The 52,574-nt window shown below is 34.9% G+C and carries 51 protein-coding genes and 1 other RNA gene (1 of these 52 only partly in view); 21 read left to right on the forward strand and 31 right to left on the reverse strand.

Annotated features, from left to right (window positions below; all coding sequences use genetic code 11):
- The 10 genes from JOD96_RS20040 to JOD96_RS20085 form a co-directional block, all read left to right on the forward strand.
- A protein-coding gene (locus tag JOD96_RS20040; protein ID WP_209565990.1) for a serine protease crosses the window boundary here: on the forward strand, positions 1-1,103 show its 3' portion. The gene continues 34 nt to the left of window position 1, outside the view; 1,103 of the gene's 1,137 nt are visible here — the last part of the coding sequence; its start codon lies off the left edge, out of view; its stop codon occupies positions 1,101-1,103.
- An 82-nt stretch (positions 1,104-1,185) separates the two neighbouring features.
- Positions 1,186-2,970, forward strand: a complete 1,785-nt coding sequence (locus JOD96_RS20045; protein WP_209565991.1) for a chloride channel protein — start codon at positions 1,186-1,188, stop codon at positions 2,968-2,970.
- Positions 2,971-3,033: 63 nt separating this feature from the next.
- Positions 3,034-3,987: a Fic family protein gene (locus JOD96_RS20050; protein ID WP_209565992.1), complete on the forward strand. Its 954-nt coding sequence runs from the start codon at positions 3,034-3,036 to the stop codon at positions 3,985-3,987.
- 101 nt (positions 3,988-4,088) lie between these two features.
- A complete protein-coding gene (uvrA, locus tag JOD96_RS20055; RefSeq protein WP_209565993.1) occupies positions 4,089-6,920 on the forward strand; it encodes an excinuclease ABC subunit UvrA in 2,832 nt (943 codons plus the stop codon).
- Positions 6,921-6,966: 46 nt separating this feature from the next.
- Entirely contained in the window at positions 6,967-7,191 is a 225-nt protein-coding gene (locus JOD96_RS20060) for a hypothetical protein (protein WP_209565994.1), read from the forward strand.
- 7 nt (positions 7,192-7,198) lie between these two features.
- The gene (locus JOD96_RS22620) at positions 7,199-7,510 is read left to right on the forward strand and encodes a type II toxin-antitoxin system RelE/ParE family toxin (protein ID WP_209565995.1); all 312 of its coding nucleotides are present in this window, start codon (positions 7,199-7,201) and stop codon (positions 7,508-7,510) included.
- 195 nt (positions 7,511-7,705) lie between these two features.
- Positions 7,706-8,065: a cupin domain-containing protein gene (locus JOD96_RS20070; RefSeq protein WP_209565996.1), complete on the forward strand. Its 360-nt coding sequence runs from the start codon at positions 7,706-7,708 to the stop codon at positions 8,063-8,065.
- Positions 8,066-8,232: 167 nt separating this feature from the next.
- Positions 8,233-8,961, forward strand: coding sequence for a TIGR00730 family Rossman fold protein (locus JOD96_RS20075; protein WP_209565997.1), 729 nt, complete (start codon positions 8,233-8,235; stop codon positions 8,959-8,961).
- 297 nt (positions 8,962-9,258) lie between these two features.
- The gene (locus tag JOD96_RS20080; protein ID WP_209566042.1) at positions 9,259-12,009 is read left to right on the forward strand and encodes an aminopeptidase; all 2,751 of its coding nucleotides are present in this window, start codon (positions 9,259-9,261) and stop codon (positions 12,007-12,009) included.
- Between the two features lie 187 nt (positions 12,010-12,196).
- Entirely contained in the window at positions 12,197-14,608 is a 2,412-nt protein-coding gene (locus tag JOD96_RS20085) for a thiamine pyrophosphate-dependent enzyme (RefSeq protein ID WP_209565998.1), read from the forward strand.
- Between the two features lie 231 nt (positions 14,609-14,839).
- Here the strand turns inward: JOD96_RS20085 and kdsB are convergent, their stop codons facing one another.
- The 3 genes from kdsB to JOD96_RS20100 all read right to left on the reverse strand — a co-directional run bounded on the left by kdsB (position 14,840) and on the right by JOD96_RS20100 (position 18,051).
- Positions 14,840-15,574, reverse strand: a complete 735-nt coding sequence (kdsB, locus tag JOD96_RS20090) for a 3-deoxy-manno-octulosonate cytidylyltransferase (RefSeq protein WP_209565999.1) — start codon at positions 15,572-15,574, stop codon at positions 14,840-14,842.
- A gap of 150 nt (positions 15,575-15,724) precedes the next feature.
- On the reverse strand, positions 15,725-16,555 hold the full coding sequence (gene ygiD / locus JOD96_RS20095) for a 4,5-DOPA dioxygenase extradiol (RefSeq protein ID WP_209566000.1): 831 nt from the start codon (positions 16,553-16,555) through the stop codon (positions 15,725-15,727).
- Between the two features lie 86 nt (positions 16,556-16,641).
- On the reverse strand, positions 16,642-18,051 hold the full coding sequence (locus tag JOD96_RS20100) for an ATP-dependent RecD-like DNA helicase (RefSeq protein WP_209566001.1): 1,410 nt from the start codon (positions 18,049-18,051) through the stop codon (positions 16,642-16,644).
- Between the two features lie 252 nt (positions 18,052-18,303).
- Here JOD96_RS20100 and JOD96_RS20105 point away from each other — a divergent pair, with 252 nt between their 5' ends.
- Complete coding sequence (locus JOD96_RS20105) at positions 18,304-19,125, forward strand: DUF3822 family protein (protein ID WP_209566002.1); 822 nt, start codon at positions 18,304-18,306, stop codon at positions 19,123-19,125.
- Positions 19,122-19,727, forward strand: coding sequence for an RsmD family RNA methyltransferase (locus JOD96_RS20110; protein ID WP_209566003.1), 606 nt, complete (start codon positions 19,122-19,124; stop codon positions 19,725-19,727). Before JOD96_RS20105 ends, JOD96_RS20110 begins: the two co-directional genes overlap by 4 nt.
- A gap of 52 nt (positions 19,728-19,779) precedes the next feature.
- Here JOD96_RS20110 and JOD96_RS20115 read toward each other — a convergent pair whose 3' ends face one another.
- From JOD96_RS20115 to JOD96_RS20125, 3 genes are read right to left on the reverse strand one after another with little or no spacing between them, the layout of a single operon-like run.
- Complete coding sequence (locus JOD96_RS20115; RefSeq protein ID WP_209566004.1) at positions 19,780-21,894, reverse strand: outer membrane beta-barrel family protein; 2,115 nt, start codon at positions 21,892-21,894, stop codon at positions 19,780-19,782.
- 47 nt (positions 21,895-21,941) lie between these two features.
- On the reverse strand, positions 21,942-22,409 hold the full coding sequence (locus tag JOD96_RS20120; RefSeq protein ID WP_209566005.1) for a hypothetical protein: 468 nt from the start codon (positions 22,407-22,409) through the stop codon (positions 21,942-21,944).
- Between the two features lie 9 nt (positions 22,410-22,418).
- Positions 22,419-22,832, reverse strand: a complete 414-nt coding sequence (locus JOD96_RS20125) for a hypothetical protein (protein ID WP_209566006.1) — start codon at positions 22,830-22,832, stop codon at positions 22,419-22,421.
- Positions 22,833-22,958: 126 nt separating this feature from the next.
- Here JOD96_RS20125 and JOD96_RS20130 point away from each other — a divergent pair, with 126 nt between their 5' ends.
- The 3 genes from JOD96_RS20130 (at position 22,959) to JOD96_RS20140 (ending at position 25,316) form a co-directional block, all read left to right on the forward strand.
- Positions 22,959-24,317 (forward strand): sensor histidine kinase, encoded by a 1,359-nt coding sequence (locus JOD96_RS20130; RefSeq protein WP_209566007.1) that lies wholly within the window; start codon positions 22,959-22,961, stop codon positions 24,315-24,317.
- A gap of 11 nt (positions 24,318-24,328) precedes the next feature.
- Complete coding sequence (locus JOD96_RS20135; RefSeq protein WP_209566008.1) at positions 24,329-25,021, forward strand: response regulator transcription factor; 693 nt, start codon at positions 24,329-24,331, stop codon at positions 25,019-25,021.
- Positions 25,022-25,121: 100 nt separating this feature from the next.
- Positions 25,122-25,316 carry a hypothetical protein gene (locus JOD96_RS20140; RefSeq protein ID WP_209566009.1) on the forward strand — a complete coding sequence of 65 codons (195 nt, stop codon included), beginning with the start codon at positions 25,122-25,124 and terminating at the stop codon, positions 25,314-25,316.
- Positions 25,317-25,477: 161 nt separating this feature from the next.
- Here the strand turns inward: JOD96_RS20140 and JOD96_RS20145 are convergent, their stop codons facing one another.
- Positions 25,478-26,731: a cation:dicarboxylate symporter family transporter gene (locus tag JOD96_RS20145; RefSeq protein WP_209566010.1), complete on the reverse strand. Its 1,254-nt coding sequence runs from the start codon at positions 26,729-26,731 to the stop codon at positions 25,478-25,480.
- Positions 26,732-26,762: 31 nt separating this feature from the next.
- Positions 26,763-27,093, reverse strand: an RNA gene (gene rnpB, locus JOD96_RS20150) — RNase P RNA component class A.
- 124 nt (positions 27,094-27,217) lie between these two features.
- Between rnpB and JOD96_RS20155 the strand changes: the two genes are divergently transcribed.
- Positions 27,218-27,511 (forward strand): hypothetical protein, encoded by a 294-nt coding sequence (locus JOD96_RS20155; protein ID WP_209566011.1) that lies wholly within the window; start codon positions 27,218-27,220, stop codon positions 27,509-27,511.
- Between the two features lie 227 nt (positions 27,512-27,738).
- Here JOD96_RS20155 and JOD96_RS20160 read toward each other — a convergent pair whose 3' ends face one another.
- The 6 genes from JOD96_RS20160 to JOD96_RS20185 all read right to left on the reverse strand — a co-directional run bounded on the left by JOD96_RS20160 (position 27,739) and on the right by JOD96_RS20185 (position 31,242).
- Positions 27,739-28,110 carry a LysM peptidoglycan-binding domain-containing protein gene (locus JOD96_RS20160; RefSeq protein ID WP_209566012.1) on the reverse strand — a complete coding sequence of 124 codons (372 nt, stop codon included), beginning with the start codon at positions 28,108-28,110 and terminating at the stop codon, positions 27,739-27,741.
- A gap of 7 nt (positions 28,111-28,117) precedes the next feature.
- On the reverse strand, positions 28,118-28,597 hold the full coding sequence (locus JOD96_RS20165) for a BON domain-containing protein (protein ID WP_209566013.1): 480 nt from the start codon (positions 28,595-28,597) through the stop codon (positions 28,118-28,120).
- Between the two features lie 106 nt (positions 28,598-28,703).
- Positions 28,704-29,417, reverse strand: coding sequence for an endonuclease/exonuclease/phosphatase family protein (locus tag JOD96_RS20170; protein WP_209566014.1), 714 nt, complete (start codon positions 29,415-29,417; stop codon positions 28,704-28,706).
- Positions 29,418-29,420: 3 nt separating this feature from the next.
- The gene (locus JOD96_RS20175) at positions 29,421-29,864 is read right to left on the reverse strand and encodes a GNAT family N-acetyltransferase (protein ID WP_209566015.1); all 444 of its coding nucleotides are present in this window, start codon (positions 29,862-29,864) and stop codon (positions 29,421-29,423) included.
- 23 nt (positions 29,865-29,887) lie between these two features.
- On the reverse strand, positions 29,888-30,547 hold the full coding sequence (locus JOD96_RS20180; RefSeq protein ID WP_209566016.1) for a hypothetical protein: 660 nt from the start codon (positions 30,545-30,547) through the stop codon (positions 29,888-29,890).
- 83 nt (positions 30,548-30,630) lie between these two features.
- Positions 30,631-31,242, reverse strand: coding sequence for a DMP19 family protein (locus tag JOD96_RS20185; protein WP_209566043.1), 612 nt, complete (start codon positions 31,240-31,242; stop codon positions 30,631-30,633).
- Between the two features lie 217 nt (positions 31,243-31,459).
- Here JOD96_RS20185 and dnaX point away from each other — a divergent pair, with 217 nt between their 5' ends.
- Positions 31,460-32,545: a DNA polymerase III subunit gamma/tau gene (gene dnaX, locus JOD96_RS20190; protein WP_209566017.1), complete on the forward strand. Its 1,086-nt coding sequence runs from the start codon at positions 31,460-31,462 to the stop codon at positions 32,543-32,545.
- A 323-nt stretch (positions 32,546-32,868) separates the two neighbouring features.
- Positions 32,869-33,213: a DNA polymerase III gene (locus JOD96_RS20195; protein ID WP_209566018.1), complete on the forward strand. Its 345-nt coding sequence runs from the start codon at positions 32,869-32,871 to the stop codon at positions 33,211-33,213.
- A 98-nt stretch (positions 33,214-33,311) separates the two neighbouring features.
- Here the strand turns inward: JOD96_RS20195 and JOD96_RS20200 are convergent, their stop codons facing one another.
- The 13 genes from JOD96_RS20200 to pyrR all read right to left on the reverse strand — a co-directional run bounded on the left by JOD96_RS20200 (position 33,312) and on the right by pyrR (position 44,418).
- Entirely contained in the window at positions 33,312-33,890 is a 579-nt protein-coding gene (locus JOD96_RS20200) for an NAD(P)H-dependent oxidoreductase (protein ID WP_209566019.1), read from the reverse strand.
- A gap of 65 nt (positions 33,891-33,955) precedes the next feature.
- Positions 33,956-34,516, reverse strand: a complete 561-nt coding sequence (locus tag JOD96_RS20205) for a Crp/Fnr family transcriptional regulator (protein WP_209566020.1) — start codon at positions 34,514-34,516, stop codon at positions 33,956-33,958.
- A 14-nt stretch (positions 34,517-34,530) separates the two neighbouring features.
- Positions 34,531-35,103 carry a TMEM175 family protein gene (locus tag JOD96_RS20210; RefSeq protein ID WP_209566021.1) on the reverse strand — a complete coding sequence of 191 codons (573 nt, stop codon included), beginning with the start codon at positions 35,101-35,103 and terminating at the stop codon, positions 34,531-34,533.
- A gap of 127 nt (positions 35,104-35,230) precedes the next feature.
- Positions 35,231-36,121, reverse strand: a complete 891-nt coding sequence (locus JOD96_RS20215; protein WP_209566022.1) for a Ppx/GppA phosphatase family protein — start codon at positions 36,119-36,121, stop codon at positions 35,231-35,233.
- Positions 36,122-36,148: 27 nt separating this feature from the next.
- Positions 36,149-38,227 carry a polyphosphate kinase 1 gene (gene ppk1 / locus JOD96_RS20220; RefSeq protein ID WP_209566023.1) on the reverse strand — a complete coding sequence of 693 codons (2,079 nt, stop codon included), beginning with the start codon at positions 38,225-38,227 and terminating at the stop codon, positions 36,149-36,151.
- Between the two features lie 5 nt (positions 38,228-38,232).
- Positions 38,233-38,718, reverse strand: coding sequence for a SixA phosphatase family protein (locus JOD96_RS20225; protein WP_209566024.1), 486 nt, complete (start codon positions 38,716-38,718; stop codon positions 38,233-38,235).
- Between the two features lie 278 nt (positions 38,719-38,996).
- On the reverse strand, positions 38,997-39,500 hold the full coding sequence (locus JOD96_RS20230) for a CAP domain-containing protein (protein WP_209566025.1): 504 nt from the start codon (positions 39,498-39,500) through the stop codon (positions 38,997-38,999).
- Between the two features lie 174 nt (positions 39,501-39,674).
- A complete protein-coding gene (gene pdxH / locus JOD96_RS20235; RefSeq protein ID WP_209566026.1) occupies positions 39,675-40,319 on the reverse strand; it encodes a pyridoxamine 5'-phosphate oxidase in 645 nt (214 codons plus the stop codon).
- A 310-nt stretch (positions 40,320-40,629) separates the two neighbouring features.
- On the reverse strand, positions 40,630-41,535 hold the full coding sequence (locus tag JOD96_RS20240; protein ID WP_209566027.1) for a ribonuclease Z: 906 nt from the start codon (positions 41,533-41,535) through the stop codon (positions 40,630-40,632).
- A 93-nt stretch (positions 41,536-41,628) separates the two neighbouring features.
- Complete coding sequence (locus tag JOD96_RS20245; RefSeq protein ID WP_209566028.1) at positions 41,629-41,961, reverse strand: ribonuclease Z; 333 nt, start codon at positions 41,959-41,961, stop codon at positions 41,629-41,631.
- 241 nt (positions 41,962-42,202) lie between these two features.
- The gene (locus tag JOD96_RS20250; protein WP_065449375.1) at positions 42,203-43,129 is read right to left on the reverse strand and encodes an aspartate carbamoyltransferase catalytic subunit; all 927 of its coding nucleotides are present in this window, start codon (positions 43,127-43,129) and stop codon (positions 42,203-42,205) included.
- 82 nt (positions 43,130-43,211) lie between these two features.
- Positions 43,212-43,853, reverse strand: coding sequence for a DUF6891 domain-containing protein (locus tag JOD96_RS20255; protein ID WP_209566029.1), 642 nt, complete (start codon positions 43,851-43,853; stop codon positions 43,212-43,214).
- A gap of 25 nt (positions 43,854-43,878) precedes the next feature.
- A complete protein-coding gene (gene pyrR, locus JOD96_RS20260) occupies positions 43,879-44,418 on the reverse strand; it encodes a bifunctional pyr operon transcriptional regulator/uracil phosphoribosyltransferase PyrR (RefSeq protein ID WP_209566031.1) in 540 nt (179 codons plus the stop codon).
- A 486-nt stretch (positions 44,419-44,904) separates the two neighbouring features.
- Here pyrR and JOD96_RS20265 point away from each other — a divergent pair, with 486 nt between their 5' ends.
- Complete coding sequence (locus tag JOD96_RS20265; RefSeq protein WP_209566032.1) at positions 44,905-45,222, forward strand: GIY-YIG nuclease family protein; 318 nt, start codon at positions 44,905-44,907, stop codon at positions 45,220-45,222.
- A 651-nt stretch (positions 45,223-45,873) separates the two neighbouring features.
- On the opposite strand, the gene JOD96_RS20270 is transcribed toward JOD96_RS20265, so the two are convergent.
- From JOD96_RS20270 to JOD96_RS20285, 4 genes are all read right to left on the reverse strand, one after another.
- Positions 45,874-46,107, reverse strand: a complete 234-nt coding sequence (locus JOD96_RS20270) for a hypothetical protein (RefSeq protein WP_209566033.1) — start codon at positions 46,105-46,107, stop codon at positions 45,874-45,876.
- 75 nt (positions 46,108-46,182) lie between these two features.
- The gene (locus JOD96_RS20275; RefSeq protein ID WP_209566034.1) at positions 46,183-46,347 is read right to left on the reverse strand and encodes a hypothetical protein; all 165 of its coding nucleotides are present in this window, start codon (positions 46,345-46,347) and stop codon (positions 46,183-46,185) included.
- 35 nt (positions 46,348-46,382) lie between these two features.
- On the reverse strand, positions 46,383-49,616 hold the full coding sequence (locus tag JOD96_RS20280; RefSeq protein WP_209566036.1) for a hypothetical protein: 3,234 nt from the start codon (positions 49,614-49,616) through the stop codon (positions 46,383-46,385).
- Positions 49,617-50,449: 833 nt separating this feature from the next.
- A complete protein-coding gene (locus JOD96_RS20285) occupies positions 50,450-50,659 on the reverse strand; it encodes a hypothetical protein (RefSeq protein ID WP_209566045.1) in 210 nt (69 codons plus the stop codon).
- A gap of 84 nt (positions 50,660-50,743) precedes the next feature.
- On the opposite strand from JOD96_RS20285, the gene JOD96_RS20290 reads away from it, so the two are divergent.
- Positions 50,744-51,115 carry a hypothetical protein gene (locus JOD96_RS20290; protein ID WP_209566038.1) on the forward strand — a complete coding sequence of 124 codons (372 nt, stop codon included), beginning with the start codon at positions 50,744-50,746 and terminating at the stop codon, positions 51,113-51,115.
- A gap of 179 nt (positions 51,116-51,294) precedes the next feature.
- Positions 51,295-51,888 (forward strand): dihydrofolate reductase family protein, encoded by a 594-nt coding sequence (locus JOD96_RS20295; protein WP_209566039.1) that lies wholly within the window; start codon positions 51,295-51,297, stop codon positions 51,886-51,888.
- Positions 51,889-52,574: the final 686 nt, after the last annotated feature.

Consider the following 52,574-nt stretch of genomic DNA (forward strand, 5'->3'; position numbering starts at 1 on the left):
CAAATAAAAAGTCAAGAAATATAAAAATTGGAGCTGTAATAGCCATTATTGCAGTACTTGGAGTTATTTTTATTCCGAAAATTTGGGCTAAATACAATAAAAAAGAAGTAATCTGCCTGAATGGACAAACCGAAATCTATGACAAATATAAAGATGCTGTTGTTCTGGTAAAACATACCTATGCTGTTGAAATATCGATAAAAGGATCTAAGCCATTTCAGCTTGAAGTTGATGAAAGCAATTTAGAAGAAAAAACAATATCCGGAACAGGATTTTTTGTATCCGAAGACGGAAAAATAGTAACCAATCATCACGTTGCTGAGCCTTGGCTTTACGGTGACGACAGCACCAATTCTTTTACATATCTAAAAGATCATATTGCGGGTATTCTTCCAGATTCTATTAGTGAAGGAGACTATAAAACTTTTCTTGAAAAAAACTGGAATGAATACTATTCTGAAGAAGGTGAAGGAGAAGAGGAATCTGAAGATGTGGTTCACGAAACAAGTGCTGTAGATTCAAGTGCAACAGTTGTAGCAGCAAACGATACCGAAGCTATAGAAAGCAGTACTACTGCAGAACCAACTCCTGCAAAAGAAATAAAATATATAAGCGTTGATGACATTACAATATCTTTCAAATCTGTTGAGATAAGTGTTGCGCTTCATGGTTCTAAAGAAGATTGGCTAAAATGTAAAGTCTATAAAATTGCCGACGGAAATGAAGTTGACGTAGCTGTTTTACAATTAGCAAGCGAAACATTACCGGGATCTGTCCGTAATATTATTGATTTGGATTCTGCCATCACAGATGATGCAAAAATAAAACCGGGCACCAACGCAATTTTGATTGGCTACCCAATGGGAATGACTCTTGCCAACACCAGAACCGGTATAAAAGTACAGGTATATGAGGGTCAGATAAATAAAGAATCAGACGGTGTAAGCATTCAGTATAATGTAACTTCTACCCACGGAGCAAGCGGTTCGCCTGTATTTAATGAATGCGGTCAGCTGATTGCTGTAAATTATGCCGGATATGATGCCGCACAAGGATATAATTTCGGGATTGTTGCCAAACACGCGGCAGCATTAGTTGACTAAGTTTTAAAGATAAGATATTTTATTATTTTAAATTTATGGATTAAAAGGCTAAATTTGCAATATCCATAATTTTTTAAAGAGAATGCTAAAAAAATATTTCAGAAGACTAGAAAGCATAATTGCTTTGGCTCAATCATTAATGACTCCAAAGCAATTTATTTTTTTATCAAGTGTATTGATTGGTATTTCTTGTTCGCTTGCTGTAATTGTCCTGAAAACATTTGCGCATAGTGTTTTCTCGTTTGCCACTTACATTAACGGAATTTTGAAACTAAGTTTCATCAACAGTATTTTGCCTATAATCGGAATTCTGCTGACGGTTTTGGTGGTAAATAAAGTTTTAAACGGAAGTATTCAGAAAGGAACTTCACAGATACTTTATGCTGTTGCAAAAAAAGCAAGCATTATTCCTAAAAAACAAATGTATGCTCAGATTGTGACCAGTTCCTTAACCGTTGGTTTAGGAGGATCTGCCGGTTTAGAAAGCCCGATTGTTATTACGGGTGCTGCTTTTGGATCTAATTTTGCCCAAAATTATAAATTACCCTATAAAGACAGAACATTGCTAATTGGCTGTGGAGTGGCAGCCGGGATTTCAGCTGCGTTTAATGCGCCAATTGCAGGGGTTCTTTTTGCAATTGAAGTTTTGCTGGTAGATGTTAGTATTTCTGCTTTTACCCCTATTATGATTTCTGCTGCAACCGGTGCTTTGGTTTCTGCCATTGTTTTGGATGAAACGATTCTTTTGAGTTTTAAAACACAGCAAACATTTGATTATCATAATATTCCTTTTTATATAATTTTAGGCGTACTGACAGGCCTCACTGCTATTTATTACTCCAGAAATTTTCAAAAAGTTGAACATTATTTTTCTAAACTGGAAATCGGGCCTTATAAAAAAGCGTTTATTGGATCTTCATTGTTAGCTATTCTGATTTTTATATTTCCAACTTTGTTTGGTGAAGGTTATGAAAGTATTAAAACCCTGTCTGAAACAGATCCGGGAGCTTTACTTGATAATACTTTGTTTGCCGATTTCAGAAATAACAACTGGGTACTGCTTTTATTTGTCGGGGCAACCATGATGGTAAAAGTATTTGCATCGGGCCTTACTATTGGAAGCGGCGGAAATGGGGGGAACTTCGCTCCTTCTCTGTTCTTAGGCTCTTATCTTGGATATTTTTTTTCCAAATTTGTCAGCCTGACTGGTTTGTCAAAACTACCAATCGGAAATTTTACAATGGTAGGAATGGCAGGGATTCTTAGTGGATTATTTCACGCGCCACTTACCGCTATTTTCTTAATTGCCGAAATTACAGGAGGCTACGGATTAATGATTCCGCTTATGATTGTATCTTCAATAAGTTTTGCTATTTCTAAAAAATTCGAAAAATATTCGCTTGACGTAAAAGGTTTAGCAAAAAAAGGACACGCTTTTACTAGCAATAAAGATTCTAATATTCTTTCTACTTTAGATATTGACACTATTATTCAGTGTGATTATTTGACAGTTCATCCGGATGAGAATTTAAGTAAACTTGTAGATTTAATTTCACATTCTAACCAAGTTGTTTTTGCCGTTGTCAATAATGATAAAGATTTGGTCGGGATAGTCCATTTTAATGATATCCGGGAAATCATTTTTAATACATACAGAGTAAAGTACACCAAAATCAACGATGTAATGAAAACCCCTGCTGCCACAATTTTTTCTAATGATAGTATGGAAATTGTGATGAGCAAATTTGAAAAATCAAAAACAGCATTTCTGCCTGTTTTACGAAACGGAAAGTATTACGGAATCATTTCCAAATCAATAGCATTAGAAGCATACAGAACAAAACTTCGTTCGATGACAATAGAGTAACCTTAATATCGGATAAGTTAAAAATTTTATTTATCCGATATTAAGAAGTAACTTTGTTTCATAATGTGGAATATAGACCTAAAATACAGAGAAGAATTTGATGCAACTTTTGAAAGATTGTATCAAAAAAGAAAGGATTTGCAAAACAGCAGACCACTTCCTAACATTGCTTTGAATAAAATTCGTGAAAGCCTTTCGCTCGAATGGACCTACAATTCTAATAGCATTGAAGGAAATACGATGAGCCTGCGTGAAACCCAAATGGTAATCCAGGAAGGAATAACCATTAAGGGAAAATCGCTTCGGGAACATTTTGAGACCCACAATCATGACAAAGCGATCGATTATTTGTACGATATAGTTAGTGATACTTACAAACTAAGAAGCATCGACATTCTTTCTATTCATGGCTTGGTTTTAAGATCTATTGAAGATGATTTTGCCGGAAGAATTCGAAATGGAGGTGTCCGTATTTCGGGGGCTAACTTTATGCCTCCAAACGCCAACAAGGTTTCTGATTATCTGGACGAATTAATAGATTTTATAAATACGAATCCATTAGGGCTAAATGATATTGAACTCGCCACTATTTATCACCATAAACTAGTCTGGATACATCCTTTTTTTGATGGTAATGGGCGTACAGTTCGTTTAAGCATGAATTTGTTATTAATGCGTTGCGGTTTTCCTCCGGCAATTATTCTAAAAAATGATCGCAAAAAATATTATGAAGCACTTAATCAGGCTAATAATGGAAACTATCAAAAATTAATTCTTCTGATGTGCCAGGCACTTGAGCGAACATTAAATATTTATTTGAATGCCATGCCAGGAAGCACTTATGATTATCAGCCAATCATAAATATTGTAAGCGAACCAGAATCTCCATATGGTCAGGAATATATTAGTTTACTGGCCAGAACAGGCAAAATTGATGCCTATAAAGAAGGAAGAAACTGGTACACAACCAAAGAAGCAATAGAAGAATATATGGCAACCAGAAAACGCAAACGCTAAGTTTTTATACTCTTATTTTGTTACTATTTGTAACATAAACTTTTGCAAACGAGTACTAAAAGAACAAATCAAAATGGTAACTTTGCGTTTTGCTCACATTTATGCTAGATAAAGACAATACTATTGAAGTTCTTGGTGCAAGAGTTCATAATCTAAAAAATATAGACATATCAATCCCGAGGGAAAAACTGGTTGTAATTACCGGTTTATCAGGCTCGGGAAAATCATCTTTGGCTTTCGACACAATTTATGCCGAAGGACAACGTCGTTATGTAGAAACTTTTTCTGCATATGCGAGACAGTTTCTTGGCGGGTTGGAACGACCGGACGTTGACAAAATTGACGGACTTTCTCCTGTAATTGCAATCGAACAAAAAACAACCAGTAAAAGCCCGCGTTCTACAGTTGGGACAATTACAGAAATCTATGATTTCCTGAGGCTTCTTTATGCCCGTGGTGCAGACGCATACAGTTACAATACAGGCGAAAAAATGGTTTCGTATTCTGATGAACAAATCAAAGATTTGATCATTCATGATTTTAACGGAAAACGCATTAATATTCTTGCTCCTGTAATTAAGGCGAGAAAAGGTCATTATGCCGAATTATTTCAACAGATTACCAAACAGGGATTTTTGAAAGTTCGTGTAAATGGTGAGGTTCAGGATTTGGTTTCGGGAATGAAATTAGACCGTTACAAAACCCACGATATAGAAATTGTTGTTGACCGAATGCTGATTGAAGATACGGCAGATAATCAGAAGCGATTGGCCGAAAGTATTAATACAGCCATGCATCATGGTGAGGATGTATTAATGGTTTTGGATCAGGATACTAATGAGGTACGCTATTTCAGCAGAAATTTAATGTGCCCATCAACAGGAATTTCGTATCAGAATCCGGAGCCAAACTTATTTTCATTTAACTCTCCAAAAGGAGCTTGTCCGCATTGTAACGGATTGGGAACTGTTCATGAAATTAATGTAAAAAAAATTATCCCAAATCCAAAATTATCAATTAAAGCTGGTGGTTTTGCTCCGCTTGGCGAATATAAATCTTCCTGGATTTTTAAGCAGTTAGAAGTAATTGGTGAAAAATTCGGATTTAAAATTACAGACCCGATTGAGAAAATTCCTCAAGAAGCAATGGAAATGATTCTTCATGGAGGAAAAGATAAGTTTACTGTAAACTCAAAAGATTTAGGCGTTACACGCGATTATAAAATTGATTTTGAGGGAATATCTCATTTTATTAAAAATCAATATGACGAAAGCGCATCGACTACTATAAAACGCTGGGCAAAAGATTTTATGGATGAAGTAAATTGTCCTGTTTGCGAAGGTTCCCGTTTAAAAAAAGAAGCACAGTTTTTTAGAGTTAATGGAAAAAATATCACCGAATTGTGTGATATGGATATTTCTGATTTAACGGCCTGGTTTCAGGATTTAAACAGTCATTTATCAGAAAAACAACTCCTGATTGCTTCTGAAGTTGTAAAAGAAATTAAAGACCGCTTAAACTTTTTGATGAATGTTGGTCTGAATTATTTGGCTTTGAGCCGAAGTTCAAAATCGCTTTCGGGTGGTGAAGCACAACGTATTCGATTGGCGACACAAATTGGTTCTCAACTGGTTGGTGTTTTATATATTTTGGATGAACCAAGTATTGGTTTACACCAACGAGACAATGAAAAACTGATTAAATCACTGGAACAATTACGTGATATCGGAAACTCGGTTATTGTCGTTGAACACGATAAAGACATGATCGAAACTGCTGATTATGTAATTGATATTGGTCCTAAAGCGGGAAAATATGGCGGAGAAATTATCAGTATTGGTACTCCGGCAGAAACCTTAAAATCAAACACTATTACCGCACAATATTTGAACGGTACAATGAAATTTGAGATTCCGAAGGAAAGAAGAAAAGGAAATGGAAAGTTTTTAAAACTAACCGGAGCAACCGGAAACAACCTTAAAAATGTTTCAATCGAATTGCCTTTGGGACAATTGATTTGCGTAACAGGAGTTTCAGGAAGTGGAAAATCGACTTTGATAAACGAGACGCTCTACCCTATTTTGAACGCCTATTATTTTAATGGTGTAAAAAAACCACAGCCTTATAAAAAAATTGAAGGTCTGGAACATATTGATAAAGTAATTGATATTGATCAAAGCCCGATTGGCAGGACACCACGTTCAAATCCGGCAACTTATACGGAAGTTTTCACAGAAATCCGAAACTTGTTTACGATGACTTCTGAAAGTATGATTCGTGGTTACAAAGCTGGACGTTTTAGCTTTAATGTAAAAGGCGGGCGTTGCGAAACCTGTGAAGGTTCTGGGGTCAGAACGATTGAAATGAACTTTTTGCCGGATGTTTATGTAGAATGTGAAACCTGTCAGGGAAAACGTTTTAACAGAGAAACGCTGGAAATTCGCTATAAAGGAAAATCAATTTCAGATGTATTAAACATGACGGTTGATGAAGCGGTTCCGTTTTTTGAGAACATTCCGAAGATCTATAGAAAAGTAAAAACCATTCAGGATGTTGGTTTAGGCTATATTACACTTGGTCAGCAAAGTACAACGCTTTCCGGTGGAGAAGCACAGCGTATCAAACTGGCCGGAGAATTGTCTAAAAAAGATACGGGTAATACATTTTATATCTTGGATGAGCCTACAACTGGTTTGCATTTTGAAGATATTCGTGTTTTGATGGATGTAATTAATAAATTGGTTGATAAAGGAAATACTATTCTGGTTATAGAACATAACATGGATGTGATCAAACTTGCAGATTACATCATCGATATTGGTCCTGAAGGCGGAAAAGGCGGTGGAGAACTTATAGCTAAAGGAACTCCTGAAGAGGTGGCAAAAAATAAAAAAAGCTATACAGCTAAGTTTTTGAAAAAAGAATTAACTTAGTATTGCTTTAAAAATAGACTTCTTAATAATGAATAATAATTAGATTATGAACAGTTTGACTTTAAAAGTAGATTTAGATTTTGAACAACTCTTAAAAGTTGTCAAACAATTATCTCCGTCTGAAAAATTAAAACTAAATGATGCTATTTGGAAAGAAGGAATGGAAATCCCTACAGAACATCAGGAAATTGTTTTAGATCGAATTAAAAAAAGTAAAGCATACCCTGAAAGAATGTTAGATTGGGATCAAGTTGCTGATAATATTATTTAGTGATTTCTTGGAAAAGTATAGTGTTAAAATTGATGAAGAAGCATTAAATGATCTTCGAGAAATTGTTATTTGGTACAATACTGCATCAAAAGATTTGGGAATTCGATTTCACAAACAAATAAAATCGCAAATAAATTCGTTAAAAAACAATCCGCACATTTGTGCAATACGCTACTCAGATACAAGATGCATGCTCGTTAAAAAATTTCCGTTTATTGTACACTACTCCATTAATGAAGAATCTTTACTAGTAGAAATTTATGCCATATTCCACACTAGCCGGAATCCTCAAATTTGGAAGAATAGGATCAAAAAATAAAAATGTCTCTTTTAATATTTACAGACAATTTTTTTAATACTCTGATAGTGAGTCACAAGCCAAAACCTATATAATAACAAATGTTACATTTAAATTAATAAATGGACATTCTTGTGACAATTCTCAAAAAAAGACTTAATTTAGCTAGCCGTTTTTGAAAAAATTTTTGATTTTGGCAAAGACTAACATAAATCTATGAATCTAAGAGAACAATTCGATAACGTCGACAACTATTTTTCGCCAAAAATAATTGATGAAGTAAATGATCAGTTTATTAAAGTGGCAAAAATAAAAGGTCAGGAAGTTCCCTGGCATAATCACGAAAATGAGGATGAATTATTCTACATTGTCGATGGTGAGCTTTTAATGGAAATTGAAAACCAGCCTTCTTTCAACATGAAAAAAGGTGATTTATTTGTTGTAAAAAAAGGAACAAATCACAGGGTTTCGTCGGTTGAAGAATGCTTAATCATGCTGATTGAGTCTAAAACAACCGAACACACCGGAAAAGTTAAAAGCAGTATTACAAAATCAATTGAGCAACAAACGTATTAATTAAAGAATTCTTCTTTTAAACGAAAAGTTCAATTGAAAACCTGTGCCTAGCCCTGATGGGAACGGCATCCTTTTATGGTGGTCCCGAGGCTTCGGGGATCCATAAAAGATATAGTGGACAGCAGGAATAAGCTCCTTAAAAAAATATAAATTATAAAATACCTAAAATGAGATTAGAAGATTTTGATAATGATGAGGATAAAGTAATTCAGGATCGTTTGAAACAAAAAACGTGGAATGAAATCAGAACAAATGACAGCTGGGCGATTTTTAAAATCATGGCAGAATTTGTAAACGGATATGAGAGCATGGGACGTATTGGGCCGTGTGTATCGATTTTTGGTTCTGCAAGAACAAAACCGGACGACAAATATTATTTACTGGCTGAAAAAATTGCTTTTAAAATTAGTAAAGCAGGTTATGGCGTGATCACAGGAGGTGGTCCCGGTATTATGGAAGCTGGTAATAAAGGAGCACATTTAGGTGGCGGAACGTCTGTAGGATTGAATATCGAACTTCCTTTTGAGCAGCATTTTAACCCTTATATCGATCACGATAAAAACCTTAATTTTGATTACTTTTTTGTTAGAAAAGTAATGTTTGTAAAATATTCTCAGGGATTTGTAGTAATGCCCGGAGGTTTTGGAACTCTTGATGAAATGTTTGAAGCAATAACCTTGATTCAAACTAAAAAAATTGGAAAGTTCCCGATTATTCTGGTTGGTGTTGAATTCTGGTCCGGATTGATCGAATGGGTAAAAACGGTTCTGGTTGAAAAAATGCAAACGGTAAGCCCGGATGATCTGAATTTATTTAAGATTGTTGACACTGAAGATGAAGTGGTTGATGTGTTGGATAAATTCTACAAGAAATACGATTTGAGTCCGAATTTTTAATAAATCTGACTTCATAAATAATTTAAGATTAAGAAAGTATACTAAAAAGTTAATTTTCATATGCCTTATATTACGTATATGTTTAAAATACATTAATTCTTACAAGAAATTGAAAGCTGTTTTTTTAAACAGCTTTTTTTATACTATTTTTACATAAATCCAAAAAAAGTACACGCTGGTAAATTAAAAAATACAGCCTAAAAAATTTAAGCCGACTTGAGATCATTATATAAAGTAATATTGTTTTTCTTCGTTTTATTTAGTTCAATAAAACAATTTGCGCAGCATCATTCTAAGATGGAAGTGGCGGTAAACTTTGAGCTTAAAACGCTAAATGTAAAACAGAATATTACATTTTATAATACTTCAAATGATACGATTGATTCGATTGTATTAAATGACTGGAACAATGCATTTTCGAATAAAAATACGCCTTTGGCGAAACGCTTTTCAGATGAGTTTTATCGTGGTTTTCATTTGGCTAATGCTGCAGAAAGAGGCAATACAACGATCTTAAATCTACTGGATTCTGATGATATGGCGCTTGAGTGGGAAAGAACAGAAAAAAATCCCGATTTTATTGTCATAAAGTTGAAGCAAAGACTAATGCCTAATGAGAAAGTCGATTTGCACATTAACTATATTGTAAAAATTCCTAGTGATAAATTTACGCATTATGGTTTTGATCAAAATGGAGGAATGAATCTTAAAAATTGGTTTTTAAGCCCTGCCCGTTTTGAAAACCATGCTTTTACAAAATATAATAACTTCAATCTGGATGATATTGCAAATGCCTCAACAGATTATGAAATTTCTATAAAAATTCCGAAAACTTATTCGATTACTACAGATTTAAATTCTGTTTCTAAAGACTTAACAAGTCCGGAATTTGAAGTTTATTCTTTTTCAGGAAATAACAGAACCGATTTTAATTTGTTTATTGAAAAACAAAATAGTTTTACCAGCTATGAAAATGGTTCGGTTGAAATTCTTTCAAACCTAAAGAACAAGAAACTCGACGACATTCAAAAAGCGATTATTATTAATCGTGTAGTAACTTTTGCAAGTACTTTTATTGGTAAATATCCTCACGAAAAAATTACAATTTCGCAGACCGATTATGACCGAAATCCGTTTTATGGGCTAAATCAGCTTCCTTCTTTTATAAGTCCGTTTTCTGATGAATTTGTATTTGAAATTACTTTCCTCAAAACGTATCTGAACAATTATTTGAAAAACAGTCTGCGTCTGGATCCAAGAAAAGATAACTGGATTTATGATGGAATTCAGATTTATACCATGATGAAGTACATGGAAGAAAACCATGCTGATCAAAAAATGCTTGGCAGCCTTTCGAACATGAAACTCTTTAAAAGTTATAATATTACCAGCCTGACTTTTAATGAGCAATACAGCTATTATTATATGCTGATGGCCAGAAAAAACCTGGATCAGCCGCTTGGAGACCCTAAGAATAGTTTAATAAAATTTAATGAACAGATTGCCAGTAAATATCGGGCAGGTTTAAGTCTGAGCTATTTAGATGATTATTTGAACCATGATATAGTACCAAACAGCGTTCAGGAATTTTATGAACTGAACAAAAACCAACAGACTGAAAGATCTGATTTTGAAAAGATTTTGTCGAAAAACAGTTCTAAAGATATCGATTGGTTCTTTAAAACCATTATCGATTCACGAGATATTATAGATTATAAATTTTCGAATGTTTCGAGAACAAAAAACAGTATCCAGTTTTCAATAAATAACAGAACTGGTGTTTATGCACCTGTTCCGGTTTATGGGCTTAAAAAAAACGAAGTTGTTTTTAAAACCTGGATTGAACCAAAAAGCAATGATTCGGTTTATGTATTTGACCGCAAAAATGCAGATAAAATAGTCTTAAACTATGATAACGAAGTTCCGGAATATAATTTAAGAAACAACTGGAAATCATTAAAAAGCCTGGTAATCACAAATCGTCCTATAAAATTTAATTTTGCAAAAGATCTGGAAGATCCTTTCTATAATCAAATTTTATATATCCCTACTCTTACTTATAATTATTATGACGGTTTTACACCAGGAATGCGTTTTCATAATAAGACGATTTTAGACAAACCGTTTACTTTTGATATCAATCCGGCATATTCTTTAAAAGCGGGTACGCTGTCCGGTTCTTCTGCTTTTGCATTAAACCATTATTATAGAAACAGCACACTTTACAACGTACGATATTCTGTTAGCCAGAATTATTATCATTATGCTCCGGATGCTACTTACCTGAGATTAAATCCGATGGTTCAGTTTCGAATTCGTGAAAAAAACTTCAGAGACAACAGAAAGCAGCTAATTCTGCTGCGTCAGGTTATTGTCAATCGGGAAGAAAGTGAATTTATAACAGATAATTCGAAACCTAATTATTCGGTTTTTAATGCTCGTTATATGAATACAAAAACAGAATTGGTCAATCATTTAAATTTTATGACAGATGTTCAGTTTTCGGGTGATTTTGGAAAGCTGGCGGGAGAAATAGAATACAGGAGATTATTTGAAAATAATAATAAACTGAATTTGAGGCTATACGCTGGAAGTTTTTTGTATAACAGAACAAATTCTGATTATTTTAGTTTTGGATTAGACAGGCCTACAGATTATTTGTTTGATTATAATTTTTTGGGAAGATCAGAAAGTACCGGATTTTTTAGTCAGCAGTATGTAATCGCTGAGGGTGGATTTAAATCCAAAATTGAACCAAGGTATGCCAATCAATGGATGACGACTTTGAATGCCAGTTATTCTCTTTGGAACTGGATTGAGGCTTATGGGGACATTGGTTTTGTAAAAAATAAACATCAAAAAGCTAACTTTGCATACGATAGCGGTATACGATTAAACCTTGTTCCGGATTATTTTGAACTGTATTTTCCGGTTTATTCCAACAATGGATGGGAGATTTCTCAACCAAAATACAATGAAAAAATACGATTTGTTGTGACATTTGCACCTAAAACATTAGTCACGCTTTTTACCCGAAAATGGTTTTAATTGAATAAATTTTAAAGAAAAACATGAATTATATTCATTAAAATCAGAAAAATTATTCATATTCAACAAAAAAAATACTTAGTTTTAGTAATTTACTTATAAATAATTAAATTATATTTATTTTAATGAATTATGATTATTGATACTTTTTAAGTAATTTTGCCGCATAACATGACCATTCCAGATTATGATTAAAGAACAAAACAATACTACATTGACTTTCGAAGATTTCAAAACTGAAGTCTTGAATGATTACAGAATAGCGGTTACAAGCCGTGAATGTAGTCTTCTAGGCCGTAAAGAGGTATTGACAGGGAAAGCCAAATTTGGAATTTTTGGTGACGGAAAGGAAGTTCCTCAGCTTGCAATGGCAAAAGCTTTTAAAAATGGCGATTTCCGTTCAGGATATTACCGCGACCAGACTTTTATGATGGCCATTGGAGAATTGACTCCAAAGCAATTTTTTGCCGGTTTATACGGTCACACTGATTTGGATTTTGATCCAATGTCTGCAGGAAGACAAATGGGCGGACATTTTGTAACGCACAGCCTGAACGAAGACGGTTCCTGGAAAGATTTAACAAAACAAAAAAATTCAAGCTCAGATATATCCCCTACTGCCGGGCAAATGCCACGATTGCTAGGTTTGGCACAGGCCTCAAAAATCTACAGAAATGTTGATGGCATTACTATTAAAGACAAATTCTCTGTAAATGGTAATGAAGTTGCCTGGGGAACTATAGGTAACGCAAGTACTTCTGAAGGTTTGTTTTTTGAAACTATAAATGCTGCCGGAGTTTTACAGGTTCCGATGGTAATGAGTGTCTGGGATGATGAGTATGGAATTTCTGTTCATGCGAAACATCAGACTACCAAAGAAAATATTTCTGAAATCCTAAAAGGATATCAGCGTGACATGGACTCAAAAGGTTATGAAATCTTTAGGGTAAAAGGCTGGGATTATGCCGAATTGGTTTCTACGTACGAAAGAGCAGCAGCAATTGCGCGCGAAGAGCACGTTCCGGTTTTGATTCATGTAAACGAATTGACACAACCACAAGGACATTCGACGTCGGGTTCGCACGAACGTTACAAAAACGGAGAAAGACTTGCCTGGGAAAGAGATTTTGATTGTATCCGCCAGATGCGTTTATGGATGATTGCTATCAATATTGCCTCTCCTGAAGAACTGGCTGAAATTGAATTTGAGCTGAAAAAAGAAGTTCTGGAAGCTAAAAAAGAAGCATGGAACTCTTTTATAAATCCAATTATTGAAGATCAAAAAAATCTTTTGGCTTTATTAGAGCAAATTGCCGAAGCAAGCATCAACCACAAAGAAAGAATTAGAAAATATATTACGGAGCTAAGTGCCATAAAAGCACCGCTGAAAAAAGACATGCTTTCTATAGCCAGAAAAATTCAGCGTTTTATTGAAGTTCCAAACAGCAGAGTATTATTATCAGACTGGATTACCAACTATATCGGGATAACACAGGGCAAATTTAGCAGTAACCTGCATTCAGATTCTGCAAAGAATGTGTTTTCTGTAGAAAAAGTGCTTCCTCAATATGCCGAAAATGCAAAACCTGATCTGGACGGAAGAATGATTCTTCGTGATAATTTTGATGCTTTGTTTTCTAAATATCCTGAAACCTTAATTTTTGGAGAAGATGTTGGAAACATTGGTGATGTAAACCAAGGTTTAGAAGGTATGCAGGAAAAATACGGTGAACTTCGTGTTGCCGATGTCGGAATTCGTGAAGCGACTATTATTGGTCAGGGAATTGGTATGGCTTTGAGAGGATTGCGCCCTATTGCAGAAATTCAATATTTAGATTATTTATTGTATGCTATTCAAATCATGAGTGATGATTTGGCTACTTTACAATACAGAACTGTTGGTAAACAAAAAGCACCGTTAATTATCAGAACCCGTGGACACCGTCTGGAAGGTATCTGGCACTCTGGTTCTCCAATGGGAATGATAATAAACGCTATTCGCGGAATTCATGTTTTGGTTCCGAGAGATATGACACAGGCTGCAGGTTTTTATAACACACTTTTAGAGTGCGATGAGCCGGCTTTAGTAATTGAGTGTTTAAACGGTTACCGCTTAAAAGAAAAAACACCTTTGAATTTTGGTGAATTCAAAACGCCAATCGGGGTTGTGGAAACTTTAAAAGAAGGTGCTGATATTACCTTGGTTTCTTACGGATCTACTTTGAGACTAGTGCAGCAGGCAGCAACCGAATTATTAGATTTAGGAATTGACTGTGAGGTTATTGATGTTCAGTCTTTGCTTCCTTTTGATATTAATAAAGATATTGTAAAAAGTGTCGCCAAAACAAATCGTCTTTTAGTAATTGACGAAGATGTTCCGGGTGGGGCTTCGGCTTATATTTTGCAGCAAATTTTAGAAGAACAGGATGCGTATAAATATTTAGACAGTAAACCACAGACTCTTGCTGCCAAAGCACACAGAGCAGCTTATGGAACTGATGGTGATTATTTCTCTAAACCTTCTGCAGAAGATATTTTTGAAAAAGTTTATGCAATGATGAATGAAGTTAATCCTTCTAAATTTCCTGCTTTGTACTAAGGATTTTAGATTGATTTTAGATAATAAAAAAAGCTCCAAATTGGAGCTTTTTGTTTTGCAAAGTATGTCCTGATCCCGAGGCGTCGGGAGAAGGACCACACAAGAAGTTCTGCACAGAAATTCCACAAAGTGATGTGCTAATCTTTGTCGAGTTTTTTGTATAATCCTTCGTTCCTCAGGATGACAAGAGTGAGTGAAAATCCATTCAAATCTGTCATCCGCTCAAACATTTTATCTGGAAGCCAAAATAGCCCTCGCCTTTTCTAAATCCTCAGCAGTATCAATGCCAATTCCTACATGCGTAGTTTCTACCATTTTAATTCGTTTTCCGAATTCTAAATAACGGAGCTGTTCCAGCTTCTCAGAAGCTTCTAAAGATTTCATCGGTAAACTGTAAAAATCTAATAAAGCCTGTTTTCTAAATGCATAAATTCCGATATGCTGAAAATAACGAACACCAACATCTTTATCTCTCGGATACGGAATTACTGATCTTGAAAAATACAATGCAAACTGTGACTGATCTACCACTACTTTTACATTATTGGGATTATTGATTTCTTCTTCACTTGTGATTTCTCTCATTAAAGATGCCAAATCAACTTTATGGTCCGGATCATTCTTAAAAGCTGCTAAAACTTGTTCCAGAGGGCCCGCCTCTGTAAACGGCTCGTCACCTTGTACATTTACAACGATATCAACATCCAGATCCGCTACGGCTTCGGCAATTCGGTCACTTCCTGATTCGTGTTCTTTGATACTCATAATAGCTTTTCCTCCATTGGAAATAATTTCATCAAAAATCAAATCGGAATCTGTTACCACAAAAACATCATCAAACAATTTTGTCGAAACTGCCGCTTCATAGGTTCTTAAAATTACTGTTTTGCCTCCCAAATCCTGCATTAGTTTTGCAGGAAAACGTGTTGAAGCATATCTTGCCGGGATTACCGCTATTATTTTCATTTTCTTGTCATTGCGAGGAACGAAATAATCTCATCCTCAAATTAATTTATTTTCTTCTTTGTGAATCTCTGTGAAAACCTTTGCGAAGCTGTATGTTATAATTTTACCACAGAGATTCGCAAAGGTTTTCACAGAGTTTCGCTAAATTTTTTACATTATTTTTACCGATGTCATACTAAGAGAACCCGCCAATAATTTATCATTAAATAATTCCAATTCATCTGCTTTATCTTTTAAACCTAAAGTATAAAGCAACGGCAAATAATGATCAGGAGTCGGAATTGCCAATTGTACTGCTTTATTCATTTTTTCGAAATCAATCAAAGGCTGAAAATTTCCATGCAAAAGATAATTATTAACAGTTTCTCTTGCCTCTATCGCCCAATCAAAACCGTAATTGTCTTTGTCGAAATTTCTAAAATCTACCAGACGCAGGTTATGAACTATATTTCCGCTGCCGATAATGAGGACGCCTTTATAACGAAGCGCCTGTAGTTTCTGGGCCAGCTCAAAATGATATTGACCTGATTTTGTATAATCAATACTTAATTGAATTACGGGAACATCTGCATTGGGATATAAATGTTTTATCACACTCCATGCTCCATGATCCAGACCCCAGTGTTCGTCTAAGTCTACAGTGACTGGTTCTAATATTTTTTTTGTTTCAAAAGCTAGTTCCGGACTCCCTTTTGCCGGATATTGCACATCAAAAAGTGCCTGCGGAAATCCTCCAAAATCATGAATGGTTCTTGGCATTTGCATCGAGGTGACTTTTGTTCCTTTGGTAAACCAGTGTGCAGAAATACATAAAATGGCATTTGGCTGTGGCAAAGTTTTGGCCAAATCACGAAAACCGGTTACAAACTGATTTTCTTCAATAGCATTCATCGGGCTGCCGTGCCCTAAAAACAAATCAGGCATTTTATCAGTATTCGAAAACGTTGATGAAATCGAATGTAAGTCGTTTAGTGTTGTCATTCTTATACTATTTCAAACACAAATTCACAGATTTGCACAAATCCTTATGTGAAAAAGAATTCGTTCTAATTCGTGAAATTAGCGTTTTATTCCTCAAAACTCTCGTCTTTAAATCCTATCAAATATAACTTATTTTTAGCACGCGTCATAGCCGTGTAGAGCCATCTGATATAATCACGATCGATTCCGTTTGGTAAATACGGCTGCTCTATAAAAACGGTGTTCCACTGCCCTCCCTGCGATTTATGACAAGTAATTGCATAAGAGAATTTCACTTGTAATCCGTTGAAATATTCGTTTTCTTTTACCTTTTGAAATCTTTTGTATTTCGTACTTTCATCTTCATAATCCTTCATTACTTCTTCATACAAACGATTTGATTCTTCGTAAGTTAAGGATGGAGACTCGCTTTTTATGGTATCCAAAAGCAGAACCGTTTCAAAAGGTTTCTGATCGGGATAATCGACCATTCTGATTTTTACCCTTGCAAAATTAAATCCATATAATTCCTTGATTCCGAAAAGCTCCAGAACTTCAATGATATCTCCGTTGGCAATAAATCCGGCTTCATCGGTTTCTTTCAACCAGAAATAATTATTTTTTACTACCATCAGAAAATCTCCAACCGATAGTTCGCTTTCCTTAAATAAAATCCTGGTTCTGATTTGCTCGTTGTATTGATTTGCCCTTTTATTTGAGCGAACAATAAAAGCGGTATCCTCAATACTCCAATTGCTGTATGCCGTATTTATCGCATCCTGAATATCATATCCGTCGGTAAGCCTGACAATGTCTTTAAATTTTTTTACGTTGAATTTAAATTCCGTAATAAAAGATTCTTTCAGTAATTCGCGCAGTTCCGTTGCATTGTACAAGATTCCGGAACTTTCTTCCTGACGCATTACTTCGTCCAGTTCGATATGTTCAATTTCTTTATCGTAATGTGCTCCCAGCGTATGTGTATCAAGTGCCGGACTAATTTCTAAATTGACCGGGGGCAGCTGGGCAGTATCTCCCAAAAGAATCATTTTGCAGTTGGTCCCCGAATATACATAGTTAATTAAATCATCGAGAAGCGAACCGCTATCCAGAGTACTGTCTGAAATCATCGAGGCCTCATCGACTATAAAAATGGTATTTTTATGTTTGTTGACCTGTCTGGTAAAGGCAATTCCTCCGCCGGAAGATTTTTTGGGAAAATATATTTTTTTATGAATCGTAAAAGCAGCTGTATTAGAGTAATTTGCAATAACTTTTGCAGCGCGCCCTGTGGGTGCGAGCAAAACAAATTTCTTATTGATTTCTCCAAGATTATTTACAATTGTTGAGATCACTGTTGTTTTTCCTGTTCCTGCATATCCTTTTAATACAAATATGGTATCGTTTGCCGGCTCAGTTAAGAAAATAGCGATTTTTTGAAAAAAAATATCCTGTTTATGAGTTGGTGCAAAAGGGAATCTTTTTTGTAAAACGCCGTAAAACAGTGCTGAATTCATAGTATAAATTTGAACTGCAAATTACGGCTTTTTTAGTCGCAATGGCAATTTCAACTATCATTTCAAGTATAATATTTTGATAATAAAACAAAGCCTGAAGACTATACTTAAACAAAAAATAATACTAAAGTTACTTTAACAAAATGTTGTTTTTGAAATTGCAATTATTATTGTTCCTTTTTAATTTGTAAGTTTGTGTTTAATTAAATTCTTTCTTGATACTGCAATACCTAAAGAACTGTAAATCAGATTATGCCATTTCACAATACTAATATCACATCAAAAAAATACAAAAAACTTTCTATTCAGGTTTCGCTGAATGGTTTTTCGTTTTGCTGTTTTGATACGCTAAATAATACTATTACATCTTTTAATGAAGTAGAATTTACACCTACACAGCGTGGGTCAAAAATTGAAGAATTATATACTGATGCTTTTAAGAAACACCCTGAATTAAAAGATAGCTATGATGATATTATTGTGATTCACAGCAACAATCTTTCCACCTTTGTTCCTTCTGCTTTATTTGATGAAGATTACATGGGCAGTTATTTACAATACAACACAAAAGTTTTTGAGACTGATTTTTTTACTTACGATCATCTTGCTAATTACGAAATGAATACGGTTTATATTCCTTATGTAAATATCAATAATTTTTTAATTGATGAAATCGGTTCTTTTGATTATAAACATGCGAACAGTATTTTGATCGAAAAAATATTAGAAACCTCTAAGAATAACGATGATAAAAAAATGATCGTTAATTTTAATCCGGAACATTTTGAACTTATTGTGGTTCAGAATCAAAAGTTACTTTTGTTTAATTCATTTGAATATCAGACTCCCGAAGATTTTATTTATTACCTGCTTTTTACAGCAGAACAATTGAGTTTAAATCCCGAAAGTTTTCACCTGGAATTATTAGGAACGATAACCCGAAATGACCCTTATTATGCCATGGCGTATAAATATATCCGTAATGTTTCTTTCTTTGATGTAAGTATTTTACAAGAAAGAAACGACTTTTCAACTGCACAGAACCAAAAACATTATATCTTATTTCAATCATGAGAATCATTTCAGGAAAATACAAAGGGCGACGCATTTTTCCGCCAAAAAATCTCCCTGTAAGACCCACAACTGACATGAGTAAGGAAGCATTATTTAATGTTCTGAACAATCATTTTAATTTTGACGGTTTAAAGGTTTTGGACTTATTTTCGGGAACAGGCAATATAAGCTATGAGTTTGCGTCACGCGGAAGTGCTCCAATAACTTCTGTTGATGGTGATTTTGGCTGTGTTAAATTTATCAAGCAGGTTTCATCAGAATATGATTTTGAAATTGCAGCAACAAAAAGTGATGTTTTTAAATTTCTTGAGAACTGCAAAACGTCTTATGATATTATTTTTGCAGATCCGCCTTATGGTTTAGATCAGGCTACTTTTGAAAAAATAGTTTTAACTGTTTTTGAAAGAGACCTGCTAGAAGATGACGGCATGATGATTATTGAACATTCAAAATACACCAAAATGGATCATTTGAGCAATTTTTCTTTTCAGAAAAGTTATGGTGGTTCGTTTTTTAGTTTCTTCGAATTAAATTCAACCGATGATGATGAAGAATTACCCGGGGAATCTCCAATAAAAATTACTGAAGAAGATGAAGGATAACACTTTCTTTTTAAATATAGAAATCCCTTGAAATTCAAGGGATTTTATTTTTCTAACGAATTCTGCTTTCATTATCATTTACACTTTTTTCCTTATATTCACTTTCTTTGATTTTTCCAAAAGAATAACGAAGCGCAATCGAAATTTCATTGGCATCAACCAAATACCTTGCTCTGGAACTTATATTGTTGACGGTAAATCTTTCTGTGTAAATTGTATTTCTAAAAATATCATTATAACTCAACGTACAATTCCAGTTTTTGCCAATTTTTTTTGCCAGAGACATATCAAAAATCAACTTCGCATTGCGTTCAAAAACGCCTTCTTTTTGTTTGGTTACGCCCCAAAACGACAAAACAAATGTAAATTCCTTTGGGAGTTTAAAGGTATTGTTGGAATAATAATATAAATAGGTTTTAGAAGAATTAAACAATGCCAAATCATCTTCAATCTTATTTGTTGCAAAAATTAAGGAATTGGTATTGGTCCAGATTTTATAAGTAAATGGCAATGTAAATTCAATATTATAACCGGATTCTTTCTGAAAATTTTTCTCTGTAAAAGTCAGTACATTATTTTGATTATCAAAAGCAAAGTCCTGATAAATGGGGTTCTTGTTTTTATATAAAGTCAGTTTTACTGATTTGTCATGGTACTGAAAAACTGTCGAGATTACATCCATAAATGTGGGGCCTAAATTGATATTGCTTCCATAAATAAAATACGGATTTATATACGTCCCAATCATACTCAAAGAAGAATAATTTGGTCTCGAAATACTTTTGGAATAATCTACGTTTATACTTTTTGTACTATCTATTGAAAATGAAAGCTGAGCTTTTGGAAAGAGATTGGTATAGTTTTTATCAATTAAAGATGCAGTATCTGTACTGTATTTTCCGCTGACATTAGTATTTTCGACCCGAAGTCCGACCGAAAAACCTACTTTTTTAAATTTTCCGGAGAGCTGAGAATAGGCCGCCAAATTAGATTCTTTGAAATGATAATCAAAACTGGTATTTTCATTTTTTTCATAATCAAAAACATCATAATCAGACTTTGATTTTGCTGCAGAATAGAGTCCGCCATATTCCCAGTTGATTTCGTTTTTAAACTTTTTTTCTAAATCGATTCTTCCCGAAAGAACATCTACATTAAATCTCTGATCCCGGTCCTGAGATATTTTAAGTGCTGTTTCATTAAAATTATTCTGCACCAGACTCCACAAATGCTGGTTAAAATTGGAGCCCTGAAAACCTACAAACATCTTAGTATCTATAGATTTAAGTTTTCTGGCATAATTTACAAATGAGTTGATAAAATTCTTTGAACTCAAATTATCGCTGAAAGTAAAAACATTATTGACTGCATTTTGATTTTGGTTAAAGGTAAAAGTATGAATACCAAAAGCATCATCGTGTATTTTACCATTTATATTGACCGAGAAATAATCATCTTCATTTATTTTATAAAATAAACCTGCACCAAAAACATATTGCTTGATATGCGAATTTGCGGTTACATCATATTCTGAAACGATATCAGCCTGAGGAATCTGATAGGCAATACTATGATTTTCCCACGGATTTCTACGATTGTAATTAAAATTGGCTTTCCATTCGAGTTTGCCTTTTTTGAAATTGGAATTAAAGCCCAAGTAATTATTATAGTGCTTTTTAAAAGAAGCTGTTTCAGAAATCTCGGTTTTAAAACTGTCTTTTTTGCTCAGTTTTCTTGTAATTAAAATCACGGCGCGGCCCTCTGCTTCATATTTTGAAGACGGATTCTGAATGATTTCTATTGTTTTGATATCAGCAACAGCCAAAGCATTCATGTCATTCATTCCTGCTTTTTGATTGTCAATATAAATCAGCGGATTTCCTTTCCCTACAATCGAAATACTTTCGCGATCTGAACTCACCTGAACCAAAGGAAGTCTGGAAAGCAAATCTAAAGGATCCGGAATCGAACTGTAAACAGAATTTGCAACATCTATTTTTATATTTCCATTGGAGTTTGTAAAAGTCTTTTTCTCCTGGGTAACAACAACTTCGTTCAGTTCTTTTGAAATCGAATCTTTTGGTATTTCAGTTTGAGCGTTTGCTATCGCAGACAAACAAAATAACAGTAATGTAACCAGAAGTTTTATGGGCAGATAAATATTCATTAGTGAAATTTTAAAATTAAATTGTTCTGATTTTTAATTAGTGATTTTTAATTCAGCATCCATTTTAAAAGACTTTCTCTTTCTATCAGATTCCATGAATGTGGTTTCTTATTCCCTTTTTCATCAATTCCTCTGTTGGAGGTTTTTATAAATTCTGCTTTTTCAGCTCCTGATTTCAATAAGGAGCTATAGGCCTTTTCTAAATGAAATGCATTCAATTCTTCGTAGGTTCTGTTTTTATTTATTAAATACCATTCTAAATCTGGCTCACAATAAAATCTAATTTTTACATTTTTCAGATATTCGATATTTGCTTTTGAGTCACAAGAAATCAGATAAGGAGAAAATGCTTTATAACTTTCAATATTTTCTTTTGGATTTCCTATTTCAGAATTAAATAATGACCGTAAGTAGTTTGCTTCTTCAATTGCTTCTGCACTAACATTCTTTTTTATGTCATCGAGAGCCTCATCGTACAATTTTTCTAAATCTAAAGGAGAATCTATAACAAACAAACCTTTGGGCTATAATGAATTTTTTGTTTTTATAAGATGATTAGATAATAAAAGTGCCAGATTTCCTCCACTGGAAAACCCTCCGATAAATATGTTTTCTTTTGCAATTTTATTATCGTCAAAAATTAGATTCAGTTCTTTTGAATATTCCTTTTTTTCTGATTCGGATAAATACAATTTCATATTGTAGTTTAACAACAATGTTGTAACGCCTTCATTTTCTATATCTCTAAGGAATTTTGCCTCTTTTTTACTGTTTTGAATATTGCATGAAAAACATGGAAATAAGATTAAAACTGCTTTTTGTTTCGGAGCAATTCTCAATTCATAAAGTTTCTCAGAAGATTTTATTTCATTGGCGCTGCAATGGATTAAAAAAAAGAAAGCAAGTAAAACGTTGTTACCACTTTGTATGTTCATCATTTTTACAATTTTTGGTTTTAACTGTTGCAAAAATGAGCCGAAATACCAGTTCCGAAAGTTAATTGGAGGTTAATGCGGGGTTAATGTCCTTATTGTATCATAAAAGCATTATTTTTGGCTTGCATTATGAAACAAAGAATCAACTTATTAATCGCGTTTTCTGTTGTCGCACTGATAGTTCTGACGACAGTACAATGCTATTTGGTAAAAACTGCTTATGACTACAAAGTAGCGCAGTTTCATACTCAGATTAAAAATGAAATTGCTCAGATAACCAACAATTACAGCGATATTGATTCTGCTTTGATATCAAAAAAAGAAACACTTTATAAGACATTGTCTGAAAGTTATATTCACGGGAAAAGGTCAAAAAAGGAGATTAAAAAAGAAATGATTGAAAATGATTTTCAAGATATCCTGACCCGGAAAATTAAACGCAAATTTGAGAGGGATTTACCTAATTTTAAAATTGATTTTGCTATTGTCCTCAACAAATTTATACTGTATAAAAATGCTCAAAAAGCAGATACCATTTTCTCTGAAAAGCCTTTGATTCAAAATAAACTATACGGTAATTTAGTTTCCTTAAACCATTCTTTTTTGGTTCGGAATTATGTCGGTACCACAAACGTAACTTTGGAAAATCAGGATTATAAACTATTGACGGAAGATTCAATGTATGTTTCTGTTATCGACTGGGAAATGATTATTTTAAGGCGAATGGCGTTTGTTCTGGCTTTGTCTTTATTTTCTATTGCAACGTTGATAACATTATTTGTAATTGCCATAAAAGCGCTGATTAAACAAAAAAAAGTCAGTGATGTCAAAACCGATTTTATCAATAATATTACGCATGAACTCAAAACACCGCTGGCGACTTTGGGTATTTCTACAAAAATTCTGGAGCAGAAAGACATTCGTGAAAACGAACAAAATTTCAATGCTATTTTAAATACTATTTCGAGACAAAATAATCGTTTGCAGAATTTAATTGATCAGGTTTTGGCCAATTCGCTGGCCGAAAACGAAATTGAACTGCAAAAGGAAAAAATCAATACAGAAGATTTTCTGTTTTCTATAATTGAAGATTTTAAAATCGGTTATCCAAAAATTAGTATTGAAACTGATTTTCAGACCCAAAAAACGGTTTTAGTTCTGGATAAATTTCATCTGACAACGGCGATATTGAATGTTCTGGAAAATGCCGTAAAATATGGTTCGAGCAAAATTGCTGTTAAAACCAAAAAGCTTCACGAGGAGTTTTCGATTAGCATCGAGGATAACGGAATCGGAATTTCAAAAAACAAACAATCTTTACTTTTTGAGAAGTTTTATCGCGTAGAGCAAGGTAATTTACACAATACAAAAGGCCTCGGACTTGGCTTGTATTATGTCAATCAGATTATAAAAGCTCATCAGGGTTCTGTTGCTGTGATGAGCGATTTAGGTAAAGGTGCTGTATTTACTTTTATGTTTAAAGTTTAAATTGTTTTTCATTGAAAAAAATACTTTTGGCCGAAGATGATTTTGATTTTGCAAATGTCCTGAAACAATATCTGGAACTGTATAAATATGATGTAACCTGGGCAGAAAATGGGGAAATTGCTTTAGACTTTTTTAAAAAAGAACTATTTGATATTTGCGTTTTTGATGTGATGATGCCAAAACTCGACGGTTTTTCATTAGCGGAAAAAATCACCCGAATAAATCCCGAAATTCCTTTTATTTTTCTGACTGCAAAAAAATTAAAAGAGGACAAAATAATAGGTTTAAAGCTTGGTGCAGATGATTATATTGTAAAACCTTTTGAGGCCGAAGAACTTATCCTGCGCCTGCAAAACATCTTAAAACGGAGCCAGCAAAAAAACATTTTAAAGGATGCTGAAGAACTTGAAATCGGTTTATATTATTTTGACACCAAACGCCTGACTTTAAAAATAAACAATCATACACAACAACTTACTGAGAAAGAAGCATCTCTGATTCTGTATTTCTTTAATCATAAAAATCAGCTTCTTAAAAGAGAACAAATCCTGAAAGCTGTCTGGGGAAATGATGATTTCTTCTCTGGCAGAAGCATGGATGTTTATATCAGTAAAATTCGGAAATACTTGAAAGATGATTCAAAAATAGCTATTGAAAGTATTCGGAATATTGGAATCGAATTTAAAATTATGGTAAACCCGTAAAATATTTTTATGTTAATGATATAAGTTTTAAAATCAATTTTATAACAAAATGTTAATGTGACTATTATAACTTTGATTGAAACATTTAAAACTATAAGTCATGAACCTAAAAAGATTATTTGGTGGATTGCTTACACTTCTTGGAATTGTAGGCCTTATATACACAGCTGTCATATTTGCCGGAACATCTGGCGAAACCAGAGATATAAAATCATTGATAATTTACGGAATACTTGGAATCGTCTTCTTTATGTCGGGAATAAGTTTAGTTCGCGCAACTAAAGACGAATCGTAGAATTTTTATTTAGGTACAAAGGTTCAGAGATTCAAAGTTGCAAGGATTTATTTCTGGCATCTTAATCTCTGCAACTTTGTACCTTTTTAGCTTTTGTTACTTTTGCAGCTTGCACCTTTGTACCTCTAAACCTTAGTACCTTAGAACCTTAGAACCACTAATCAAAACTCTTCAACAACAGGATCTAAATTCAACTCTGTAAAATCCCTTTCTGATTTTGAGATTACAATTGTCGCTGCTGTATTTCCGATTAAGTTTGTAATTGCTCTGGCCTCACTCATAAATTTATCAACTCCTAATAAAAAAGCCAAACCTTCTACGGGAATTTTATGCAATGCCGTTAATGTCGAAGCCAGGACTATAAATCCGCTTCCGGTCACGCCGGCTGCTCCTTTTGAGGTGATCATCAAAATACCAATTACACTCAAAATTTCGAAAAAGCTTAAATGCACATCATACAACTGCGCTAAAAAGATTACTGACATCGATAAATAAATCGAAGTTCCGTCGAGATTAAAAGAATAACCTGTCGGAACCACCAGCCCCACAACCGATTTACTACAGCCCATTCTTTCGAGTTTTACCATAATACTTGGCAAAGCAGCTTCTGAGGAGGAAGTTCCCAAAACCAGTAAAAGTTCTTCCTTGATGTATTTAAGGATTGCAAGAATACTGATTTTATAATATTTCAGAATGCTTCCTAAAATCAGAAAAACGAATAAAAACATGGTCAGATAAACCGACAGCATTAATTTGCCAAGCGGAATTAAAGTCTGGAGACCAAACTTTCCGATCGTATAGGCCATCCCTCCAAACGCACCCAAAGGAGCGAGATACATAACGTATTTTAAGCCTGTAAAAACTACTCTTGACATTCTTTCTAAAACTAAGATTGTCTGTTCTCTTTTTTGATAAAAATTTAATGCAATACCACAGACAATTGCTGCCAGTAAAACCTGAAGCGTAAAATTGGAAAGGAAGAATTTTAACCACGAGAAATGTTCTGCCGTACCGCTCGTATATTGACTGGCATCCTGCAAGGCCAAACCTGTTTTGTCAATTTTTCCGGGTTTAAAGACATAAGCAACTGTTACACCAATTGCCAATGCAACGGTCGAAACCACTTCAAAATAGCCTAATGCCTTAATCCCGATTCTGCCTACTTTTTTGAGATTTCCCATACCGGAAATTCCCAAAACAATGGTCAGAAATATAATCGGGCCAATAAAGAGTTTGATAATATCTACAAAACTGTCGCCAACAATTTTCATTTTTACAGCATTTTGCGGCGAAAAATGTCCGAGCAAAACTCCAGTAATAATGGCAATCAGAACCCAAAAAGTCAGATTGGTAAAAATGGTGTTTAAGGTACTTTTTTGAGGTTTAGGAGGGAGATTGGATTGATTTATATTCATGAAAGTTTGTTAGATAATTTCACAAATATATAAAAAATGCAGACCTGTAAGCCGGATTCTGTCCCTGATAAATCAGGGCCTTATCATTTATCTAGATTCCGAATTACTCCGGAACTCAAGCTACCTACCCTTCAGCAACGAACGAGAAGCCCTTAAATGCTGATATACTTGGTATTTCACCGCATAGAGTTTACCTGGTTTCACTACAGCATTACCTGTACATACTTTCTGTTGCACTTGTCCTTGCGCTATTTCTAACGCCGACGGGTGTTACCCGCTATGCTTCTCTGTGGTGTCCGGACTTTCCTCCCTCCCAGTCCCGATAGCTATCGGTATGGAACGACGATAAGGCGGTCTGCGCGGCAAAAGTAACAATTTATAACGGAAGATTATTGATTTTAAAATTTAGATTTTCGATCCAAATACGCAACTTTTTAATTTTAAATTGGTTATCTTTAAAATCCATAATTTTAAAATTCAATTATTATGACTAGAATGTATCACTACGCAACTGTTTCAAAAGCTTTAGATCAATTGAATGAAAAAGGATTTACATGCGACTTTAATTTAAATAATGACGCAATAAAAAAGAATCCCGAAAAATTTGAAATTGTACATGTGTATCGATACGAAGGAGCGTCGGATCCGGGCGATGAAGCAGTTGTTTATGGAATTAAATCCAGTTCAGGAAAAAAAGGAGTGTATGTATCAGGCTTCTCAGCCGATTCTGATTCTGAGACTTCAAAGATATTATTGGAGTTGAGTATAAAAGGAAGATGATACTAAATTACAGGTTTTTGAAATTCCACATTCCAATCAAAATTGGAATCAGATTTATTTCGGTGTAAGGAGAAATCACATTCTGAACTCACATACTATGAATCAGCGGGTATGATTTCTCCTTACAACGATATAATACAAAAAGAGGTAAAATCTTGTGCTTTAAAAAATTCCATAAAAAAAAAGCCCCTCAATTAAGACAGACTTTTAAAACAGTAAAAAAATAATTATACTGTTGGTATTTTTAATTTCCAACCCACCTCAATCAGGTCGGGATTTTTGATAATATCTTTATTGGCTTCATATATATCCTGCCAGGACACTCCGTATGCTTTTCCGATTTTAGAAAGCGAATCGCCGTTTTCTACTGTATATTCTCTGGAAACTTTCTCCGTAACTTCAATATTCATTACAACATCTGCCGATCTGTACTCGGGATCTATTTTATTGTAAGCGTCCCAGAGCTTGTCTTTGTCTGCTGCAGAATTTGCTGTACCATCGATATATAAAACATTGTCCTGTTCTCTAACCTGCAAATTAGTGATTCCTAAGTTTTCTGCCAGATTTGTTACTTCTCTGTATTTATCTTGTAAACTCATAACTTGCTTATTTAATAGTTAATTTGTTATCAACTTTTTTAGGTTTCAATTCCTGCAGGCTTTGCATTAAAGGCTGTAATTGATTTCTTTTGATTTCTCCCGAAAGTGTTACTACACCACCTACAACGGTAGCGCTCACGCCATCATAAGCTTTTACAACATCACTTACAGATTTATCTAATTCACTGTCTGAACTTATAATTACTGCCGCAGCAGCAGGTTCTTCATTCGGTGCCTGAATGTCACAGTTGTTTATTACAGATTTTACTCCTTTGGTTTCTTTTACAGTACTTTCTATATTTTGTTTGAAAGCATCATCTTTGCAAATTCCCGAAATTGTAGCAACACCTTCCTGTACATCAACATGTACTCCCGGCTTATCTCTTAATTTTGCATTTATGTCTTTTTGAATGTCTGCATCTTTAGGACCGCAGGCCACTAAAGAAAATGCCAAACACATTCCCAATAAAATCGACTTCATTTTCATAATGATATTTTTTAAAAATTAAATACCTAAAATTAAATGAATTGAGATCTAAAACATTACAAGATACTCTTGCCGTTTTTATATTTTTTCCAGTAATTATAGAACATTATATATCAAAAGTAACAACGAGGGGTTTATGATCGCTGTGCATTTTCCAGTCGTTGTAAGTCCCGACTTCAACACTTTTTAAAACATTCATAAAATTATTTGAAGCAAAACAATAATCAAGATGATAGGGTTTATTTTCATGGCGGTACAAAAACAAAGTAGGATGTATTTCTTTGCCCTGTTCCTGATTATAGAATTTATGATAAACGCTAAATATGTTTTTCTCTGCTAATTTGCTGACAACTGTAGAGTGATTTCCTTCTCTTCTTGGCCTGTCCCAAATGGTATTGCTGTTAAAATCTCCGATTAGGATACAAGGATTTTCAGAAAGCAGTTTTTCATAATAATTAATTGCTTTCCAAACCTGTGTTACATATTGGCCGTCTTTGTCTTGTGGATTGTTTGCCCAAATGGCGAATAAAATAAAATCTATTTTTCCGTTGGAAACGGAGATTGGCAGTACATTTTTAAAATCAGGATTATGGCAATCCATAAGTTCAAATCTGTAATCACTATACGAAAAAACGCCCAGCCCTTTGTTTTGGTTTGTGCCATACCAAAGTATATCGGACGGTGTTGTAACATTTTCGGGAAATCTTAATTTATCGATATTTTCGCATTCCGGAATTATCAGAATATCCGGTTGGTGAACCAAAATAAACCCGGCTTTTTTCCTGAAAGCCATATTACAATTCCAGGTTGCGATTTTCATCTTCTATTCTATTTCCTGATTCAATTCAAACAAAATAAAAGAATCATCTCCAATTCCGCCTATCCCTTTTTGTACAAATCCTGTCTTTTTATAAAATGCGATTGCTTCTGAGTTTTTCTGGAGACATTTTAACTTTACAGGAAAACCTGTTTTATTGACAGCACATTTTAAAAGTGCTTTTCCGATGCCTAATTTCTGAAATGTCTGGTCTATAAATAAATGATGTACAAAATTATCCGGCACCCAGATAGAGATAAATCCGGCTATTTTTTCATCATACAAAGCAGTTAAAATATATTCTTCACGCGTCTGCGCATCAAAATCTAATAAATCAAAAGCAGACTGATCTTTCCAGACAAAAGTGCTTTTGCGGACTTTTAGAAATAATTCGCGCAATACATCTCTGTCACTTTCCCTGAACCCGATAATTTTTATTTTGTTATCCATCCTATCAATTCAACTATTTACGCTTAATCAAACCTGAACAAAATTTTTACTCCAAACCAAAAAATAAAAAAGACCAAACCTAAAACTAAAATCCTGTTCCCTTGTTTTCTGTCGTTTTCAGAATAGACATAAACCCTGTTTCCATCCGGGAGTACCTTTTTATAAGTCAGCAAATGCCAACCGACAAAAACACCCAGTAATCCGCCAAGCAAGGCTGTGATATAGCCCAGAATTATATATCCACTTTGGCTTTTTTCCGGTTTGGATAATTCTGTAATTCTTTGTTTTTTAATTTCTTCAATTTTTAAAGGTGTTATTTCCTGCCCTCTTTCCCTGAGTAACTTCTTTGCAAGAGAGACATCAAATTTATTCCATTCATCACTTTTTGCAATAACATCTATTAATTCTTCATCAGAGAAACTTAATAAATAATAATCTTTATCAATTTCGCTAATTTCTATTTCTGATTTTTCTTCTAATAGGATATTGACTTTTTCAAAATCATCATTTTTGATCTTAATACAATATTCAGTTCCAAAATTGTTATTTGCAAAAGTCGGATCAAAACTCAGTGAATTATCTTCTAATACATATTTTATATTTTGGTCTGAAAGCAATTTGCCAAATTGTTTTGCACTATACTGATCATTAAATTTTTGAAATGTTATAAAGTCTTCGTTCATTGAATTTTTAAGTTGTAATTATTTTAAGAGTAACTGGTTTTTATTAAATAATACTAAACATAAGCTAACAAATTTGTACTTTATCAATTAACAAATTCACTTTCGTGCTCGCGAATGTATTTAATTCGAAGTTTACTAATATTTTGTTTTTTCTCTAAATCATAAAACTCATCATCAAATTTATTTAATGGATTATCCTTATAGGATTTACTGAAACTTTCCATACTTCCATCGTCATAGGCGGATAATCTCTCTTTGTTTTCTTGATAAACAATATTAGCTCTGGAAACTAAGTCAGCAAATTTATTTGCTTTAATAATCTTTAAGCCATTTAATGCCATTTCTGCAAATTCTCCATCTGAATTATAATAATATTGATTAAATCCTCCATTATTTACTTCTGCTTCTAATATCCAGGTAGCCCAAAACATTTGTTGACCTGCACTTAATTTTTTAATATGCTCAAATTCATTATCAAAATCGCCTTTAAAAGTTTCTACAATATTTTCATATATAGCGCCTTCAATATCTTCATCAGAAAGTTTATCAATGATTTGAATTGTAAGAGCTACATTTTTGTTTTGTTCATTTACATTTTTTTCTGACACTATTTTATCATCTGGTTTTTCCATTTGTTTATTATTACAACTGGAAAGAATGGTTAACAACAAGAGAACTAAAATTGATTTTTTCATGTATATGCAATTGGGAATGATAATTTCCTGCTAAAATTAATCCTTTTTTCATTACAAAAAATAAAGACCGAAATTCAAACCAAAAAACTGTATTTCGCCTAATTCACTAATTGACAATACTAAAAACGACAATGGTAAAAACGGTTAAAATCTTTCAATTTTTAAATTTTTAAATCATTAAATTATACTCTATATTTGCTATCGAATAAAAAAGAATATGGAACAATTTGTAGTATCGGCCCGTAAATACCGTCCGCAGACATTTAAAGATGTTGTGGGGCAGAAAGCCATTACCAACACTTTGCTAAATGCCATAGAAAGCAATCACCTTGCCTCAGCTTTATTATTCACAGGACCTCGTGGGGTTGGAAAAACAACCTGCGCGCGTATTCTTGCGAGAAAAATAAATCAGCCCGGATATGATGATCCAAACGAAGATTTTGCATTTAACGTTTTTGAACTGGATGCTGCTTCAAACAACTCTGTTGATGATATCAGAAGCCTGATTGATCAGGTTCGAATCCCGCCACAAACGGGACAGTATAAAGTCTATATTATTGACGAGGTTCATATGTTGTCTTCGGCAGCTTTTAATGCTTTTCTGAAAACATTAGAAGAGCCGCCAAAACATGCTATTTTTATCTTAGCCACAACAGAGAAACATAAAATTATTCCAACGATTTTATCACGTTGTCAGATTTTTGATTTCAAGAGAATTACTGTAAAAGATGCCAAAGAACATTTGGCAGATGTTGCGGCAAGTCAGGGAATCAATTTTGAGGATGATGCTTTGCATATCATTGCCCAAAAGGCAGATGGTGCAATGCGTGACGCTTTGTCTATTTTTGACCGTGTGGTTTCTTTTTGCGGAACCAACCTGACCCGTCAGGCAGTAACAGAAAACCTAAACGTTTTAGATTACGAAACTTATATTTCGATTACCGATTTACTTTTAGAAAATCAAATTCCCGAACTTTTACTGGCATACAACGAAATCCTTGCAAAAGGTTTTGACGGGCATCATTTTATTGCCGGTCTGGCTTCGCATTTCAGGGATTTACTGGTAAGCAAAACTCCTGCTACAATTTCTTTACTAGAAGTTGGCGAACAGGCACAGCAAATGTATGGCGTACAATCTCAAAAGTGTTCTCAGGACTTTTTATTAAAAGGAATTGATATTGCAAACGATTGTGATTTAAAGTACAAACTGAGCCAAAACCAGCGTCTTCTGGTCGAATTATGTTTGATGCAACTGGCCTCTATCAACTTTGATGGAGAAAAAAAAAAGCTGAGCAATTCATAATCCCTCCTGTTTACTTTAAAAACGGCAGTTACTCTATTGTTGAAATTCCGAGTCCAAAAACCGAAATTCCAAACCAAACACCTGCAGTTTCAAACACGCAAGAGACAAGTGTTGTAAGCAATAAGCCAGCTGAGACTGAACCAAAAACAGAAACTGCTCCTCAGCATGTTCCAGAATCTCCAAAGCCTCCCGTTAGTAATGAACCAAAAGTTTCTGCTTTTTCATTATCGAGCATTCGCAAGAAAAAAGAACTGGAAGCCAGCAGCAAATTTTATGTAAAACCATCAACAACACTGCCTACAGAAGAGTTTAATGAAACGGACATGTTGCTGCAGTGGAATAAATATGCACAGCGTTTAGGCGAAAAAGGTTTTAAAATTATGGAATCGTTATTATTGATTAACGATCCAAAATTAGACGGTACAAGAATTACGTTAGAATTACCAAACGAGGGTTCTAAATTAGATTTTGAAAGTCAGCTTAATGGACTTTTAGGCCACTTAAAAGGTCATTTGCACAACCACGATATTACGATTGAGGTTATCGTAAATGAAACTATCGAAACCAAACGCAGTTTTAATGATCAGGACAGATACAACCGTCTGTTAGAAATAAATCCAAATATTGAACTTTTGCGTTCTACATTTGGATTAGATTTAAATTCTTAATTTTTTCCTGCACAAACACATTGATTTTTCACGAATTTCTTTGATCAAAAATTTAAAAAATAATTCGTGTAAATTCGTGAAACTAGCAGCAAACTTACTTATTTATTTTGCAATCCTAAATTATAGACTTTCTGCAGCCACTTTTTTCTCTGCACATCATCGGCTGTTTTTACAATTCCGATGTAGGTTACTTTTACTGGTTTTATGCCACAGAATTCTAAGGTTGATTTCTTTAGCTGATTAACGCTTGGTCTGCCAAAAAACAATCTGTAATACCAGCCCGGCTGATCTAAAGTGGTGATGATATGGGCTGTTTTTCCTTTTAGTAATTTGTCCCACCAAACTGAATTTTCACGGTACTGAAAAGCCATTCCGGGCAAAAATAAACGGTCTATAAATCCTTTTGTAATTGCCGGAAGTCCGCCCCACCAAACAGGATGAATCCAAACCAGATGATCGGCGTTTTGAATCTTTTGCCATGCAGCCAATAAATCGGGTTCTAATTCGGTTCGTTTTTGATAACCAAATTTTAAATTGGGATTAAATTCTAAATCGGCAATTGTAATTGTTTCCACCTGAGATCCAGAATTCATTACCCCTTCATGATATTCATTAGCAATCGCAAAGTTGAAACTTTCATGATTGGGATGACCGTTTATAATCAGTATTTTTTTCATATTCTTATATTTTATATTTAGTACAAAAATACCAGTAGCATGAAAAAAGATACTGGACAAATGTCCTATAAAATCGCTTTCCGAATGCGGCTTAAATGTCTTGGTGTAACGCCTAAATAAGAAGCCAGATATTGAAGCGGTATCAACTGAAGGTATTTTTGATGATTTTGATACAATTCTTCGTAACGTTCTTTTCCTGATAGTTTCTGAAAAGAAATCATTCTTTTTTGAAGTGTTACGTATTCCATTTCGGTTAATTTCCTGCCGATTTCCTGCCAGTGAATACCGGTTCCATACAGCTTTTCCAAACTTTCACGACTAATAACCTGCAATTCTGTATAGTCCAGGGCCTGAATATTTTCCTGGGCTGCTTCCTGCAGTATAAAACTGGAAAACGATGCCATAAATTCATTTTCGAAAGCAAAACAATTGGTGATTTCGTTTTCCTGATGATTGAAGAAATAGGATCTTAAAATCCCTTTTTTTATAAAAAAAATTTCATTGCAAACCTGATTTTCCTTCACCAAAAGTTCTCCTTTTTTGAGTGTGCGCGTCGTTATTAAATCATCCAGAAGAGCTAACTCAGCCACAGGTATAATTTGCATGGATTGAAATACAGATTTCATTTTAAACTAATTAGTTAAGAAAAAATCTTTTCAATCCTTTTATCAGGAACAAGCCATATTAGTGCTATGATGAGATACGCTATACCCGAAATCCATTCACTGTAAAATGAAGAGGCAATACCGATTATATTCATAATAGTAGAGATTTTGCTTTTTGTATCATTACCAATTGCTTTTGCCAAAAATGAATCTTTTCCTTCTACATTGAGTACTAATTTTTGAAGAATCAGGTACGCTATAGCACTGCCCAATAAAATGATTCCGTATAATGCCATTGCGGCTTTGGCAAAATTGTGTTCTCCCATCCAGCCCGTAGAAACCGGAATGAGGGATAGCCAGAATAATAAATGGAGGTTGCCCCAAAGTATTTTTCCATTGACTTTTGATAAACCGTGAAGTAAATAATGGTGGTTATTCCAGTAAATTCCAACGTACACGAAGCTTAATACGTAGCTTAAAAACTTAGGGATAAGTGGTTTTAAATCGGCAAACTCGACTCCGTGAGGCACTTTGATTTCTAAAATCATGATAGTAATTATAATTGCCAATACACCATCACTAAAAGCCTCGAGTCTTGTTTTATTCATTGATAACTAGTTTTAGGATTAAAATGTTTGCCACGAATTTCACGAATCTCCACGAATTAAATTTATATTTAAAAAAAAATTAGTGAAAATTAGTGAAATTCGTGGCAACAAAACTATAATTATGAAATTAAATTTTACCGTAATACATTGCTTTTACAATTCCGTCAGAAAGTCCGATTTTTGGAACATAAATCTGGCGTGCCCCACTCCATTTCATTGCATTGAGGTAAATTCTGGTTGCGTGAATAATTACGTCGGCACGGTCAGAGTTCAACCCTAATTCTGCAATTCTTTGTTCGTAGGTCAACGAATTCAAAAAGGCATATTGCGAATTAATGTAAATATATGAAAGTGGTTTTTCCTGTTGTTTTCCGGACATTTTAAACAATTTATTAATGTTTCCTCCGGAACCTATCAGGGTTACTTCATCATAATCTGCTGTATTGGTTTTGATCCATTTTTCGATTTCATCCCAAACTACATCGTGAACCATATTGTTTAGTAAACGAACCGTTCCGGCTTTAAATGATCTTGAGTTTACCATTTTGCCATCAGAAAATAATGTAAACTCGGTACTACCGCCTCCAACGTCAACAAAAAGATAGGTTTCGTCTGTTTTCAGTAAATGGTGCAAATCTGTCGAAGCGATTATTGCCGCTTCTTTTTTACCATCAATAATTTCGATTTTAATATCTGCTTTTTTCTTGATCAGGGCTACAACTTCTTTAGCATTATAAGCTTCACGCATTGCAGAAGTTGCAAATGCCATATAGCGTTCCACTTTATGAACTTTCATCAAAAGGTTGAATGCTTTCATGGCATCAACCATTCGGTCTATATTTTCTTCAGAAATTTCTCCAACTGTAAAGGCATCCTGTCCTAAACGGATTGGTACACGAACAAGTGAGCTTTTATTGAACTGCGGTTCTTTGCCGTCTTGTTCTACAACATTGGATATCAGCAGCCTCATGGCATTTGAACCGATATCTATTGCTGCATATTTTTTTATATTAATCATACTCTCGATGATTTGATTTTTTTATAATTAATTGACTTTTTGAGGAATCTCGTCCAGTAATGCTATTTTGTCCTGATAATATTTATAAGTTTCAAACTGCGCTCTAAATGGAGAGTGATGATTTTTAGGTTTATACTTATTGTCTAATTTATAAGAATGATATCTTACTTTTACGTTTCCTTTCCAGGCTAGGTTAAAATTATCGATTAGTTCTTTCTTTATTTCAAGGTCGTAAATCGGGCAGGTTACCTCTACTCTTCCGTCCAGGTTTCTGGTCATAAAATCGGCAGACGAAATATACACTTCGGTTAAACCGGCATTTCCAAAAATATAAACCCTTGAGTGTTCCAGATAATTATCGACAATACTAATCGCTTCAATGTTTTCGCTCATGCCCGGTATTCCCGGAATCAGGGAACAAATTCCCCTTACCTGAAGCTGGATTTTTACCCCGGCATTACTTGCTTCATATAATTTATCGATCATTTTAACATCAGACAAACTATTCATTTTTAGCTTTATATGGGTTTTTCTGCCTGCTAATGCATGAAGAATTTCACGATCTATTAATTTTATAAACTTGGTTCTTGTATAATGCGGTGACACAATCAAATGTTTGTATCGGTGAACTCTGTAATTGATATCAAAAAACTCAAATATTTTTGATATGTCTTTTAAGATTCCCTGATGGCAGGTTAAAAGCGTGACATCCGTATAAATTTTGGCTGTTGATTCGTTAAAATTTCCTGTAGAAATAAAACCGTAACGACGGTTTTTTTCATCTTCAAGTCTTTCTATAACGCATATTTTACTGTGTACTTTAAGACCCTTAATTCCAAAAATAAGCTCGATTCCTTCTGTCTGCATTTGTTCGGCATACGAAATATTCGAGGCTTCATCAAAACGAGCCTGAAGTTCGATCTGAACGACTACTTTTTTACCATTTTTTGCAGCGTTTATCAATGAACTGATAATCTGCGAATTCTTTGCCAAACGATACAACGTAATTTTGATACTGGTTACTTTTGGATCCAGGGCTGCTTCGCGCAAAAACTTGGTCAGATACGAGAAAGACTGATAAGGTGCATGTACGAGATAATCTTTTTTAGAAATTTTTTCTAAAATACTTCCGTCCAGGCTTAACCCCGGTACAGGCAGCGGTTCATTTGGTTTGTATAACAAATCATAACGTCCCAGATTTGGAAAATCCATATAATCACGGCGATTATGGTATCTTCCTCCGGGAATAATACTGTCTGTTTCTACAATTTTCATTTTATCTAAAAAGAAATGCAGCGTATCATCTTCGATCAAACTATCGTAGATAAAACGTACCGGCTCACCAATTCGGCGGTCTTTTACAGAGGTAGCAATTTTTTCGAGCATACTTTTACTCAAATCACTGTCAATATCCAATTGCGCATCTCTTGTAATTTTGATCATATGTGCCGAAACACTTTTATAATCAAATATATTAAAGATGTTTTTTAGTTTAAAACGTATAACATCATCTATTAAAATCACATATTGTTTTTCATCTTCAGAAGGAAGGACAACAAATCTGTTTATGTTTTTCGGGATTTCGATTAAAGCATAACGAACTTCTTCATCTGCTAATTCTAATCGAACTGCCAAATAGCCTAATGTATCTTTTAAGATAGGAAAAACAGCCAGATCATTTAAAATGATGGTAACTAGTTCGGGACTCAGTTTTTGTGTAAAAAAGTCCTTTAAGAAACATTCTTGTTTTGGCGTAATCTGATCTTCGTTTATAATGAAGATATTTTCTGCTTCCAGTTCTGTTTCTATATTTCCCAAAATACGTAAACTCTCAGATTGCTGCTGAATAACAATTTCTGTAATATCCTTTATCAACTGATGCGCAGAAACACCTCCTAAATATTTTTCTCCAGAAATTCCAGAAAGACTCAATCTCCGGATTGCGGCATAGCGAACTCTAAAAAATTCATCTAAATTATTGGAAAATATCCCAACAAAACGCAATCTGTCTAAAAGTGGAACCGTATTATCTCCTGCTTCCTGAAGCACTCTTGCATTAAACGCTAACCAACTTTTTTCTCTATCGATATATTTCTGCTCGTACACTTTATTTATTTTAGGTCTTTGGGGAAAATTGTTTTTTGGGTTTTGCCTTTACTGATATCATCCCAGCTCTCTGCATCAAATTTAAGAGATACAAATCCGGAAGTGGGGACGTTTTCGATAAAAACATCACCAAATTTATTAACAAAATTTGTAATAGCCTCGTTATGTCCGAAAAGAATAACGCTTTCGAAACTATTATCACATGATTTGATAACTTTTTCGAGATGCCTCTCATCAAAAGTATAGAGATCATCTCTGTAAACGATACTCTCTATAGGATAAGATATATTCTGAGCAAAAATCAGCGCTGTTTCTGAAGCACGCGCAGCTGTACTGCTCCAGATAATATAGGTTTTAGGAAGATATTTTGAAATTTTTGCTGATACCTGATGAGCATCTAAAATTCCTTTTTTCATTAAAGGCCTGTCAAAATCCTTTAAAGGTGCCTCCCAGCTTGATTTTGCATGTCGTATTAAAATTAAATTTTTCATAAGTAGAGGATTTAGAAACTTCATAAAAGAGGTTCTATTTTTATCGAAGTTCTAATTTACAAAAGAAAATTTAATCACTACCCTTTTTTTTACTCTGTTAACACTAATAGGCTTATTAATTATGCTAAAACAACTGCAAAATCTTTTATTTTGGCCGCAATAAAATCCAATATCCTGAGAAAAGTGCCTTGTATTTCAGTCGGGTAGTTTTATAAAAAAAAATCGTTGCAATTCCGGGAACTGCAACGATCAGCTAAACGACACGTTTAATATGTTATTTATATTTTCGCAAATATATTTGTATAATATTTTTTTCCAGATGCATCTGAGCTTACAGCTATACCAAAGTGCGTAAAACTGCCTTCGATATTTTTTTTGTGCCCTGGGCTTTCCAGCCATGCCTTAAGGGCAGCTTGCGGAGTCTTGTAATTATGAGCCACGTTTTCGGCTATTTTCTTAGCTCCAAGTCCCTTCATGATATTCTGAGATCGCGAATCAAAACCATTGTGATTCATGACATTATTGGCAATCATATACTGATTGTGATCTTCGCACTGATTTGAAATAAAGTTGGCTTTTTCTAATGCATTCAAACCAATACTCACACGGTATTTGTTTATTAGCTGCATTAATTCTAACTCAGCATTGTTGTAAGTGTAATTTGTTGTATTGGAGTTTTCTTTGGTAACAGGCTTTTTCGTTCTGTCGGGAGTTTCGGCAGAACATGAGTTCATTGTGATAAGCATCACAACGAACATCATGGTGCGCATAATCTTCTTCATAATCAATAGCATTTTAGCGTTTTAAAGTAAATGTTGGGGCAAATTCTTTAAAATATATTTTAAATTAAATTGTCATCATTCTATGGGTCAAAATTATTTAATTTCGGGCTATACTACCAAAATTAATCGACGAAATGCACTACTAAGTTAATATGCTGTATAATTTTCTTACACCTAAGAAGACAATCTTTCTATTTTCCATGAAAAATCAGACTGGCTTGTGTACCTGATTCTGTCGTGTAAACGGTTTGGTCGTCCCTGCCAAAACTCTACTTCTAAAGGAGTTACCAAATATCCACCCCAATATTCTGGTCTCGGAATTGATTTTCCTTCAAACTCCTTCTCGATTTTTTTTAGATTTTCTTCCAAAAATGTTCTCGACGGGATCACTTCACTCTGATTCGACACAATGGCTCCCAGCTTGCTTCCGTCGGGACGGGAATCAAAATATCCGTCTGATATGTTTTCAGCTGTTTTTTGTGCAATTCCTTTTATAATAACCTGGCGTTCCATTTCCTGCCAGAAAAAAGACAAGCAAACATGAGGATTTTCAGCAATGGCTTTTCCTTTTTCAGAATTATAATTGGTATAGAAAATAAAACCTTCCTCAGAGAATTTCTTCAATAAAACGACTCTTGATTTCGGAAAACCGTCAAGACCAATTGTAGAAACCGTCATGGCATTTACTTCACCGTTTGAGCCAAAATCCTCTACTTCATGAAACCATCTGTTAAAAAGGTTAATCGGATCTTCTGGAATATTGGTTTCCAATAATTCACTTTTTTCGTAAGATTTTCTATAATTGCTTAAATCGTTCATAGCTTTTTGTTTTTTTTTGTTTTTTTTGTTTCAGGTTTCAGGTTTCAGGTTGTCAGGCTGAGCGAAGTCGAAGCCCTTTTAACTTTGAAGCCCTTCGACTTCGCTCAGGGTGACATCAGAACATTAAAGCCTCAATAACGTGAACCTGAAGCGTGAAAGTTCCAGGTTCAGGTCGTCAGACTGCGCGAAGTCTAAGCCCTTTTAACTTTGAAGCCCTTCGACTTCGCTCAGAGTGACATCAATATATTAATTCTCTACAACTTGAAACCTTAGCACCTCAGAACCTCAGAAACTTAGAACCTTAGAAAAATCAAAACTCAAAAGAAACCCCGTCATCTCCCAAAAGTACATTTTGGAAAATTTCTTCGGCTTCTTCCTTAAAACGTTCCAAACCGTCGTATCTTGTTGAATAATGTCCTAAAACTAAATGTTTTACATTTGCTTTTACCGCAATTCTGGCTGCTTCTTTTGCTGTTGAATGCAATGTTTTTTGTGCCAAAGCAGCTTCAGATTCCAAAAAAGTAGACTCATGGTATAGTACATCGGCATTTTCTATAATCGGGATAATGTCTTCGTTATAAACCGTATCTGAACAAAACGCATAACTCATTGTTGGAGCAGGGTCAAAAGATAATTTGTCATTTTCGATTACAGTTCCATTATCTAATGTTATATCGCCGCCGTTTTTTATTTTTTGATAATACGCAATGTGAATATCATAGTCCTGGACCGCTCCTACATTTAATTTTCGTTCTGCAGGTTTTTCCTGAAATAAAAATCCATTCGTATACACACGATGTTTTAGCGGAATAGTTTTTACAATGACATGTTTATCTTCAAAAATAATTTCACTTTCCTTCGACTCTAACTCGTGGAAAAACAAATCATAAGTTGTCCACGATTCTGTTAGTTTTAATTGTAAAAGAATAAGTTCCTTAATTCCTTTTGGACCATAAACATACAAATCTGTAGTTCTCCCCAGAAGCGAAAAAGTCGAAATCGTTCCGATTAATCCATACAAGTGATCCCCATGAAGATGGGAAATAAAGATGTGATTAATTTTAGAAAATTTAATTTTATTTTTCCGAAGCTGTACCTGAGTTCCTTCTCCGCAGTCAATTAAGAATAACCGGTTTTTAATTTCTAAAACCTGCGAAGTCGGGTTCGTTAGCGTTCTGGGTGTGGCTGCATAACAGCCTAGTATGGTGAGCTTCATTTTTAATTTTTAATTGTTGATTTTAGATTTTAGATTGGATTAAAATATTTAGATTCAGCTTTAATCTAAAATCTTAAATCTGAACTCTAAAATCTAAAACCCAAGGTCTCTTTCAATTTCTTCCATTTCGATAATATCGTGTGCCTCTAAGAGTGAAGGAACAACAGCTAATTTATCTGAAATAGCATTAAAATCAAGATTTGAAGCAACAATTACAAACGACTTTTTTGCCTTTTTATGCGCTTTGGAAAGTGGCAGAAAAAGTTTCAAATCTTTTTCTGTTATTTCCTTATCTGAAGACAAATCGATTATAATGTTTTGTTTTTCAAAGGTTTTAAATTGCTGCGTTACTTTCTCCAGAAAAGCATTTACATCTCCTTGTGTATCTTTAATCGTAACAGTATGTCCTTTTTGATCTACTTTCATTTTATGAAATTTGGGGGCTTATATTTAAGTACTAAGGTACGAAGTTTTTTTAGTTTTTGTTTCAGGTTTCAGGTTTCAGGTTCCAGGTTTCACGTTTCAGGTTTCACGTTTGCCAGGCTGAGCGTCCCGAGACTTCGGGAGAAGCCCTCTTAACTTTGAAGCCCTTCGACTTCGCTCAGGGTGACATCACGATATTTAAGTCTCAACAACATGAAACCTGAAACCTGAAACAAAAAAAATCCTATTGAATCTTCGAAGCTAAAAGATAAATAACTGCCATTCTGATCGCTACACCATTTTCCACCTGATTCAGGATTACCGAATGATCTGAATCAGCCACCTCAGAAGTAATCTCTACTCCCCTGTTGATTGGCCCCGGGTGCATGATGACGATTTCTTTGTTTAGCGAATCCAAAAGCGGTTTATCTACTCCGTATTGTTGTGCATATTCACGTGTTGACGGGAAGAAGTTCACATCCATACGCTCGTTTTGCACACGAAGCATATTTGCAACGTCGCACCATTCTAGTGCTTTTCGCAAATTTGGCTCCACCGTAACACCAAGCGATTCAATATATCTCGGAATCAGTGTTTTTGGCCCGCAGACTTTTACTTCTGCGCCCTGCATCTGCAAAGCATATATATTAGAAAGCGCTACTCTGGAGTGCAGAATATCGCCTACAATAACTACTTTTTTTCCGGCCACATCTCCCAGTTTTTCCCTGATAGAATAACTGTCCAGCAAAGCCTGAGTTGGGTGCTCGTGCGCGCCGTCTCCGGCATTTACGATACTGGCTTTGACATTTTTGGATAAAAAATAAGCCGCTCCGGGATTGGAGTGGCGCATTACTACCATATCTACTTTCATAGACAGGATATTATTGACAGTATCAATTAAAGTTTCTCCTTTTTTAACCGAAGACTGAGCGGCAGAAAAACTAATAACATCTGCAGATAATCGTTTCTGCGCTAACTCAAACGAAAGTTTGGTTCTGGTACTGTTTTCAAAGAAAATATTGGCAATCGTAATATCTCGTAATGAAGGAACTTTTTTAATAGGCCTGTTAATGACTTCTTTAAAATGATCTGCCGTTTCAAAAATTAGGTTAATATCATTCTCGTTGATGTATTTGATTCCTAATAAATGATTTACGCTTAATTCTTTCATTTTCGTTTCTTTAATATTATTTGTCAAATTCCTGAATTTCTAAAATATTCAGTTCTTTAATGCTTCTGTAAAAGAAGCTGTTCTATTGAAGCATTCGGTCTATTACTTCACTGTAATCCTGCAGATCTCTTGCATCTTCATCAAAAATTTTCTGCCATCTAAAGCCCGGAATTTCAATTTTTGTTCTTGCAGAGCCATCCCATTTTATTCTAAAATCGTTATTTATCAAAACTTCGGCAACCCTTTTCCCTACCTCGATCGTAGTTTCATCAACTGAGTTATCTACTTTCTGAAAAGCGATATACAAACCCGGATTTTCAATAGCAATTGCCCTGGCAAGATCCTGTTCGTGATAAAAGCAATAACCGTCAGATATCACTTCGTTTTCCTGAAGCTCTCTTTCAACCTCAACTACTTCATATTCGCCATCACTTGTAGTGTAGCCCGCGTTGTGAAGCGCAATGATATTATCATCACATAATTCATCAAACGCTTTTATAAGTCTTTCAGTATCTGTTGGACTTTTCCATTGTTTACTTTCTGAAAGTAATTTTTGGTATTCCTCTCTTATTTTATCAAAAGCCCACTCTTCTGAAATTTCATCCTCAAATTCGTTGTCTTCAATTTCTTCTATGATATTTTGCTTAATCTCATCGATAGAAAGAAATCCCATTCTTACCTGATTAAAAATTGATTCATGTATAAAAGCTTCGTTGTCTGTCATGATTGTATAATCAATTTTTAATGATTTAATTGGTAACCAGGTGAACAACATCTTCACCTTCATTTTCTTTCCAGCTCACCTTCACTTTTTCACCATTAATGGCATCTACCTGACGGCCACGGTAATCGGGCTGAATCGGTAAATTACGGCTAAAACGTCTGTCGATTAACACTAACAATTCGATTTCTGATGGTCGCCCAAAAGACTGAATTGCGGTTAAGGCAGAACGAATGCTTCGCCCTGTAAACAAAACGTCATCGATAAAAATGACTTTTTTGTCCTCGACTATAAAATTTATTTGGGTTTTATTGGCTTCAAGCGGTTTATCAGTACGGCGAAAATCATCCCTGAAAAAAGTGATGTCCAGATATCCCAAAGAAATTTCGGGAACCTGATATTCGTTTTCTAATATTTGTTTTAAACGTTCAGCTAAAAAGACACCTCTTGGCTGAATGCCGACTAAAATAGTATCGGAGAAATCAAGATGTTTTTCGATTAACTGACAAGCCAAACGATGGAGTATGATAGTAACTTCTTTTGAATTAAGTAATACTTTTTGGCTCATAATTAAGTATAATGTTTGGTTGGGCAAATATACGAAATCAGAATTTATTTGTTGGGGTGTTGGGAATGGAAATATTTTTTTTTGATTTGAAGGAAATTTAGTAATTGTTTTGGTAATTTGAACAACGAAATAGCTCGACAAAGAAACCACAAAGTATTTCACTCCTGCTTTGTCATCCCGAGGAACGAGGGACCACACAAGAAGTTCGACAAAGATTGGCACACAAGTAGCTATACAAAATGGTGCGGAAATCACTTTGCGGAGCTCCTTGTGTGGTCCTTCGTTCCTCAGGATGACATACATTGTGTTTTCTTTGACGAATCACTTTGCGGAGTTTCTTGTGTGGTCCTTCGTTCCTCAGGATGACATACATTGTGTTTTCTTTGACGAATCACTTTGCGGAATTACTTGTGTGGTCCTTCGTTCCTCAAGATGACAAAATGATTGCTATTCTAAAATAACAGTATATTCTTACAAAAAAACAACATGCTAAATCAACAAAATGGGTTTCATACCTATTATATTTACATTTTAACGAATAAACACCGCTCTACTTTTTACATTGGAATAACGAATAATTTAACAATAAGATTAACTCAGCACAAAGAAAATATAAAAACTGGCGCAAAGACTTTTGCCTCTAAATACAATATTGAATTTCTGGTGCATTACGAAAAGTTCACTTGGGTTCACGACGCAATTGCCCGCGAAAAAGAATTAAAAGGCTGGAAAAGAGATAAAAAACTTGATTTGATAAGAAGTTCTAATCCAAAATTTGAATTTCTTAATCATTTTTTTGAATAAGAGGGTTCAGTTTTGTATTGATCGTCCAAGAAACTCCGCCCAGTTTGTCATCCCGAGGAACGAGGGACCACACAAGTAGCTTGACAAAGATTGGCACATAAGTAGCTCTACAAAGCAATGTCGAGTTTCGTTGCGGAGTTTCTTGTGTGGTCCTTCCTTCGTCAGGATGACAATACGTTGTAGCTTTTCGTTGCGCCCAGTTTGTCATCCCGAGGAACGAGGGACCACACAAGTAGCTCGCCAAAGATTGGCACACAAGTACCTCTACAAAGCAATGTCGAGTTTCGTTATCGAGTTTCGTAGTGGAGTTTCTTGTGTGGTCCTTCCTTCGTCAGGATGACAATACGTTGTAGCTTTTCGTTGCGCCCAGTTTGTCATCCCGAGGAACGAGGGATCACACAAGTAGCTTGACAAAGATTGGCACACAAGTAGCTCTACAAAGCGTTGCGGAGTTTCGTTATCGAGTTTCGTTGCGGAGTTTCTTGTGTGGTCCTTCTCCCGACGCCTCGGGATCAGGATGACATATATTGTGTTTTGTTTGACGAATCACTTTGCGGAGTTTCTTGTGTGCCTTAGTTACTCACGATAAAAAAACAAAAAACCCCAATTTCTAAAAATCGGGGTTTTATTTATTTCAAAAATCAGAAAAAATTATTCCTTGCGTAAATACGGATTCAGGATTTCGGCTAGTTCGTTGAGCCAGTAGAAGCTGTTTTCTAAGGTGTTAATTTCAGTTTGGAAGGTTTCATTTTTTCGCATTACTTCGAGGGCCAGTAAATAATTTACCTGCCTTATGGCCTTGGCGATTCCTTCTGGCGCTACGGTGTGGTTAAAAAAATTAATTAACCTTGTTTCGGCTTCTTTTGTAAGGTTGTTTGTACTCATAGTTCTATAATTTTAGGAAAATTTAAACCCGTGCATCTAATGTGTACTACACTTAGAGAAGTGTTACGGTTGTTTCTAATACCGCCACCATACCAAACGGGCAAAAGTTTTTTTGGCATCATAATTCTTTGTATTCAGGATTGTAAATACAGGAAAAAAGCCGGCATTTACTAATACGTAAATCCGGCCTTTTTTTAGTTCCTGCAGGCAGTAACAAACCGCCTGCAGGCTTATTGGCATTTAATGCCTTATATTAAAATGTTTTGTTTAAAAACTTATTGCTCAATACAACGAACAGAATATCCCTCATTTGTCTTACTCATTGGACTAGTAGTAGCACTAGGTACTGAACTATTATAATACATAGTAAAATAACTCATCATAAATGTGGCGCTATTACTAGGGTTATAGGGAGCTGAATCAGATGCGAAATAATATGCATTAGTATTTACATATGTAGGACTGCCTCCCAAAAATCCCCCGGAAAGCGGTAAATACAATTGTGTACCCACTTGTAAAATGTTTTTCAATGTTGAACCACTACCAGTCCAGATATCGACTTTCTTAAAAGTGTTATTAGCAACAACTCCTGCCCATTCTGCCTTTGTTGGCACCCTAAAGCCTGCAGGACATGGGTCATTAACTCCTTTTAATAGATTTGCATTGGTAGCCCATAGATCAGCAGGGGCACCATAAGCAGCAGCAATAGCAATCCAGCCTGCTGATATTGGAGTTTTTTGTCCATATTGGTAATAATCTCCAATCAGTCCTTGTGCAGCTTTTGAAGGGTCAAGTGTTTGATCAGCCCCTAAATTATGGCACATAAAGTTTTTCCAAACTGTTGGAGATATTTTTGCCCCGCAACATGCACAATCCTGAAGTCTTACATTTAACGGTACCGCTACATCCTTAATGCCGTTATTATATATAGCATAGATTTGTACTTTTATGGCAGTGGCTGTCGTTTTTCCCCAAACTATACTACCCGGATTGCTTAATGTATTTTTGTAAGTAACAGTAAGTGTTACGGTCTGGCCATTAGTAACTGGTCCATCTACTTTCACTGTATTTGCATCACTACTCTGAACAACACCATCGTTGTCTACAACTACAAATTTAAGGTTAGTTTTAGTACCGGTTGCGCTTGCCGTAAAAACATATTGTTGTACGTTATCAGTCGCAAAATTAGTAGCCTTCAGGGCACGATCAGTCTGATTCCCACAATTATCACCCCAATTCGATTTGTTAATATCAAAACATGTTGGTCCTGAGAAAGTACCAGCACCAAGAGCCATGTCCGCAGGATTTGCGGATACATTTACCGTAAAGCCGGGAGATGTTCCTGTCAGGTTTCCTGCACAACCATTTGTTACCACACAGTAAAAATTGTCAGTACCTATTGCTGTTGGTGTATAAACATAGGTAGCAGAATTAGTTCCTACCGCTGTACCACCAGGAGACGTTCCTTTATACCATTGGTATGAAGGTGTGTTGCCAGTACCAGGAGCTAAGCTTACTTTTAGGGTAACCGGAGATCCAACAACAGTAGATGCTGTAGCGCTGCCTTCTACCGAAACTACTGGCGTAGGACATGCATTGTTTACTGTAATTTCCAGTGGCAATTCTGCAGATGTTCCGCAGGCATTGGTCGCTTTTACTTTCAGGTTAATCTTTGCTCCAGCAGTTCCTGTTGCAGGAAACTTGACAGAAGCGCTCGTGCCTGCCGGTGTAACTACTGCCCCGCCATCTGCACTCCAGGAATACGTGGTATTAAGATCGTAGTCAATATTTGTTACATATACTTTTACGTCACCAAAATTAACCGGGTCTGGTGCTGTTTTCCATGTAAGGGTAGGAACATCAGACACACTGGTACTGGTTGTTTTGCTTCCCATTGGGCTCACACACCCACCGGTACTTGTTACCGTTGCAGAGTAAGTGGTTCCTGTTTTCTTTACCGTAATAGTCTGAGTGGTGTCCGGTAATTTGGTGCTTCCTTCGTACCATGTATAGGTATAATCGCCTGTTACAGCAGGTAGCGCACTTAAGTCTGCACCATTGCTGCCACAAATTACCCCACTTCCGTTAATAGTTGGTGCTGCCGGGGCTGTACCTCCTGTAATTGGTTTTTCGGTTGTACTGGCTTCTGCCGGACATGCTGCGCCACTATTGTCTGTGGCTACCATGCGCAATAAAATTGACGTTTGGCTGGCAGGAATCGTATAAGGGCTTGCTATTGGTATATCACCATTGTACCAGGTATAGGTAACGCCTGCTTGTTTATTTTTTACTTCTAAAGTTAAACTGCCTCCCTGACAAAAAGTATCTACGACATTAATAGCCGTACCGTTTACCAGTACATCTGCGTTATCAACCGTGATAGGTGTGCCTGAGCCTGCCTCATAAGTCACATTGATAATGTTTGAATTTTTTGAATAACAGCCTGCTGAGCCTGCTGCGGCAAACCATTCTCCCTGATCTGCAGAACCGCTTAAGTTTATCGTAGTTCCGGTTTTGCTGCTCAACACACCATTATGAAACCATGATACACTAGCAGGGCTTCCCATTGCTGTCAGTTTTACTATACCTGAGGTACCGCAAAGGATGCCGCTGTTGGAGGCTACGATGGTTTTAATAATACCAGGAGCTGTACCAGATTCTGTTATTTTGCGCTCATTGGCCGCGTTTGTATTACAGCCTATAGCACCCATCGATACGTTGTAGGTACCTATTTGAGTCGCAATATAATACGATTGACCGCGTGCTACTTCAACACCGTTACGCGTCCAGATTAGTTTGTCAAGATTGGCCGTTGTTACCGGTACTGACAGGTAAACTGCCCCTCCTGTACATAATGTAAGGGAGCTTCCTGCAGGAGAAACTGTAGGTACAGTATAATTATATTTACTGCAGTCTACACCATCCTGACTGAATATAAAGTCTTTGTATTGGTTGGTACAACTGCTTGTAACGCGTACCATTACAGAACGTGCCGTTACAGAATTATTTTCACGGAACTTAATTTTGAAGGTTCCGTTGGCTTCGCTTACATCGATTAGCGATGCGTAATCATTTCCTGCTACAATTGCAATGGTAAAAGGGCCATTGGGGCAATCAGGATCTGTTACGGTAAAGGTCTGGTCGCAGCCTGTTCCGTCTGCCGCAACATTGGTACAGGCATCAGGGCTTATAGTGGTCTGGCTTGTACCGTCACACATACTAATCCAGCGTTTGCTGTTCCAGTATTCTACACATTTTGTATCAGTATTGTAAATGGTAAGCCCATTTGCCAGTGCCACTCCCGAAAGTGTCCACTTATCTCTGTCACTTGTAGACAATTGCGGCAAACGCAAACCGCCGGTTCCTTTACTGATAATTTCGACTGCCGAGAATTTTTCGGCTGGTTTGGGAATACCGTTTGTGTTACCCAGGGTAACCTGTGCCCTTATATTGGTGGTAAATATTACCGCCAACACAATGAGCCAAAGACTAAATAGATTTTTTTTCATTAGTTCTGGAATTATATTAATACTTATTAAAATTTAAAGAGATAAATCTCTTTTTACAGTGCCATTTTTCATTACATTTTTTTTAACTGAAACTATGTTATTCCCTGGGGGGAGACTGGCTGATATCGTACTGTGATATTGTATATTGTCGTTTCGCAAACTGTCCCTCATTATTTACTACTATATCGACCAATGTTTACAGACTTTACTATATGCCTGCTTAGATACTTTGTATTTTTTATGATACAAAATGCCCGCAATGATTCAATCTTAGATACTTTGTTCTTATGATACAAAGTCTTCACAATGATCAATCTTAGATACTTTGTATTTTTTATGATACAAAATACCCGCAATGATTCAATCTTAGATACTTTGTTCTTACGATACAAAGTCTTCACAATGATTCAATCTTAGATACTTTGTATTTTTTATGATACAAAGTGCCCGCAATGATTTGATCTCAGAATCGGTAAAGTCAGGAGTTTACTTTTTCTGTAGTTTAATAGTAAATGAAAAATGTTTTTGGAAAATGTTTTTGTGCGAACGGCGCGTATTCTGGAGTGGTATTGTATTTTTTGGGCTGATCTTATATTATTGATCTTTCCAATGCTTTTTTACTTTTTCGCAAATATTTTCATATTCTGTTCGTATAAGCTTACTTGTGTCACCAATTTGTGTACTTCTAATAGATTTTCGTATAGTCATAAGAAAACTCTTGCCCTGTCGTGTATAACCTTCATACTTCGTGATTATTACCTGGCTTTGTTTTCGTATTCTTATTTATTAGCCCTTATAATGTTGCAACTAATTTTTACTGAGCAGCCGCGGTTTTATTTTGTATCAAGAAAACCCGAAATGGTATTTTCAACTGCTTTTTTCATCGTGATGTAATCTTTTTTTATTTCATCTGCCTTAGTTGTATTTACAGAGCCATTGATGCACTGACGTATGTAATATTTCGACACAGCATATTTTAAAAATAGTGCCTGTAAAACATTAGAATCATACGTTTTGCTATTTTTTGTTTTACTTTTGCCCATTGTCTAGTTTGTTTTAAAAGTCGAAACAAAAGTAGATGATAATTTTCAACAAAACAAAATTATTTGAAGATAATTTCCTACAAAATGAATAACATTTTAAAAAACATCAAACAAATTGCTGTAAACGAACATGTTACCATCAGCAAGTTAGAACAGATTATTGGTGCCAGCAAAGGGGTTCTGTCCCGCGCAATTGCCAATAATACTGACATTCAGTGCAAATGGGTCACAAAGATAGTTGAAAATTATCCCTACTATAGTTGTGATTGGTTGATAAAAAGCGAAGGCGAAATGATTAAGCCTGTTCATGAAAATTTATTCATAAAAGAAAATATAGAAGAAATTATTATAAATTATAAAGATCTTGCTGAATCCAGAAAAGAAACTATCGATAGCATGAAAAAAGAAATCATGTATCTGGAGGAAAAAATTGAAAATTTAAAAAAAGTAAAATGAGTTATTACAGCAGTAAAACTTATTGTAATAAAAACCAAAATCTAAAAAATCTCTCCTATATATTATAGTACATAAAAAAGCAAAATATTAGATTCTTATAAACACTACAAAAATCAAATCATTACTTTTTTAAATCTTTTGTGATTTCTTATATTTGATTAAACACAAAAATCAACATCATGAGAAAAATAATCGTCCTGACCATGATTACAATCGATGGCGTAATGCAGGCGCCTGGTGCACCTGATGAAGATACTTCCGGTGGTTTTGAATATGGAGGCTGGGTGGCTCCTTTTGGCGATGAAGAATATGGCAAGGTGATGCAGGAACAAATGAAACCTGCCGATATTCTTCTGGGCAGAAAAACATTTGATATTTTTGAAGCCTATTGGCCTAAACATGCTGATGGCTGGCCGGGAATTAATGAGGTTACCAAATATGTTTTGTCGGCTACCAGAAAAAACTCTGATTGGGAAAATTCCGAATTTCTCTCTACTATAGAAGATATTAAAAAACTCAAAAATTCTGAAGGCGGTGACATTAAAGTCTGGGGCAGCGCTACTCTTGTACAGCTCCTATTCCAACATGATTTGGTCGACGAACTGGGGCTAAAAATTCATCCTGTAATTTTGGGCAAAGGAAAAAAATTGTTTGGTGATACTGCTGCCCCAGCAGGATTTACCTTAACTGAAAGTACGGTTACGCCAAGTGGTGTAATTGCCGTAAGTTATAAACGGGCCGGAGAGGTAAAAACGGGAACTATTGGGGAATAGAATAATTATGATATGGAAGAAAAAAGAAGATTTAAATAATGAATTAAAAAAAGGTAAAAATCTGGTTCTGTGAACAAATTTGATCGTGATTCTTTCATTAAATAGTCTTTATAAAAGGTATTAGAAAGCATATTATTTAAACTCAGCAGGAATGAACCATATTGTAGCAACGGATTTTAATACGTTGTAAATTCATACATTATATAATAAAGTCCCGTAGGGGCGATCAATATCATAAAGTTGTAAATAGGTGCCGAGTATATGGCTCTTTTATTTCTCATATTTAACTGGATTAAAATCCAGCCCTACAATATTAATCGAGCCGATGGCTCTTCATTTCTCATACATATAAACTGAATTAAAATCCAGCCTACAATATTAATCGTGCCGATGGCTCTTTCATTTCTCATATTTAACTGGATTAAAATCCAGCCCTACAATATTAATCGTGCCGATGGCTCTTTCATTTCTCATATTTAACTGGATTAAAATCCAGCCCTACAATATATTAATCGAGCCGATGGCTCTTTCATTTCTCATATTTAACTGGATTAAAATCCAGCCCTACAATATTAATCGTGCCGATGGCTCTTCATTTCTCATATTTAACTGGATTAAAATCCAGCCCTACAATATATTAATCGAGCCGATGGCTCTTTCATTTCTCATATTTAACTGGATTAAAA

Source organism: Flavobacterium sp. 1355 (assembly GCF_017833415.1).
Lineage (GTDB): Bacteria > Bacteroidota > Bacteroidia > Flavobacteriales > Flavobacteriaceae > Flavobacterium.

What these genes read in the sequence shown, in the direction of transcription:
- JOD96_RS20045 (WP_209565991.1), top strand. Translation starts at nt 1,186, where the DNA reads ATGCTAAAAAAATATTTCAGAAGACTAGAAAGCATAATTGCTTTGGCT.
- JOD96_RS20050 (WP_209565992.1), top strand. Translation starts at nt 3,034, where the DNA reads ATGTGGAATATAGACCTAAAATACAGAGAAGAATTTGATGCAACTTTT.
- uvrA (WP_209565993.1), top strand. Translation starts at nt 4,089, where the DNA reads ATGCTAGATAAAGACAATACTATTGAAGTTCTTGGTGCAAGAGTTCAT.
- JOD96_RS20060 (WP_209565994.1), top strand. Translation starts at nt 6,967, where the DNA reads ATGAACAGTTTGACTTTAAAAGTAGATTTAGATTTTGAACAACTCTTA.
- JOD96_RS20070 (WP_209565996.1), top strand. Translation starts at nt 7,706, where the DNA reads ATGAATCTAAGAGAACAATTCGATAACGTCGACAACTATTTTTCGCCA.
- JOD96_RS20075 (WP_209565997.1), top strand. Translation starts at nt 8,233, where the DNA reads ATGAGATTAGAAGATTTTGATAATGATGAGGATAAAGTAATTCAGGAT.
- JOD96_RS20080 (WP_209566042.1), top strand. Translation starts at nt 9,259, where the DNA reads ATGGAAGTGGCGGTAAACTTTGAGCTTAAAACGCTAAATGTAAAACAG.
- JOD96_RS20085 (WP_209565998.1), top strand. Translation starts at nt 12,197, where the DNA reads ATGATTAAAGAACAAAACAATACTACATTGACTTTCGAAGATTTCAAA.
- kdsB (WP_209565999.1), bottom strand. Translation starts at nt 15,574, where the DNA reads ATGAAAATAATAGCGGTAATCCCGGCAAGATATGCTTCAACACGTTTT.
- ygiD (WP_209566000.1), bottom strand. Translation starts at nt 16,555, where the DNA reads ATGACAACACTAAACGACTTACATTCGATTTCATCAACGTTTTCGAAT.
- JOD96_RS20100 (WP_209566001.1), bottom strand. Translation starts at nt 18,051, where the DNA reads ATGAATTCAGCACTGTTTTACGGCGTTTTACAAAAAAGATTCCCTTTT.
- JOD96_RS20105 (WP_209566002.1), top strand. Translation starts at nt 18,304, where the DNA reads ATGCCATTTCACAATACTAATATCACATCAAAAAAATACAAAAAACTT.
- JOD96_RS20110 (WP_209566003.1), top strand. Translation starts at nt 19,122, where the DNA reads ATGAGAATCATTTCAGGAAAATACAAAGGGCGACGCATTTTTCCGCCA.
- JOD96_RS20115 (WP_209566004.1), bottom strand. Translation starts at nt 21,894, where the DNA reads ATGAATATTTATCTGCCCATAAAACTTCTGGTTACATTACTGTTATTT.
- JOD96_RS20125 (WP_209566006.1), bottom strand. Translation starts at nt 22,832, where the DNA reads ATGATGAACATACAAAGTGGTAACAACGTTTTACTTGCTTTCTTTTTT.
- JOD96_RS20130 (WP_209566007.1), top strand. Translation starts at nt 22,959, where the DNA reads ATGAAACAAAGAATCAACTTATTAATCGCGTTTTCTGTTGTCGCACTG.
- JOD96_RS20140 (WP_209566009.1), top strand. Translation starts at nt 25,122, where the DNA reads ATGAACCTAAAAAGATTATTTGGTGGATTGCTTACACTTCTTGGAATT.
- JOD96_RS20145 (WP_209566010.1), bottom strand. Translation starts at nt 26,731, where the DNA reads ATGAATATAAATCAATCCAATCTCCCTCCTAAACCTCAAAAAAGTACC.
- JOD96_RS20155 (WP_209566011.1), top strand. Translation starts at nt 27,218, where the DNA reads ATGACTAGAATGTATCACTACGCAACTGTTTCAAAAGCTTTAGATCAA.
- JOD96_RS20160 (WP_209566012.1), bottom strand. Translation starts at nt 28,110, where the DNA reads ATGAGTTTACAAGATAAATACAGAGAAGTAACAAATCTGGCAGAAAAC.
- JOD96_RS20165 (WP_209566013.1), bottom strand. Translation starts at nt 28,597, where the DNA reads ATGAAAATGAAGTCGATTTTATTGGGAATGTGTTTGGCATTTTCTTTA.
- JOD96_RS20170 (WP_209566014.1), bottom strand. Translation starts at nt 29,417, where the DNA reads ATGAAAATCGCAACCTGGAATTGTAATATGGCTTTCAGGAAAAAAGCC.
- JOD96_RS20175 (WP_209566015.1), bottom strand. Translation starts at nt 29,864, where the DNA reads ATGGATAACAAAATAAAAATTATCGGGTTCAGGGAAAGTGACAGAGAT.
- JOD96_RS20180 (WP_209566016.1), bottom strand. Translation starts at nt 30,547, where the DNA reads ATGAACGAAGACTTTATAACATTTCAAAAATTTAATGATCAGTATAGT.
- JOD96_RS20185 (WP_209566043.1), bottom strand. Translation starts at nt 31,242, where the DNA reads ATGAAAAAATCAATTTTAGTTCTCTTGTTGTTAACCATTCTTTCCAGT.
- dnaX (WP_209566017.1), top strand. Translation starts at nt 31,460, where the DNA reads ATGGAACAATTTGTAGTATCGGCCCGTAAATACCGTCCGCAGACATTT.
- JOD96_RS20195 (WP_209566018.1), top strand. Translation starts at nt 32,869, where the DNA reads ATGTTGCTGCAGTGGAATAAATATGCACAGCGTTTAGGCGAAAAAGGT.
- JOD96_RS20200 (WP_209566019.1), bottom strand. Translation starts at nt 33,890, where the DNA reads ATGAAAAAAATACTGATTATAAACGGTCATCCCAATCATGAAAGTTTC.
- JOD96_RS20205 (WP_209566020.1), bottom strand. Translation starts at nt 34,516, where the DNA reads ATGAAATCTGTATTTCAATCCATGCAAATTATACCTGTGGCTGAGTTA.
- JOD96_RS20210 (WP_209566021.1), bottom strand. Translation starts at nt 35,103, where the DNA reads ATGAATAAAACAAGACTCGAGGCTTTTAGTGATGGTGTATTGGCAATT.
- JOD96_RS20215 (WP_209566022.1), bottom strand. Translation starts at nt 36,121, where the DNA reads ATGATTAATATAAAAAAATATGCAGCAATAGATATCGGTTCAAATGCC.
- JOD96_RS20225 (WP_209566024.1), bottom strand. Translation starts at nt 38,718, where the DNA reads ATGAAAAATTTAATTTTAATACGACATGCAAAATCAAGCTGGGAGGCA.
- JOD96_RS20230 (WP_209566025.1), bottom strand. Translation starts at nt 39,500, where the DNA reads ATGAAGAAGATTATGCGCACCATGATGTTCGTTGTGATGCTTATCACA.
- pdxH (WP_209566026.1), bottom strand. Translation starts at nt 40,319, where the DNA reads ATGAACGATTTAAGCAATTATAGAAAATCTTACGAAAAAAGTGAATTA.
- JOD96_RS20240 (WP_209566027.1), bottom strand. Translation starts at nt 41,535, where the DNA reads ATGAAGCTCACCATACTAGGCTGTTATGCAGCCACACCCAGAACGCTA.
- JOD96_RS20245 (WP_209566028.1), bottom strand. Translation starts at nt 41,961, where the DNA reads ATGAAAGTAGATCAAAAAGGACATACTGTTACGATTAAAGATACACAA.
- JOD96_RS20250 (WP_065449375.1), bottom strand. Translation starts at nt 43,129, where the DNA reads ATGAAAGAATTAAGCGTAAATCATTTATTAGGAATCAAATACATCAAC.
- JOD96_RS20255 (WP_209566029.1), bottom strand. Translation starts at nt 43,853, where the DNA reads ATGACAGACAACGAAGCTTTTATACATGAATCAATTTTTAATCAGGTA.
- pyrR (WP_209566031.1), bottom strand. Translation starts at nt 44,418, where the DNA reads ATGAGCCAAAAAGTATTACTTAATTCAAAAGAAGTTACTATCATACTC.
- JOD96_RS20265 (WP_209566032.1), top strand. Translation starts at nt 44,905, where the DNA reads ATGCTAAATCAACAAAATGGGTTTCATACCTATTATATTTACATTTTA.
- JOD96_RS20270 (WP_209566033.1), bottom strand. Translation starts at nt 46,107, where the DNA reads ATGAGTACAAACAACCTTACAAAAGAAGCCGAAACAAGGTTAATTAAT.
- JOD96_RS20275 (WP_209566034.1), bottom strand. Translation starts at nt 46,347, where the DNA reads ATGCCAATAAGCCTGCAGGCGGTTTGTTACTGCCTGCAGGAACTAAAA.
- JOD96_RS20280 (WP_209566036.1), bottom strand. Translation starts at nt 49,616, where the DNA reads ATGAAAAAAAATCTATTTAGTCTTTGGCTCATTGTGTTGGCGGTAATA.
- JOD96_RS20285 (WP_209566045.1), bottom strand. Translation starts at nt 50,659, where the DNA reads ATGGGCAAAAGTAAAACAAAAAATAGCAAAACGTATGATTCTAATGTT.
- JOD96_RS20290 (WP_209566038.1), top strand. Translation starts at nt 50,744, where the DNA reads ATGAATAACATTTTAAAAAACATCAAACAAATTGCTGTAAACGAACAT.
- JOD96_RS20295 (WP_209566039.1), top strand. Translation starts at nt 51,295, where the DNA reads ATGAGAAAAATAATCGTCCTGACCATGATTACAATCGATGGCGTAATG.